Raw genomic sequence first — 57,305 nt, 5'->3', positions numbered from 1 at the left:
TACGGACGGATCGTCAACACCTCGTCCGAGGCCTTCGTCGCGGGTTCGGCGGGGCAGCCCAACTACGCGGCGGCGAAGGGCGGAATCGTCGGGCTCACCACCAGTTCCGCCTCGGCGCTGGCGCGTTACGGCGTCACCGCCAACGTCATCTGCCCGCGCGCCCGGACGCGGATGACGGAGGACGTCTTCACCGGCTCGATGTCCGCTCCGGACAACGGGATCGACCCCCTGGCCCCGGAACACGTCTCCCCGCTGGTTGCCTATCTGGCGTCCCCGGCGGCTGGCAACGTCAACGGGCAGTGCTTCGTGGTCCATGGCGGCATGGTCGCGGTCCTCGGCGCGCCGCCGGTGCTGGCCAAGTTCGACACGGCCAAGGAGGCCTTCACCCCCGGTGAGCTCGACGAGCTGATGTCGCCGTTCTACGCGGAGCGGCGGCCCGGTGACGGCTTCGCCAACATGGCCGTGCTGGGCCTGAAGCACGAGGTCTGAGCACTGCACTGCCACATGCAGGGCGCGGAGCCTCGCCGGAAACCCGGTGGAACCCCGCGCCCTGAGCTGTGTGGCCCGGTTACTCCGCGCGGCGGTGGCGGCCGTGTGTCGCGGGGTTGCCCTGGCTGCTGTTCTCCTTGACCTCGCTCTCGGACAGGTGGCCCCGGTGACGCCCGTGGGCGTCCTCCTCGGCGCCGTTCTCATTGATGTCGGTGAGGGCATCAGACATGAGAGTTGTCTTCTCCGTTTGCTCATCGTCGTCGTACACGTTCACTACTGCTGTACTGCACTTGCACTACTGCTCTACTGCTCTACTGCTCTACTGCTCTACTGCGACGAGTGCGTTACCGCACTTGTGTTTCAACCCTAGTAAAACCTTCGGCTCGATTCACGTCGGGCGCGCACTACGCAAGAAACCCGCCAGCAACTCCTGCAGCAGCGGCGCACCCTCCTCGGCCAGGACCTCGTGCCCCGCGCCCGCTGCCTCGACGTACTGGAAGTCGCTCCCCTCGACCCGGCCGATCCGCAGCAACTCCTGCCGCAGCAAACGGGACTGGGTGACCGGCACGACATCGTCCGCGTCGCCGTGCACGATCAGCAACTCGGACGTCAGCCGATGACAGAGCAGCAGGACGTCCCGGGGGCCGCGCCCGTCGGCAGGCTCCTCGGCCGCGCCCATCCGCTCGGCGAGACCTTGCACCGCGGGTCCGGCCTCCGCCTGCAGTCGTGCTCCCGACAGGAACGGTGACACGGCCGCCACCCGAGCCACCCGCTCCGGCGCTGTTCCCGCTGCCAGCAGCGCCAGGAACGCGCCGTAGCTGACGCCGAACAACGCCACCCGGCCCAGGCCCAGTGACGCGCGCTGCCCGCCGATGCTCCGGAGCAGCGTCAGCACGTCGTCCAGATCCGGGCCGCCCCAGGCGTTCTGGACGGCTTCGGCATGCTCGGTGCCGTAACCCGTGCTGCCACGCTGGTTGGGCGCGACCACGGCCATGCCCTCTGCCGCGAAGCGTTGCAGCGTCGGTTCGAACTCCAACCGCCAGGCGTCGGCGGGGCCGCCGTGCAGGGCCATCACCAGGTGTTCGGCGGTGAGCCAGGCGTCGCCGCCGTAGACGACGCCCTCCAGCGGACCGGCCGCGCCCGGCAGGGTGACCGTCTGCGCGGACTCCCATGGGCGGCCGTCGCCGCGCCGTGCGCTGCCGTCCAACCGCCAACCCGTCTCGCGTGGTTGGGGGATGACCTTGACCACGCTGTTGAACCCGGCCCGGCCGCCCTGCAACGGAGCCAGCCCCAGCGGCACGGGCTGGACTATCGGTCTGGTCTCGCCGCTGAGCAGCAGATCGACGTCGACGGAGGCCATCGCCGCGGGATGGTCCGGGGCGGAGTACGGCATCCGCAGGCCCGCCACCGACCAGTGCGCCACGCCGCCCAGCCTCCCCGGAGGGACGCGGAGCGGATCGAGCCGCGCAGAGCCCGGCTCCCACAGGGCGAGCGTCGAGGTGGCGCCCCAGTCGGCCTGGACGGCGACCCGGTTGCGCCCGGGCTCGATGGCGATCGGCCGCAGGAACTGGCGTCCGCCGCGCAGGCATTCGGGAAAGCGGGGCGGCTCGTCGGACCCGAGCCGCCCCCAGCCGAGCCGATCCTCACCGGGCGCGTCGCTGCGGACCAGGACCAGGCCGGTAGCCGGATCACAGGCGGCCAGGCGGTCGTTGCTGCGGGCGGAGAGTTCCAGCAGCGGCGAGACCGATCCGGTGACCAGGTCCAGCGCGACCGCCTTGACCCGGGGGGAGCCGTCGGCGAGCCGTTGCAACTGGTCCAGCCCCAGCAGGCGTCCGCCCTCGTCCAGCCAGATCCCGCCGCCGCTCCGGCCGGGCAGCTCGGCGACGAGCTGCGGTGCGGAGACGCCGTCGGCGCTCACCAGCCAGACCGAGGTGGTGCTCACGCCGTCGGTGCCGAGCGCCACCGCGACCGGAGCGCCGGGGGCAGGCGAGGGGAGTGGCAGCAACCGCAGGCCCGCCTGTTGGAGACGACCGGCAGACAGATCCGCCTGACCGTCCGTGCCCCGGACCACCAGTTCCTGCCAGAGTCCCTCGTGACGGCAGATCAGCACCCGGCCGTCGGCCAGCGGAAGCAGCTGCGACTGCAGGTGCTCCGACCGGTGGCCGCCCGTGCCGGGCCGGAGCGGCTCCGGAACGCAGAGCCCGCCCGGCTCCTGGCTGAGCCGCCAGCTCTCCACGAACCAGCGCCCGTCCGCCTCGGCGGCCAGGCAGGCCGCGTGCGAGCCGTCGGCGGAGAAGGCGAAGCTCACCCGCCGCAGCGCGGCCGAGGTGTGCCCGCCGGGCTGCCCGGAGGCTTCACCCGCCGCGGAGCTGCGGTGCGGAGAACCCTGGGAACCCTGCGAGCGCTGAGAACGAGGAGGGACGGTGAGAGGGATCGCGGTCATGGCTGCACCACCGCTGCTCGGTCGACGGCCGAGGGGCGGTCGACGGACAAGTAGGAGACGTGTGCGCGTACAAGTGCGAGGAGGAGATGTGCGTGTGCGTGTACTGCGCGTCCGAGTACGAGGGCGCGAGGCAGCGCGGCGTGACGCGCCCCCCGGCGCCGACGGGATCGGCCCGACCAGCTGAGCCGCCTCTGCCCTGCTCGCAGCTCGTGATCCGGCACGTCCCGCTGTGGAACGCGGCCGGGCGGTGACCTCGTCCGCACCACCGAAGCTACTTTCGTCTGTGCGCCGCTCGCACGGGATCGCGGATTCATCACTCGTACGGGTGGAGCTGCCAATCGGGCCGTAACCTTCCGCGTTGTCCGAAGCGGCGGCTCTGCCGCGATACCCTCGGACACGTGCCGAAACTCGCTGACGTCCGCTCCGTCCTCGACGAGCTGTACCCGCCCGCCTGGGCGGAGTCGTGGGACGCCGTCGGACTGGTCTGCGGTGACCCCGAGGACGAGGTCAGCCGGGTCCTGTTCGCGGTCGATCCGGTTCAGGCCGTGGTCGACGAGGCGGTCGCCTTCGGCGCGCAGCTGGTGGTCACGCACCACCCGCTCTATCTGCGCGGCACCACGAGCGTGGCCGCCGACACCTTCAAGGGCCGGGTCGTCCACACGCTGATCCGCAACGGCATCGGCCTGCTGGTCGCCCACACCAACGCCGACCACGCCGACCCCGGTGTCTCCGACGCCCTGGCCGAGGCGGTCGGTCTGCGCATCACCGGTCCGCTGATCCCCGATCCGACCGACCCGCAGGGCCGCCGCGGCACGGGCCGGATCGGCGAGCTGCCCGAGCCCGAGCCACTCGCCGCCTTCGCCGCGCGGGTCGCCGCCGGTCTCCCGGCCACCGCCCAGGGCGTCCGCGCCGCCGGTGACCCGGACCGTCCGATCCGACGCGTCGCTGTCTGCGGCGGCTCCGGAGACAGCTTCTTCGCCGCCGTCCGCGAGGCCGGCGTCGACGCCTACGTCACCGCCGACCTACGGCACCACCCCGCCTCCGAGGCCCGCGAGCACGCGGACATCGCGCTGGTCGACGCCGCCCACTGGGCCACCGAGTGGCCGTGGCTGCGCAGCGCCGAGAGCCGACTGCTCGCCACCGCCGAGAAGCACGGCTGGGAGCTGGAGACGCGGGTGTCCACCCAGGTCACCGACCCCTGGACCGCACACGCCCCGATGGCCTTCCCGGCCACGTCGGCCGTCATGGCCGACGCCGCCACTTCGGCCACCACCGCCGTCACGGCCCCCTGACAGCCACCCCTTCCACCCGCTGAGGAGCACCCCCTGAACGCCGCGCCCGCCGACCAGATCCGCCTGCTGGACCTGCAGGCACTCGACTCCCGCCTGGACCAGCTCGCCCACCGTCGGCGCACGCTGCCCGAGCACGCGGAGATCGAGCAGCGCAACGCCGACCTGTCCCAGCTGCGGTCGCTGACCGTCGCCGCGGAGACCCAGCTCAGCGACACCCAGCGCGAGCTGACCAAGGCCGAGCAGGACGTCGACCAGGTCCGCCAGCGCGCCGCACGCAACCAGAAGCTCCTCGACTCGGGCAGTGTCAGCTCCGCCAGGGACCTGGCCAACCTCCAGCACGAGGTCGGTTCGCTGGCCAAGCGCCAGGGCGACCTGGAGGACGTGGTCCTGGAGATCATGGAGCGGCTCGAGTCCGCCCAGACCCGGGTCAGCGAGATGACCGCCCGCCGTGACGACGCCGAGAGCAGCGCCAAGGAGGCCGAGGCCCGCCGGGGTGTCTCCTACGGCTCGATCGATGCCGAGATCGAGAAGACAACCCGCGACCGCGAGGCCGTCGGCGCCGCGCTCCCGGCCGACCTGATGAAGGTCTACACCCGCCTGCGCCAGCAGAACGGCGGGATCGGCGCGGCCCGCCTCTACCAGCGCCGGTGCGAGGGCTGCCGGGTCGAGCTCAGCATCACCGACCTGAGCGTCGTCCGCGCCGCCGCGGCCGACGAGGTGCTCCGTTGCGAGAACTGCGGCCGCATCCTGGTCCGCACGGCGGACTCCGGTCTCTGACCGCTGCATCCGGCCCCGACGCGGGTATGACACGGTGGACGCCGGAATCTCCGGGATCGCGGCGAGTGCGGCGAGTGCGGGGAGCTTGAGAAGCGGAGGCAGGCCGTGACCGTAGCTGCGGGAGCCGGTCGACGGTTCATCGTCGAGGCGGACGGCGGGTCTCGGGGCAACCCCGGGCCCGCCGGCTACGGCGCGGTGGTGCGCGACGGCGACACCGGCGAACTGCTGACCGAGGCCGCCGAGTACATCGGGCGGGCCACCAACAACGTGGCGGAGTACCGCGGCCTGATCGCGGGCCTGCGTGCCGCGCACGCCATCGACCCGGAGGGGTCGGTCGCGGTGCGGATGGACTCCAAGCTGGTCGTCGAGCAGATGTCGGGCCGCTGGCAGGTCAAGCACCCGGACATGAAGCCGCTGGCCGCGGAGGCACGTTCGGTGTTTCCAGGCGACCGGGTCGGCTACACCTGGATCCCGCGCAATCAGAACAAGCATGCGGACCGGCTGGCCAACGAGGCCATGGACGCGGGCCAGGCCGGCGGTGCCTGGGAGCCGAAGTCCACCCCGGCAGTCACGACCGCGCCCGCTCCGGCAAGCTCCGGATGGGCCGCGCCGCCTGATCTCGGCACGCCGACGACCTTCGTGCTGCTGCGCCATGGCGAGACCCCGCTGACCCCGGAGAAGCGCTTCTCCGGCAGCGGTGGTGCCGACCTCTCCCTCTCCGACCGGGGCCGCTGGCAGGCAGGGCGGGCCGCCTCCGCGCTTGCCGTGCGCGGAACGATCGAGGCGATCGTCTCCTCTCCGCTGGCCCGCTGCCGTGAGACCGCGGGCGTCGTCGCGGACGCCCTCGGCCTTGAGGTCCACGTGGAGGACGGCCTGCGCGAGACGGACTTCGGCATCTTCGAAGGCCTTACCTTCGCCGAGGTGAAGGAGCGTCACCAGGCGGCGCTGGATGCCTGGTTGGCCTCGCCCAAGGCGGCCCCGCCGGATGGCGAGAGCTTTGTCGCCGTCACCCGTCGCGTCTCGGCGGCCCGCGACCGGCTGCTCACCCGCTATGCGGGCCGGACGGTCTTGGTCGTCTCTCACGTCAGCCCGATCAAGACCTTGGTGCGCCTCGCACTGGGTGCACCCGCCGAGGCGCTCTACCGGATGGAGTTGAGCGCGGCAGCACTCTCCGCGGTCCAGTACTACGCGGACGGCAACGCCTCGCTGCGCCTCTTCAACGACACGTCACATCTGCGTTGACCAGCGCCGTTCCACGCGCGTAGCGATCTCCCTCACGGAGTCTCCCTGCGTGCGTCGCAATTTAGCCATGGACATTTCACTTTGAACTTCTTCTGAAGAAGTCTACGCGCGTGGTGTGCTGGTTCGTGGTCGGCCGACCGTTCCGCGAGCCCCGTCAGCAGCACTGGCTCTCCGTCAACTCCCCTAGGAGAAGCACCACATGCGCAAGGGAATCCGCCAGGCCTTCGTCGCCTGCGCCGCCGGAGCCGCACTCTTCGCCGGCGCCATGCCTGCCCACGCCGCAAGCTACTCGGCCTTCGCGTTCAACCTCGGATCCTCCGAGCCGGACATCTACAACTTCATCAACTCCGCCACGTCGACGCTCGACATGACGATGTACGAGCTCAGTGACACCACCGCCGTCAACGACCTGATCGCCCGTGAGCAGGCCGGTGTGACGGTCCGCGTGATCCTCGATCGCACCCGTACCTCGGTCAACGACTCCGCGTACAACACACTGAAGAACGCGGGCGTGGGTGTCGTCTGGTCCTCCTCGTCCTACGTCTACACCCACCAGAAGACCATCACGGTGGACGGCTCCGAGTCGCTGATCCTCACCGGCAACCTGACTTCCAAGTACTACTCGACCAGCCGTGACTACGGCGTCTTCGACAACGACCCCAACGACGTCTCCGCGATCGAGAACGTCTTCAACGCGGACTACACGCAGACCGCGGTCACCCCCAGCGACGGCGACAACCTGCTCTGGTCGCCCACCGACTCGCGCAGCCGACTGCTGACCGTGATCAACGGCGCGACGACGACCCTCGACGTCGAGGAGGAGGAGTTCAGCGACCAGACCGTGGTCGACGCGATAGCGGCGCGCGCCTCGGCCGGCGTCAAGGTGCGCGTGGTTGTGGAGGACCCGGCCAGCTACTCCAGCGAGGTCTCCGAGATCCAGAACGCCGGTGGCATCGTGGTGGGTTACTCCTCCAGCACCGGCTTCTACATCCACGCCAAGGCGATCGTCGCCGACTACGGCCTGTCCACCCAGGCGGTCGAGGCCGGCTCGATGAACATCAGCAGCAACTCGCTCGACAACAACCGCGAGTTGGGCGTGATCCTCACCGACGGCGGTGTGGCCTCGACCATCGAGAACGCCTTCAGCAGCGACTACCAGGGCGGCACCGCAGCCTGAGCACCTCTCTGATCGCCCGCCCGATCACCCGTCTGACCACGCGTCTGTTCGCCCGATCAGAGCTCGGATGATCAGAGCTCGGAGACGACGACGTCCAGCGCCCACGGCTTCCCGGCCGTGGGCGCCGGCGTAGGCGCCTCGACCGTGTACTTGAGGTCGAGCAGGGCCTCGACCAACTCGGCCGGAGAGCCGGGGTCGGCCCCCGCCTCCAGCAGTTGCCGCAGCAGGCGGCCCTTGGTGGCCTTGTTGAAGTGGCTGACCACCGACCGCTTGGTCACGCCGCTCACGACCCGCTCGTGCAGCACCCGGACCGTCGCGGTGCGTGAGGCGACCTCGCCCGTCGGCTTCCACAGCGCGGCATAGGCCGAGGAGCGCAGGTCCAACACCAGCCCGTCGCCCGCAGCCTCGGGCATGGCCGCCGCCATCGGCTTGCGCCAGTACGCGCCGAGCCCGCCCAGCGGCGGCAGCTTGACGCCGCCGGAGCAGCGGTAGGGAGGGATCCGGTCGGTGATCCGGACCGCACCCCAGAGGCCGGAGAAGACCAGCAGGCTGCGCTCGGCCAGCGACCGCGCCTGCGCCGGGAGCTCGGCCAGGCCGAGCGCGTCGTAGAGCACTCCCGTGTAGAGCTCGCCGGCCGGCAGTGCGGCGGCCGTCCGGAGCTGTGCGTTGCGGGTGAGCTCACCCCGAAGACCGTCACTGAGCCCGAGGACCTCCAATGCGGTCGGCTCGTCTCCGGTGCTGAGGGCGACGAGCGCGTCGAGCACGCTCCGACGGGTCGTGGTGAGCGAGGGAAGCGCAAGAGCCTCCAGATCGAGCGGCGCGCCCTCTCCGGACGCGGCCTTCCCCTCCGACGGCGGCAACAGCACCAGCACTGAGCGACTCCTCCTGACAGGTCTTCCCGCAGGCAACCTTACGGTCTGCTTGCCCGTGTCTGCGCCGAGCCGCCGGTCCGCCCGGGTGTCCGTCTGGCGGGACACCGGCGAGGTGCCTGATGGGCAGCCGGTAGCGTGGGCCTCACCATGAACGCAAAGCCTGCCGCCGACGCAGCCACCGCCGAGACCCTGAGCCCCGACACCCCGACCCTGCTGGTCAAGGTCTTCGGGAAGGACCGCCCGGGCATCACCACGGGCCTGTTCGCCACCCTGGCCGAGCACGACGTCGACGTCGTCGACTTCGAGCAGGTCGTCACCCGTGGACGCATCGTGCTCTGCGCCCTGGTCACCGCCCCGCCCCGGGACGGTGAGCTTCGCGCCCAGGTGCACCAGTGGGCGGAGAGCTGCAGGCTCGAGGCCGAGGTGATCTCCGGCAAGGGTGACAACCGGCCCCGTGGCGAGGGCCGCTCGCACGTCACCGTGCTCGGCCACCCGCTGCCTGCCTCGGCCGTGGCCGCCCTCAGTGCTCGGATCACCGAGGCGGGCGGCAACATCGACCGTGTCTTCCGCCTGGCGAAGTACCCGGTCACCGCCGTCGAGCTGGCCGTCTCCGGTGTCCCCACCGAGACTTTGCGCGCCGCCCTGGCCCCAGAGGCCGCCGCCCAGCGCGTGGACGTCGCCGTCGTCGCCTCGGGCCTGCAGCGCCGGGCCAAGCGACTGGTGGTCATGGACGTGGACTCGACCCTGATCCAGGACGAGGTCATCGAGCTCTTCGCCGCCCATGCCGGCTGCGAGCCGCAGGTCGCTGAGATCACCGCCGCTGCGATGCGCGGTGAGCTGGACTTCTCCGAGTCGCTCCGTGCCAGGGTCGCCCTGCTGGCGGGCCTGGACGCGGACGTGGTGGCCAAGGTCCGCAGCGAGGTCCGGCTGACCCCCGGTGCCCGGACCCTGATCCGCACCCTCAAGCGGTTGGGCTACCAGGTCGGCATCGTCTCCGGCGGATTCACCCAGGTCACGGACGACCTGGTCGACCGGCTCGGGCTGGACTTCGCAGCCGCCAACACCCTCGAGGTGGTGGACGGGCGTTTCACCGGCCGGGTGGTCGGCGACATCGTCGACCGGGCCGGCAAGGCCGCCATACTGCGTCGCTTCGCAGCGGAGGCGGATGTCCCGCTGGAGCAGACCGTCGCCATCGGCGACGGCGCCAACGACCTGGACATGCTGAACACCGCGGGGCTCGGTGTCGCCTTCAATGCCAAGCCGGTCGTCCGTGAGGCCGCGCACACGGCCGTGAACGTGCCCTTCCTGGACACCGTCCTGTACCTGCTCGGGATCTCCCGGGAGGAAGTCGAGGAGGACGACGGCGCGGCGTAAGCCGCCGTCCGGAGCAGGGCCGGTCACCATCGAGGAATGCACCTGCATTACGGAACCGGCCGTTCCGCTCTGCTCTTCATGCTGGTCGCGTTCGTCGCGACCTTCGCGGTCACCCGGTTGGTCGTGCGCATGATCCGTTCCGGGCGCGGTCCCTTGGGCAATGTGGCCGTCGGGTCGGTGCATGTGCACCATCTGGTGCCCGGGATCTTCCTGATGCTGATCGCCGGACCAGTCGAGTTCGTGGCCGTCCCGCACGGCCTCTTCCGCGATGTCGTCGCCGGGGTCTTCGGTGTCGGCGCCGCGCTGACGCTGGACGAGTTCGCCCTCTGGCTCCATCTTTCCGACGTCTACTGGGCAGCGGAGGGACGTAAGTCGGTCGACACCGTCGTGGGTGTCGCCGCTCTGGGTGGGATCGGGCTGCTCGTCTCCAACCCGTTCTCCCGCCAACCAGGGGAGGGGACCTGGTTCTTCGTCACGTTCCTCTTGCTCAACTGTGCGTTGTCGGTGGTCTCCGCTCTCAAGGGGCGGCTCTTTCTCGGCCTTGCTGGTGTGCTGCTCCCGTTCCTCGCTCTGTGGGGCGCTTGCCGGCTGGCATACCCCGGCTCGCCCTGGTTCCGCCGCTTCTACGGCGAGGGGAGTTCCAAGCACACCCGCGCTGAACGCCGCGCCGCCCGCCGTACGCTGACCGGGCGGTTCAAGTCCCTGCTGAGCGGGATGCCGGAGCAGTGATGTGCACTTCTGTCCGGCGTGCCCTCAAGCGTGTGTCTTCGGTGCCATCCCGTGTGCGGCACCCTGATACCCCTCATGCGATGCGACCCGATCGTCGGGGTCGCTGACGCGTCGTTGAGAGAGACGTTAGACCTGGAACCGCAGGACGCCATCCTCTTTGCGCCGCTGTTCACCTGATGGAGTGGTACATGCGCTCGATCGAGTGGGAACATGCGAACGGAACGCCACGGGCCCGACTTCTCGCTACCGTGGAGATCACGGGAGAAGGGGGAGCGTCATGGTTGCCGAGTTGGTTGAGCTGGCCACAGTGGGTTCGACGGCCTTCGTGACAGCGGCCGGTGGGGACTTGTGGGAGCAGTTCAAGGGCGGCATCGCCAAGGTCCTCGGCCGAGGCAAGGACCAGCGGGTCGCCTCCGCGGAGCTGGAACTCGCGCGCACCCAGATCCTGGTGGCGGCGGAGCCCGCCGAGGGGCCAGGGGCGGCAGGCGGGCCGGCCACTGACGCAGGCACCGCATCCGCACTGGCCGAGCAGACCCGTCTGGCGTGGCAGGCACGCCTGTTGGAGGTCTTCGCCCAGGATGCGACGGCCGCCGACGAGGTGCGGGCGCTGGTGTCTGACCTCCGGGCGGCGGCCCAGGAGCGGGCGACCGGCGGGACGACCATCACCAACTCGCTGGACGGCGGTAGCCACGGCACGGTGATCCAGGTGGGCACGATCGGCAAGGTAGGAAGCCTCACTTTGGGTGGCGCCAGCGACAGCAACCGCCCCAGCGGCGCGGGCGCGTAGGGCGCGGACATGGGGGAGAACATCTCCAACTCCGTGTCGGGCGGCAGCCACGGCACGGTGGTCCAGATGGGCGCGGTCTACGGCACCGTGACGATCAACAATGGGCAGCCAGGCCAGCGGGCCGAACTGCCGTCGGGCGCATGGGAAGTCCCGGCGAGCGCCCCGCTGCTGGTCGACCGGTCACAGGAGCGTGCAGGCCTCGGCGAGTGGTTCCGAGGTGCCGCATCAGGTGCCGCACGAACGGCGGTCGTGAGCGGCCTGCACGGGGTGGGTAAGCGCGAACTCGTCCGCCACATCGCCCACTCCCTCACGGACCGTCACCCGGAGTGGCAGCTCTATGTCGACTACGCCACCGCGGCTGAGGTCGGTCCTGCACCCGGCGGAGGCCCAGGCAGCGTGGTCGGTCTGGGTGGCTTGGGCGGTGACCCGAGTCGCGCGCTGACCCGATGCCTGAGCTCACTCGGCCTTGCCGAGGAGCACCAACCGGACTCGGCCAAGGAGAAGCTGGCCGAGTTCCGCCGCCGCTGCGCGGGGAAGCAGGTCCTGGTCGTGGTCGAGAACGCCGCGACCGCCGCGCAGATCCGGATGCTGACGCCGGGCGTTCCGGGATCGGCCGTGCTTGCCACCAGCAGGCGCTATCTCGGCGAACTCAAACTGGACGGTGCCCGCCTGCTCCGCCTCGGACCGCTGGACCTGGCGGCAGGCGCAGAGCTGCTCACGGCCCTGATGGACGATCCCGTACAGGCCGCCGAGCACCAAGCGGCCATAGCCGAGGTGGTGGCGCTCTGCGGCGGCCTGCCACTGGCCGTCCAACTGATGGCCGCACGCCTGGCGTTGCACCCGGGGATGACCCCCGCCAGGCTCACTGAGGAACTCCGCGACGAGTCCCGGCGGCTCGACGTGCTCACTGTCACGGGCTCGGACGGCGACGATCCCCTGCAGGAGGGTGAACGCAGCGTGCGAGGGCCCCTGGACCTCACCTATCGGGACCTGACCCCTGAGCAGGCGGCCGTCTACCGTGCCGTGGGTCTACTCCCGGTCGCCTCTTTCGACGCCGCCGTGATGGCAGCCGCGCTCGCCGCCGATGCCGAGCCCATCCGAGGCGCCCTCGACCACCTGGTGAGGACCTGCCTGCTCGAAGCTGTCGGTGACGGCCGTTTCCAGGTCCATCCGCTGGTCCGGCTACACGCACGCGAACGCGCCCAGCACCAGCACGAAATGCGGCACGAGCATGCGTCGCCGGGGCCGAACCGGCAGGCGGCCGATGTGCTGGCGCGCGTCACCGAGCACTACCTGGTCCTCGCGGCACAGGCGGACCGCGCCGTCCGACTGGACCGACTCCGTGTCGCGGATCTTGAGGGCCTGCTCGAAGGTCGCCCCAACCCCTTCGCGGCGCAGAGTGGGAACGCCGGGCCGGTGGCGCTGGCCTGGTTGGGACGTGAGCGCGAGGCGCTGCTCGCGGTCCTGCGCGAGGCCTCCAGGGAGCGGGCCTTGGCCGAACTGGTCTGGCCGTTGGCCGAGGCACTTGTGGTGCTCTTCCTCCATGACCGTCGGCTGGAGGAGTGGCAGGAGAGCCTACGGCTCGGCGTGGATGCCGCAGTTGCTGCGGGCTCGGACGCGGGAGAGGCCAGGCTGCGCAGCTTGCGGTCCCGGCCCCTGCTCGACCTGGGCCGGGACGACGACGCGATCCGGGAGCTCGACCTTGCCGCCGAACACGCGGCCAGGGCCGATCGTCCGCTCCTCGCCGCCTCCGTCCACGAGATGCTCGGCCGCTACTGGCTGGAGCACGATCCGACCCGGGCCGTGGCCGTGTTCACCCGCACGGTAGAGCTCAACCTCGCCGTCCCGGACGACCGGGGAACCGCGCTGGCTCGGCTCTTCCTCGGCGTCGCGCTCAACGCCAACGGCGAGCCGGCCCCGGCCCTGGCCGCGCTGGACCAGGCCCGGGTCGACCTGGAAGAACTTCCCACGCCGGATGGCAGGATGGCCGCCCGCGCTCGTGCAGCAGCGGGGGAGTCACATCGTCTTCTCGGTGACCTGCCACGGGCAGCGGAGGAACTGCGGCAGGCCGCGCAGGCACTGCGCGAGCACCAGGCCACCGCCTACGAGGCCGACACGCGCTGCCTGCTCGCGGAGGTCCTGCTCACGCTCGACCCGACCGACCTCGCGACGGCACGGAACGAACTGGAGCAGGCTCGCCAGATCTACGACCTCGGCGGCAACCCCAAGGCCGCCACGGTCACCGCCCGGCTCAGTCGACTGGACGGCGCCTGAGATCCGTCGTCCAGCGACGTCAGCGTGACCCGGTACCGTACCGGGCCGATGCGCAGCGCGAGTTGGCCTCCGGCCAGCGTAGTAGCCGCTTGAGCGACCACCGGCGCGACCCCCGAGCGCAGGCGGGCATAGACGGCCGCCGCGACGGGCAACGGGTCGTGGGTCGGAGGCTCCAACTCCGCCTGCACCAGCCCACCACCCGCGACCGCCGCCACAAAGCGCCCGGGTCCCGTCTCCACCACGGCGATCCGGGCAGTGGGACAGGCGTCGAAGGCCTCGCCGAGCACGGCCTCGACGTTCCCCGGCCCGGACGCGTCTTCGACCGCTGATGCCTCGATGCCCTCAGGACCCGTCACGAGTACGACTGAGGCACTGAGCCGGATCGCGCTGTCGGGCTCCTCGCTGTCGCAGGCGAGGAAGTACAGCTCGTCGTGCTCCTCGTCCCGGACTGGAGCGAGTCGTGTGGGGAGGCGCTCCGCCACGAGAGTCGCGTCGTCCGGCACGCTCCGCAGGGAGACCCACGCGGCCTGCGCGGCCCGAGGACGGACCGCGCGCGGCAGCGTAGGCACCGGGAACCCCTGGATCCGTACCGGCTCCGAGGGCTCGTCCAGGCCCAGCATCCGGTACACCAGCGCACGCAACCGTGCGGAGTCAGAGGAGCGCCCGCTGCCGTGAAGGTCGTCACCGTCACCGACATCGATACCGTCGACAGAGCCGTTGCCCGCGTCCCCGATGAATGTCCGTCGTGCCAGATCGTCCCAACGCCCAGGCTTATGACCCGTGATCAGCTCCTCGACCTGCTCGCGCAGCGGACGGTGCGATGCCAAGCGGGGCGCCGACGAGCCGAACTCCGCGCCGGTCGTGCCGGGGACGGCGTCCTCGCCGAACGTCGCCACCGCAGTGGGGCGGTCCAGCGTGGCGGCGTAGAAGGTGACCGAACCGTGGTCCCCGAGCACCGCATCGGCCGCCACCACCGCTGCCTGCCAACCGCGGTCCGGGGGTATCAGCAGCAGCCCCGCTCCGATGGCTGGTGCCAGGACGCGGTGGATCGCCTCGGGGCCGTGGAAGGCCCAGATGTTGGGGTGGGCGACAAGCGCCACCCGGTACCCGTCCATCGGCAGTGCGCCCAGAAGCTGCGTCGGCAGGTGCGGTCGACGGCCGAGGAGGGAGGAACTGGCCCACGTCGAACTGACCACGACCAGGCGCTGGCCCGGCTGCACGCCCAACGCTCGTCGGTACGCGGCACGTTGCGGCAGGCTGGCCAGCAGTTGTTCCCGGCACACGTCGCCGACCAGGACCGCTCCCGCACCGGCCCGTGGGTCCGCTGCGGCCAACTGGGCCTGCTGGTCGGGGTGGGCGACGGTCATGGTGGCGCGGCCGAGGAGGCGTTCCGGTACGAGTCCGGAGAGTCGGCTGCCCGTGCTGCGCGCGTCCGGCACGTGCTTGTGGAAGCCCACCCCGTGCGGGATCACCAGGACCGGGCAGTCGCCGGGCACGTCCACGTTCTCGCTCGCGGACAGGACCAGATCCGGTGCCGCCTCGGCGACGTGCTCCCAGGGCACGGTCCGGCAACCGTGCCGTCGGAGCAGCTCCGGCACGCCGCTTCCGAACGCCGAGGTCGGGTCGTGCGCGAAAAGCACTTCGACGCGCTCGTCACCGTCCACCAGCGCCGGGAGTGCCTCCAGGGCCCGGATCGCCGAGGTCAGGGTGCGCGTTGCGACCAGCAATCGCCGATGAGCCGCGAAGGTACGCCACCGCTCCTCATCCGCGAGCCGCCCGCCCCGCCCGGCCCAAGCCCGTCCGGCTCGCGGCTCGCGGCTCGCGGCTCGCGGCTCGCGGCTCGCGGCTCGCGGCTCGCGGCTCGCCGTGATGATCAGTACCACTCGTCAACCGGGAACTCCAGCCTTCCGATACGTCGCCGCCCAAGGTAACCCCCGCCCTGCGGAGCGGATCAGCCGGTGCAGCCGATTGTCGGGTCGCCGGTGTCCAGACGGGCGGTGACCCGGTCGAGCAGGGACTGCAGCGCCGTGACCTCGTCGAGCGACAGTCCGGTCGCCGCGAAGATCCGGCGCGGGACGTGCAGAGCCTGTTCGCGCAGCGCGGTGCCGGAGTCGGTGAGGCGGACCGTGACCGAGCGCTCGTCCTCCGCGCTGCGCTCGCGGCGGACGTGCCCGGCCGCCTCCAGGCGCTTGAGCAGCGGAGAGAGGGTGCCGGAGTCCAGACGCAGGTAGCTGCCGATCTGCTTGACCGGCAGGGGCCCGTGCTCCCAAAGCACCAGCATCACCAGGTACTGCGGATAGGTGAGGCCGAGCTCCTGCAGAACCACCCGGTACACGCCCCCGAACGCACGCGAAGCGGCATTCAGCGAGAAGCAGACCTGGCGGTCCAGGCGGAGCAGTTCCTCGTCGGGGACGTCGGGCAGTGCGGTGGTGGCCATGGACCCAGGATAGCTGCGAGCGTTTTAGTTGCGCACAACTTAATTGCATGCTCTACTTCTGGATGTCAGGTTCCACCAGTGAACCGACCGACGACAGTGAACCGACCGACGAAGGGATCTGAGTTCCATGGAGGCTCTCTACACCGCTGCGGCGACCGCCAACGGACGCGAGGGACGTGCGGTCAGCTCGGACGGGCAGCTCGACCTCGCCCTGGCCATGCCCCCGGCGCTCGGCGGAAGCGGACAGGGCACCAACCCGGAGCAGCTGTTCGCCGCCGGTTACGCCGCCTGCTTCGCCAGTGCGCTCGGCGTCGTCAGCCGCCAGGCGAAGGTCGACACCAGCGAGGTCTCGGTGACCGCCGAGGTCACCATCGGCAAGGACGAGGCCGGCTTCGCCCTCGCTGTCACCCTGCGCGTGGAACTGCCGGACTCCCTCGACAACGAGACCGGCCGTCAGCTGGTCAAGCAGGCCCACGAGGTCTGCCCGTACTCCCGCGCGACCCGCGGCAACATTCCGGTCGAGCTGGTCGTCGAGTAGGCGCGGCTCCTGGACTGTCGACGGCCCCACAGCGGAAGTAACCGCTGTGGGGCTGCCGTGCTGCGCTCATTTTGGATGCCAGCGGGTTCGCGCCGCTGGCCCTGGCCAGCGACATCGAGCCGGACCATAGCCGTCAGCTGCGTGTACACGAAGAGTCAGGGGGCGTATCTCTTGGTGCGCAAAGGCGCCGCATCTGGACATCTGTCCTCGATTCGAGAGGACTCATGCAATGTGACGATCGGCGGGCATCCGGTTGCCGCCCCACCACGGCAGCGGTGACGCCCAGGCCTGTCGCCCTGAGGAGAGCGCTGGATGCCGCGCAGTGGGGCGCCTCCAGCCCACGGACCAGGCGACATCGTCAGGCGGGCAACTCGCGCCCCTCGGCCCGCAGTGCGCTCGACGCACCCGCTTGCGCAGGGTATCCACCCCGAGACGTCCCGAGAGCATGCGCGGTCCATCTGGGCCCTCGTCGTCTGCGGCTTACGAGGTCCCTGCGGTGAAGGTCCTGCGATAGGCATCCGGGTTGATGCCGAGCGCGTCGTGGAAGTGACGGCGCAGAGCCACTGCGGTGCCGAAGCCGCCGAGCGTGGCGATGCGCTCGATCGTGAAATCGGTCGTTTCGAGGAGTTGTTGGGCCTGCCGGACGCGTTGGATGTTCAACCATTCCAGCGGCCTCGCACCGGTTCGCCTGACAAAGTGCCGGTGCAAGGTGCGGACACTCACTCGCGCGTGCTGTGCCAGTTGCTCGACCGTGAGCGCTTCAGCAAGGTGCTCCAGCGCCCATTGCAACGTGGCGCCGAAATCACCGTTGTCCTTCGGTGCCGGAACGGGGTCGATGTACTGCCGCTGATTGCCTTCTCTCTGCGGCGGCGCGACCAAGCGTCTCGCCACCTGGTTGGCGACGTGTGCGCCGTAGTCCTTCCGCACCAGGTGCAGGCACAGGTCGATGCCTGCGGATTTCCCGGCCGATGTCAGGACGTCGCCGTGGTCGATGTACAGCGGTGCTGGATCGACGACGATCTGCGGATGCCGTTCGGCCAGCGCCAGCGCGTGCACCCAGTGCGTCGCGGCACGGCGCCCGTCGAGCAGTCCCGCTGCGGCGATCACGAATGCACCGGTGCAGATCGAGGCAATCCGTGCGCCTCGTCGCGCCGCCTCCCGTACAGCGACCACTAGATCGGGCGCGGGAGTGAGTGCCGCGTCATGGCATGCCGGGATGATGACGGTGTCTGCCGCAATCAAGTCGTCGTAGGTGTACGGAGTCGCGGCTGTGAACCATTCATCGACGCGGGCGCCGGGCGGGCTGCATACCTTGAACGTGTACCAGTCGGTTCCGGTCAGATCGCTGCGGTCGGTTCCGAAGATCGTGCATGGTGCCGCCAGCTCGAAGACTGGAACGCTGTCGCTGAGTGCCAGTGCCACCACATGAGGCATGTCCGAAATTTTATCAGCGGTGACAGATCGGTCACTGTTGCCGGATCTGGATCTTGGCGATCGTGGACGCATGACTGAACGGAGCGCTGCCTCCGCCCCTTGCACGACAGTTCGGCCCAGGCGGCCCGAGATCGCTGCCGCGACGACACCGATTCAGACGAGCAGGTTCCGCTGATGGCCGCGCGTGAGCGGACGGGCGGGCTTGCCGACGCGGCAGTGATCTTCATGTCCGTGGCGGCGGCGCTGGGAACCTCTACCATCTACGTGCTGCAGCCCTCGGTTGCGCAGGTCGCAGACTCGCTGGGGTCGCGGATCGCAGAAGTCGGCCTCGCACTAGCCTTCGGCCCGATCGGCTACATGATCGGCCTGGCCGTACTGGTTCCGCTCGTGGACCGCTACTCACCCAACCGGGTGATGGCCGTCCAGTTTGCTGTGCTCGGAGCCGCACTCGGGATCAGCGCCCTCGTCCGCGGCATCGCACCACTCGGCGCGCTGACCGCTGTGACGGGTGCCTTCTCTGTGGTCGGTGCAGGCATGAGCTCCATCGCCGGACGGCTGGCACGGCCTCACCGGCGCGCTACCACGCTGGGAATCGTCACGTCCGGAATCTCAGCCGGGATCCTGTCCGGGCGCATCGTCGGTGGACTCCTCGCCGACCATTTCGGGTGGCGCGGCATGCTCTGGACGTTCGCCGCCGGGTGCGCCGTATGCGCGCTCTGCTGCCTGCTCGTGCTGCCAAACATGCGCAACGCAGCAACCGGAGGCCTGTTCACCAACCTTCGTTCCGTACCCGGGCTCTTCGTCCGGCACCGAGACCTGAGTCTCGCCGCACTGCGAGGCGCGTTGTGGTTCTTCGGGTTCTGCACCGTCTGGGCAGGCCTGGGGGCTGCGCTCTCCCAACCTCCCTTCACGTACTCGCCGGAGCGGATCGGCGTATACGGGCTTGCTGGACTGTCAGGAATCGCTGCCACCCAGATCGCCGGCCGATCCGCTGACCGCCTCGGTGCCCGAAAGGTCATCCTCGTTGGCCTGCTTCTGGCATCTACCGCAGCGCTGACGAGCGCATTCACCCTTCACAGCATGATCGCCACGCTGGCCTGCCTGGCCCTCTTCGACGCCGGCCTGTTCGCAGCACAGGTCGCCAACCAAAGCACGGTCTTGGCGATCGACCCCACTGCGCCCGCCCGATACAACAGCGGATACATGGTGGTCTACTTCATCGGCGGAAGCCTCGGCACAGCACTCGGCCCCACCGCAGTCACAAGGTTCGGCTGGCCGACAACCACGCTTGCGACCACGGCTGCCCTCCTGGCTGCCACAACCCTGACCCTCGCGAATCAACCTGACCAGACGTCAGCTGCCAACCCCGTCGTCGAACACCAGCGGGTGCGATAACCAACATCGGTGAGAGCAGCCCATCGATCCCCAGAGACTCCCCAGGGTCTGCTCGGGGCTACTGGGGGGAGGGCTCCGCCCCTGGTCAGAGGGGGAGCGGCGGACGAGGCGGCCTGTACGCCGGGTTCTGTCTCCGCGGTCCGTTGCCGGGCCGCGGGAGGCGGTCATCCATCTACGGCGGCCGTTGCCGGCCGCCTCAAGCGGTCTACCCGCTGACTCGGGCGGGCAGCCCTCAGGCGTCAGCGCAGGGCATCGAACCCGATGCCCATCTTGACCTTGCTCCAGGTGGGGTTTACCTAGCCGTCCAGGTCACCCTGGACGCTGGTGGTCTCTTACACCACCGTTTCACCCTTACCGGGCGCCGAAGCGCCTGGCGGTCTGCTTTCTGTGGCACTGTCCCGCGGGTCACCCCGGGTGGCCGTTAGCCACCACCCTGCCCTGTGGAGCCCGGACGTTCCTCGGCAGATCCCGTGAGGGATCCGACGCGACCGCCCGGCCGGCTCGTCCGCCGTGGTGACCATGGTAGCGGGCCGCCGGGCCTGTCCGGTCCCGACCTCAGCCGGAGACCAGCGGTGTGACGGCCGCGGCCGGGCCGTCGGGCGTCAGGGCCTGCAGTGCAGGTTGGGCGGCGGATCCGGCCAACCGCAGGGTCAGATGCAGGCCGGGCCAGCCGACCAACGTCATGGCGTGCGGTGCATGGAGGAGCTGGGGCGTGTTGCCCCCGCCGGAGAGTTCCGCGACGGTCCGGCTCTGGCCGACGGGGGTGACCTGCTCCAGCGCCCGGTCGGCGCTGTGCAGCAGGCGCGCGGTGGCGGCGAAGACGCTCGGCAGCATGGTGCTGATGTTGCCCGGCTGTCCCAGAACCGCGCCGACCAGTGTGACCTCGTGCCCGGCGACGCGGGTGCGCGCCGAGAAGAGCAGGCAGCCGCCGGCCCAGTAGGTCGAGCCGGTCTTGATGCCGTCGACACCGTCCTGGCCGAGCAGGGCGTTGTAGTTGCGGATCGCGCCGCCGGGGATGACGGCGGAGGTTTCGTCGACGAGGTCGGCGAAGGACGGGTCGGTGATCGCGGCCTCGCCGAGCTTGACCAGGTCCGTCGCCGTGGAGACCGAAGTGCCGAGATAGCCGGAGGGCTGGGTGAACCAGGTGTGGGTCATGCCCAGGGTCGTTGCCATGGCGTTCATCCGGGTCACGAAGCGGCTTTCGCTGCCCGCGTCCCAGGCGGCCAGGATCTCGGCCATGTTGTCCGCGGAGGCGAGCAGCAGCGCCTGCAGCGCCTGCCGCTCGGTGAACCGTTCTCCCGTCCGGACCGGTACCAGGGACTGGTTCAGCGCCTCCTCGCCGGGAAGCGCCGCGGCCTCGGCGGCGGTGATCGTGAGGACCGGTCCGGACTGGCCGGGGGCCAGCGGGTGGTCCTTGAGGATCAGATAGGCCGTCATCGTCTTGGTGACGGACGCGATCGACTGCGCGGTGCCCACCGGACCGCTGCTCCCCAGCAGTCCGACGCCCGGGACCGCGATGGCCGCCTGGCCGGAGGAGGGCCACGCCAGGGCGAGGTGTCCGGGCACGGTGAACGAGGCGGGGACGGTCAGGCTCAGACGCGGCGCGGACGGTGCGGCGCCGGCCGGATGTCCGAGAGCCCCGGCGACGGAGTCTGCGGCCGACGAGGTCGAGGAACCGGATCCGAGGGTCACCGCCAGCACGACGGCCACGGCGACGACCCCGACCCCGCCGGCGGTCGCGATCCGGACGTTGCGCCGATCGGCGAGCAAGTCCCGGCAGCGCTCGACGAGTTCGCCGAGGTTGCCGACGTTGACGTCGGCCAGGCGATCGGCCACCGCCAGTCGTACGTCGCGGGCGTTCCGGCCGATCCGGGCGGACGCCTCCCGCAGCCTCGGGAAGCGCGAAGGCGCGCTGACCATCCCGGTGACGTCGGGGATCGGGGTGAGGCCGCCGAACGCGACGGGAGCAGCTGCCCCGGCAGAGACAGCGGCAGGGGTAGCCGTAGCGGCAGGGGTTGCCGCGACTACAGGGGTAGGCGCAGCCGGAGTCGGAGCGGTAGCGGAAGTCGCGCCAGCGGTACCGGCCTCCGGCGCGGGCGCGGGCGCGGTCTCGATCTCGATCTCGGCGGCAGTGTCGAGAGCAGCGGCATCCGCATCGGTACCTGTGTCTGCTTCGGCACCGGCTTCGGGACCTGATTCGGTGTCGAGATCGACATCGGTGCCGGTGTCGGTGTCGGCGGCTGCAGCGGAATCGCCGTCGGAGTCCGGATCGGCGGCCTCGGCATCGGTGACCTCGGCATCGACGCCCGGATCGTCCTGCTCAGCCGGCACACCGGGCTCCGGCTCGTCCGGGCCATCAGGCTCGTCCGAAGCATCCAAAGCATCCGAAGCATCCGGCTCGTCCGGGTCACCCGAGTCCGGCTCGTCTGCCTCGTCTGCCTCGTCCAGCTCCGGCTCAGTCTCAGCCACTGCCTCGGCATCAGCCTCTGCGGCCTCCGCGGCCTTCGCGGTCGGCTCGCCCGGGGCCGTCTCCGGGGCCTCCGCCGCCGGGGCGGGATCGTGCGCTGCCGGAGGGGAGTCCGGGCGCGGGTGTTGCTGCTGCTCGTCGGTCGACGTGGGCACGACAGACCTCAGTCCTCAAGGAGCTAAAGGAAGGAAAGGGAAGGCATCGGAACGCATACGGAGAGTCTTCGTGTGGCCCCGGGGCTGGACTGTACAAGGGCACAGGCCCTCTGTGCTGCGGTTTCACCTGGTCAGCACCGAACACGCGCCCAACCGCCGCCCGACCACCGCGCGACCGCCCCGCAAACACCCCCCAACCGCCGCGACCGTCCCCACGGCTCACGCCGTGACGAAACGGAGCGCCGGGTGGGAGAGTTCGACGGAGGTGAGGCGGACCCGGATCTCCGCGCCCAGCGGGAGCGGGCCGTGGCCGTTGTCGTCGGTCAGCGGGGCGCGCACCGCGGGGTCGCAGAGCTGGACCGTGCCGCGCACCGGATGGCGCTCGTCGACGTCGATGACGATCCCGTCGAAGAGCTCGCCCTCACGGCCCGTCAGCAGTGCGGCCTCGACCAGGTCCACGCAGGCCCGCTCGACCTCGTGGGCGCGGCGGTCGCCGGACGCCATCAACGCGGGCAGGGTCGGCAGCGCCTCCCGCACCCACGACGGGGGCTCCTGACCGGCCGTCAGCGCCACGCACACCTCCCCCGCGAAGCGGTCGACCAGCCGCCGCAGGGGAGCGGTGCAGTGCGCGTACGGCGCGGCGACCGCCGCGTGGGCCGGGTTCTCGGGCACGACGCCGCCACCGGGGACGTCGAAGGCGGTGTAGCCCGCGCCGCGCAGCAGGCCGGTGCACTCGTTGAGGAACGCCGCATGCGCCGGGAGCTGCGGGTCGAGCGAGCGGATCAACTGCGGGTAGGGGAGGCTCATCGGCCAGTCCACGTGCAGCGCCTGGGCGATCCGGTGCAGCTTCTCGAACGCGCTGGGCGGTGCGCCCGGAAGGGTGCGCAGGACGCCCGTGCCGCCGTCGAGCATCAGCCCGGCCGCGGCCATACCGGTCAACAGCGAGATCTGCGCGTTCCAGCCGTCGGCGGGAAGCGGTGCGCGGTAGGCGAGGGTGTAGCCGTCGCCGGGGATCTCCTCGACCTCTTGCTCGGGGATCGGCAGGCTGACCCCGCCACGGGCGCGTTCCCGCTCCTCGCGCAGCGGGCCGATGACGCCGAGAAGGGTCAGCGACTCCTCGGCGGTGCCGGTGTCGAGGGCCTTCTGGACACCCGCGTAGTTCAGCTTGGCCCGGCTGCGGACCAGCGCCCGGCGCAGCCGGGTCTCGCGCAGTTCGCCGTCCGCGTTCAGGTCCAGCTGCCAGAGCAGCGCCGGAGCGTCCTGGCCGGGGAGCAGGCTGGCCGCGCCCTCGGAGAGCTGCGGCGGATGCAGGGGGACCCGGACGTCGGGGAAGTAGAGCGTCTCGACCCGCCTCCGGGCCTCGGTGTCTATCGCGCCGCCGGGCCGGACGAAGGCGCTGACGTCGGCGATCGCGTAGTGCACGCGGTAGCCGCCACCGGGGCGGCGCTCCAGGTGCATCGCCTGGTCCAGATCGCGCGACTCGGGCGGGTCGAGGGTGAAGAGCGGCAGGTCCGTCGCGTCGAACCCGGGCAGGACGGGCGCGGCGGAGGCGGCGGCCACCTCGGCGAGCACGGCGTCCGACCAGCCGTTCGGAAGCTCCAGCCGGGCCCGCAGCGCGGCGAGTTCCGTGTTGATCCGGGCGGTCCCGGCGGTCCGTACGCTCAGCAGTCGACGCGGCACGCGCCCAGCGTAGTTGCGTGCCGCGCCGAACATCGAAGCAGGGCCGACGCCAGGGGGCCCTACCGGTACGGGTTCTCCGACGGTGGCTGCTGCTGCGGACCGGCCGGGCCGGGGCCCTGCTGAGGGAGGCCGCCGTAGGGGTTGCCGCCGGGTGCCGGGCGCGGCGGGTGGCCGGGTGCCGGGGGAGGCCCGGCGGGGCCGGGGTTCGGGCTGGCGTACGGATTGCCGCCGCTCTGTGGTGGCGCCTGCGCCGGGGGTGCGCTCTGCGGCAGCCCGCCGTAGCCGCCGCCGTGCCCGCTGCCATACCCGCCGCCGTAACCGCCTCGCGGCCCGGGGGAAGGCGGCGCAGGCATCGGCGGCGCGGAGGGTGCGGGCGGCGCAGCCGGGTACCCCGGCCCTGCCGGATACCCCGCCACCGCACCGCCGCCTTCCGCACCGCCGCCTTCCGCCGCGACGCGCTTCGCGCTCGCGAAGCGGCGGACCAGTGCCGCGCCCGCCGCGCCGAAGACCGCGCCCTCGACCAGGCCCAGCACCACTGCCAGCAGCACGTTGCCCGTCACGCTCAACCCGGCGCCCGCCGCGTCGAAGCCGAAGACCGAAAGGTTCGCGTTGACCGAGACGTCGGCCAGCATCAGCAGCACCGGCGTGACCACCGCCAGCCCCACGCCCAGGCGCAGAGCCGCACCGCCCACCTCGGAGCCGACCGACTCGGAGCCGACCGACTCGGTGCCGACCGACCCCGGAACGCCCGTCAGCGGGCGCGGAGTCCGTACCGCCGCGTAGACGCCGACGGCGAACAGCGTCAGCACCACGCCGACCGGCAGCAGCCAGACCCTGCCGTCCAGTGAGGCCAGCGACGAGACGGTGATGGTCTTCCCCTCGCCGCCCGCCAGCAACTGGTTGACGGGAGACGGCAGGAAGTGGGCCAGCGGGCCGCGCGCTTGGCCGTTGAGCGGGATGCCCATGCCCAGCGCGATGGCGAGAAAGATGCCGTTGGGCGCCGCCAGCAACGCGCCGCCGATCGTCTTCGCCCCGCCGTTGCCGGTGAGGCCGACGATGACGCCCGCGACGGTGCCCACGGCGACCGTGCCGAGGTAGATCGTGGTGATCGCGGAGGCGACCGGCCGTACGGTCCGGGTCAGGCCGCTCCACGCCGTCGGCAGTGGGACGCGCCGGGCCGCGACACAGGCGAAGGCGAGCACCAGCACCACCCACAGCAGTCCGAAGCCGAGCGTCGGCAGCAGATCGACCTTGAAGCCCACCGTCTGCTGGCTGTTGCCGACGAGACCGCCGAATAGACCGCCCAGGCCGCCGTCACCGCCACCGCTGCCCCCGCTGCCGCCGCCCGCATGGACCCCCGAGTGGGCGGAGTTGCCGAGCAGCCCGCCGAGCGCCCCGCCGATCCCGCCGTCGGAGCCACCACTGCCGCCGCTGCTGCCACCGGTCGTGCCACCCGTGGTGCCACCGGAGGAACCGCCGCCCCCGCCACCGAGGTTCAGTGCGACGGAGCCGTCGCCCGCCCAGGCGACCACGGTGAGCAGCACCAGGAACGCCACCACCGCCCCGGCCGCTCGCGCGAGCAGGTCGGCCGGAGTGGGTGCGGCGATTCGCCGCAGCTGGGCGGTGAACAGCCAGCCGAGCACCAGCGCGCCGACGACGGTCAGGCCCAGCGGCAGGATGTCGATCGCGCCCTGGGCCGCCGCCGCGTCAAGTCCGAAGACGGAGACGTCACCTGTGGGGTTGACCTTTCCACCGACCGCCATGGACACCAGGACGGCGGTGACGGACCCCAGGTTGGCGTTCTGGTCGAGCCCGAGCAGGTGCACTCCGAGCGCGCCGATCGCGCCCATCGCGACGATCGCCCAACTCGCCGCCATGGCACTGAAGACGACGCCGCGGACCAGTCCCGGACCGGGGCCCCGCCCCGTCGTCCGGCCGGAATCCGCGCGCCCCGACGACCCGCCTGGGCCTCCGCGCGCTGGCTGTGCGTTTCCGTACCCCGTCATCGCCACACCATCCCGACGCTCGCGCGAACGACCGCAACGTCCGCCCCCAGGCGTCAGGTTGCCACAGTGTCACGGTCCGGCGTCATGGCACGGGTCCCGGTTCTCTGTTCGGTGACCGAGCTGGAATGATTCCCCCAGCAGTTCAGCATCCCTACACTGCCTCTGAAAACGTAAGGGGCTCATTCGGGGGACAACAACGTGGGACAGGCAACCGTGCCGCAACTTGTACTAGAGATCAACGGGCAGCGAGCGACGCTGGAACCCGGGCGCAGTTACAGCGTCGGGCGCAACCCTCAGTCGGACTTCTGCATCAACGACGCCCGGGTGTCGTGGCAACACGCCACCATCTCCTTTGCGGGCAACGCCTGGTTGTTCCAGGATCTCGGCTCGACCAACGGCACTTTCGCCGCCGGGCAGCGGACGACGCAGGTCTACCTCGGCGACGGATCGGTGATCCTGCTCGGCAACGCCGAGAACGGCCCGCGGGTGAGCTTCACCGGAGTGCCCGCCGCGCAGCCGGTGCAGCAGCAGCCCGTTCAGCAGCAGGCACAGCCCGGCCAGCAGCCCTTCCCGGGTCAGCAGCACGGCCAGCAGGCACAGCAGTCGCAGCAGGCCGCCGCGTGGCACGACCAGAGCACCTCGCGCTACGGCGGCGCACAGCCTCAGCAGCCTGCGCAGCAGCAGCAACAACACCAGCACCAGCCGTACCCGGGCCAGCAGCAGCCCTACCAGGCCCAGGTCCCGCAGCAGCAGATGCCCCAACAGCAGATGCAGCAGCAACAGGCCCCGGCAGCGGACGCGGGGGCGGCTGCCGGATACAACGCCGCCGCCGGCTACAACGCGGGGCCGGGCTACAACGCCGCCCCCGCCTACAACGCCGCAGCCGGCTACGCCCAGCCGGGGCAGCAGCAGGCCCCGCAGCAGTCACAGCCGTCACAGCAGGCCCCGCAGCCGGGCCAGCCGGTGCCCTCGCCGGTCTACGGCGCGCGCAACCCGACCATGGTCCGCAACCTGACGGCCGGTCTGAAGACCATCCGGATCGGTCGTGGCCTTGACAACGACCTGGTCGTCTCCGACCTGCAGGTCTCCCGGCACCACTCCGAACTGCGCCAGCTGACCGACGGCCGCTACGAGATCGTCGACCTCGAGAGCCACAATGGCACCTACGTCAACGGTCAGCCGATCTCGCGTCAGGTGCTGACCGCCCAGGACATCGTCGGTGTCGGTCACTCGACCTTCCGTCTGGTCGGCGACCGGCTCGAGGAGTTCGTCGACACCGGTGAGGTCTCCTTCTCCGCCCGTCACCTGACCGTCGAGGTCGAGCACAAGGGCCAGAAGAAGATCCTGCTCAACGACGTCAGCTTCGCGGTCCCGGAGAAGTCGCTCATCGGGGTGATCGGCCCCTCCGGTTCCGGCAAGTCGACGCTGCTCCGCGCGCTGACCGGCTACCGTCCGGCCGACCGCGGTGACGTCCTCTACGACGGCCGTAACCTCTACAAGCAGTTCGCCGAGCTGCGCCAGCGCATCGGTCTGGTGCCGCAGGACGACATCCTGCACTCGCAGTTGAGCGTCCGCACCGCGCTCGAGTACGCCGCCGAGCTCCGCTTCCCCGGCGACACCGAGAAGTCCGAGCGTCAGCGCCGGGTCGACGAGGTGCTGGTCGAGCTGCACCTGGAGAAGCGCGCCGACAACCGGATCACCGCGCTCTCCGGCGGCCAGCGCAAGCGCGTCTCGGTCGCCTTGGAGCTGCTGACCAAGCCGTCGCTGATCTTCCTGGACGAGCCGACCTCCGGTCTCGACCCGGGCATGGACCGCGACGTCATGAAGATGCTGCGCGACCTGGCCGACGAGGGACGCACCGTCCTGGTCGTCACCCACTCGGTGGCCGAACTCGCGCTCTGCGACCGGCTGTTGGTGATGGCCCCGGGCGGCTCGGTGGCGTACTTCGGTCCGCCGAAGGAGGCCCTGCACTTCTTCCAGTGCGAGGCCTGGGCCGACGTCTTCCAGGCCTTCGAGAACCACGCCGAGCACGACTGGGGCGGCCGGTTCCGCGGCTCGGTGCACTTCCAGATGTACGCGGCCGACGTCGACGCCGTGCAGGCCCAGTCCGCGCAGATACAGCACCACCAGACCCAGCCGCCCAAGCAGCAGAGCTGGGGCTCGCAGCTGTCCACGCTGGTACGCCGCTACCTGGCGGTGATCGCCTCGGACCGCGGCTTCATGCTGCTGTCGCTGCTGCTGCCCGCGGTCCTCGGTGTGGTCAGCATGGTCATCCCGTCGCCGGACGGCCTCACCCCGGGCCAGGGAGGCCTCAACACGAATGCCCCCACGATCATCCTGATCATGGCTGTCGGCGCCTGCTTCTCCGGAGCTGCCAACTCGGTTCGAGAGCTGATCAAGGAGCGGGTGATCTACGAGCGGGAACGCGCCGTCGGCCTCTCCCGCAGCGCCTACCTGATGTCCAAGGTCGTGGTCCTCGGTGTGGTGAGCGTGGTGCAGGGCGTGCTCATCTGCGGTATCGGGTTCTCGACCCGGAAGCTCCCGTCCGGGTTGATCGTCTCGGCTTTCCCGGCCCTCGAGATGACGATCCCGATCATCCTGCTGAGCTTCGCCTCGATGATGTTCGGTCTGGTCATCTCGTCGCTGGTCAAGACCAGCGAGAAGACCATGCCGCTGTTGGTGATGTTCGCCATCGTCCAGGTCGTCTTCACCGGCTGCCTCGGCTTCGCCATCGCCGGCAGTCCCGGACTGGAGCAGATCGCCTGGTTGATGCCGTCCCGGTGGGCCGCCGGAGCCCTGGGCACCACCATCGACCTGGGCCGTCTTATCGGCTCCCCGGACTCGATGTGGCAGCACACCGCTTCCCAGTGGCTGATCGACTGCAGCGCGCTCGTCGTCCTCAGCGCGGTCCTGGGGGTCATCGTGATCCGGCTGCTGCGCAGGCATGAGCCGGAGGTCATGCGTACCCGCTGACCGCAGGACGGAACACCGCGAGGCCGTATCCCCAGATAGGCGGGGATGCGGCCTCGCTACGTGTTCTCGGGTCTGAGGGCCGGGCAGGCACTGTCACCGGGTGAGGATCAGGTGCAGGTCGCCGAACTCGTGCCAGAGGTAGCCCTCGCGCAGTGCCTCCGCGTAGCTGCGGTCCAGCAGCGCCCGGCCCGCGATGGCCTCCAGCATCAGCAGGTGCGAGGCGCGCGGTTCGTGGAAGCCGGTGACCAGGCCGTCCACCACCCGCACCCCGCGCTCCGGGGTGATCACCACCTCGGTCCACCCCGAGCGCGGCCGGACCACGCCGGACGCGTCCGCCGCCGACTCCAGCGCCCGCACCGCCGTCGTGCCCACGGCGACGACGCGCGAGCCCGCCGCCCGTGCCGCGTTGACCACCCGCGTGGTCGGCTCGGGCACCTCGAACCACTCGGCGTAGGGCGGTTCGTGGGACTCCACCGAGGCGACGCCGGTGTGCAGGGTCAGCGGCACCACCTGCACGCCCCGGCTGACCAGCCGGGTGACCAGCTCCGCCGTGAACGGCCTTGCCGCGCTGGGCATCTCCGCCGATCCCGCGCGCGGTGACGGCTCGGCGAAGACGGTCTGATAGGCCGTCAGATCCCGGTCGGCATCGGTGTAGGAGTAGCGGATCGGCCGCCCGTAGCGGGCCAGGTACGCCAGCGGGTCGGTCGCCCCGAAGCAGGCCCGCCACAGGCGCGCTTGGGCACCTGCCGTCCGGCCTGCAGAGCCGACCGGCGCGAGCAGCGCCAGCCGCGCGCCCCCGGCGAGTCGGACGGTCACCTCCTCCGGGGCGCCTCCGGTCAGAGCCGTCGTCCGCTGCCGGGTGGACCCCCTGCCGTCGGGGGTGCGCAGCTCCACGACCCACTCGCCGTCCGAGCGCCGGGTCGAGAAGTGCACCACCACCGGCTCGCCGGTGTCGGTCACCCGGCCGTCGACGGCGGCGGGAAGCGTCGCGGAGGTGTTCACCACCAGCACGTCGCCCGGCTCCAGCAGTTGCGGCAGCTCGCGGAACGCGTGGTGAGTGACCGTCAGTCCGGAACGCCGGGCGACCATCAGCCGAACGTCGTCGCGTCCGCTGCCGCCGCGCTCCTCCGGCGGGGCCACGGCCTCCAGCTCCGGCGGCAGCTCCCAGTCGCCGAGACCGTCGACGAATCCCGCGTCCGTCACGTCATCCGCCACGTCGTCCTCCCGAGCGACCTCCCGAGCGTCCGCCCGCACTGCCCGTGCCTCCGGCGCCACCTGGACACCGCGCAGCCGGCTCACCGCGTCACCCCCGCCCCGGCCTCTGTCGCCTCGGCCGCCAGCCCGGCCGCCGTGTACCGGCCGCTCGGCAGCCGGTCCGTGACCAGCGCCAGCAGGGCCGGGACGGCCTGCTCCTCGGGCAGCGGTGCCTGCGCCGCCGACTGCGCGTCGGCCGCCGCGTACATCGCCGTGTTCATCTCGCCCGGGTCGACCCACCAGACCCGCAGGCTCGGCTCCTCCCGCTGCAGCACCGCCGACCACTGCTCCAGCGCCGCCTTGGTCGCCCCGTACGCACCCCAGGTCGGGTACGCCTCGACGGCGGCGTCGGAGGTGATGTTGAGCAGCGCGCCCTCGTGCGCCAGCAGCTGCGACAGCGCCTCCTGCGTCAGCCCGAGCGGCGCGAGCACGTTGACCTCGAGCGCGCGGCGCAGCACCTCCAGGTCCTGCTCCGCCAGCGTCACCAGCGGTTCGGACCCCTGCGCCCCCGACCCCAGTACCCCGGCGTTGTTGACCACCAGGCTCGCGCCGCCCAGGTCCCAGGCCGCGCTGACGAGTGCCCTGCGGTGAGCGGGATCGGTCACGTCGCCCGCGACCGCGTGGATCCGGGCGTGCGCGGCGGCGAGCTCGGCGAGCGCTTCGGCGTGTCGACCGTCCGCGACCACGTCCCAGCCGCGCTCGGCCAGGGCCAGCGCCAGCGCCCGTCCCAGTCCTCGCGACGCCCCCGTCACAATGGCGACTGCCATGGCGATTCCTCCTGTTGCTGAGTCCCGCTTGCTGAGTCCCGCTGCGGTGCGGTTCCGATACCGCCGAAGCTAGGCCGCCGCAGGTCCCGTCCACCTCGGGCGACCGGTCTCGCGACCCGGGTCCCTTCGACCTAGGTCATGGGACGTGCGACCGACCTCCCGACGTCCGATGCCGCGGGGATCACCCGGCGGTACGGTGACGGCATGTCGACAGACGCGTGCCCGCCCTACGAGGACGGACCCAGCGACCGGTGCCTCGGCGGTATCGAGGCGATCAGCTCCGCCGTGCTGGCCATGAGCCGCCACCTCGAAGTGCGCGAGGTGCTGCAGCGGATCGTCACCTCCGCCCGCACCCTGGTCGGCGCCCAGTACGCGGCGCTCGGCGTGCCCGACGACCACGGCGGCTTCGCCCAGTTCGTCGTCGACGGCGTCTCCGACGACCAGTGGCGCGCGATCGGCCCGCTGCCGCGCCAGCACGGCATCCTCGCCGCGATGCTGCACGAGCCGGACCCGACCCGCCTCGCCGACGTCCGCCAGGACCCGCGCTTCGGCGGCTGGCCCGGCGCGCACCCGGATATGCAGGCCTTCCTCGGCGTCCCGATCCAGGACGGCGAGGAGATCCTCGGTGCGCTCTTCCTGGCCAACCCGGAGGGACGGGAGAGCTTCTCCGGCCACGACGAGGAACTGCTCCGGATCCTCGCCGCCCATGCGGCGCTGGCCCTGCTCAACGCCCGCCTCTACGAGCGCAGTCGCGAGCTCACCCTGGTCGGCGAGCGCGCCCGGATCGCCCACGAGCTGCACGACGCCGTCTCCCAGAAGCTCTTCTCGCTCCGGCTCACCGCGCAGGCCGCCGCCACCCTGGTGGAACGCGACCCGGCCCGCGCCCGCGCCGAACTCGCCGAGGTCTCCCGCCTCGCCGCCGAGGCGGCCGACGAACTCCGCAGCGTGGTCGTCGAACTGCGGCCGGCCGCGCTGGACGAGGACGGTCTGCTACCGACCCTCGCCTCCCAGGTCGACGTCCTGAACCGGGCGCACACCGCGCACGTCCGCTTCTTCCACGACCGCGTGGGTGCGCTGCCCGCCGGGCAGGAGGAGGCACTGCTGCGGGTCGCCCAGGAGGCGCTGCACAACGCCCTGCGCCACTCCGGCGCGACCACGGTCGAGGTCGAACTCCGCTCCGTGCGCAGCCCGTCCGGCTCGGGACGCGGCGCCCGGCTGCGGGTGACCGACGACGGCAAGGGCTTCGACCCCGAGCAGACCCGCCGCGCCGGACGCCACCTCGGCCTGGTCTCCATGCGGGACCGCGCCGCGGGCGTCGGCGGCGCGTTGCACATCGACTCGTCCCCCGGAGCGGGGACCGTGGTGGAACTGGAGGTCCCCGGTGGCTGAACCGACCATCAAGGTGCTGCTGGTCGACGACCACCAGGTCGTCCGCCGCGGCCTGCGCACGTTCCTTGAGGTCCAGCCGGACATCGAGGTCGTCGGCGAGGCCGCGGACGGTGCGGAGGGCGTCGCCTGCGCCGAGGAGCTGCGGCCGGACGTGGTCCTCATGGACGTCAAGATGCCTGGCACCGACGGTATCGACGCGTTGCGGATGCTGAAGGAACGCGGCAACCCGGCCAAGGTTCTGGTGGTCACCAGCTTCACCGAGCACCGCACGGTCGTCCCGGCGCTCCGCGCCGGAGCGGCGGGTTACGTCTACAAGGACGTCGACCCGGAGGCTTTGGCCGGCGCGATCCGCAGCGTCCACGCGGGCCATGTCCTGCTCCAGCCGGAGCTGGCGGAGGCGCTGCTCGCCGAGGAGTCGGCGGGCCGGGCGCCCCAGGGCCGCGGCGGCACGCTGACCGACCGCGAACAGGAGGTCCTCGGTCTGATCGCCAACGGCCGCAGCAACCGCGAGATCGCTCGGGCGCTGACCCTCTCGGAGAAGACGGTCAAGACGCACGTCTCCAACATCCTGATGAAGCTCGACCTCCAGGACCGCACCCAGGCCGCGTTGTGGGCGGTCCGCAACGGAGTCGCGGGATAAACGGGGGCGCGGGATAGGGGCGCGAGGCTCTGCCAGCGAGCGGCTCCGCCGCGTGGGCGCGAGCAGAGGGGTGCTTCGCTACCGCAGGTAGTTGCAACCGCATAAGGGGCGCGGGGAACTGCGCGACAAGCCACCCTGGGTGGTGAGTCCCCGAACGGTCAGGGCCATCCGCACCGGGCGGTTTCTCGCGCAGTCCCCGCACCCCTGAGCACGTGCCTGCTTTCTCGCCTGCAGGATCCCCGTGCCCCCAGAACGTGCAACTTCCCTAACGTCGATCAGTAGCCGGTTCGTCCACCAGCGAGTTGTACGCCGCCACCCGTGCCCTCCGGGCCGCCCGTTCCAACGGCCGTAGCGCCCCCGCCCTCGCGGCCATCTCGCCCGCGCTCACCGCAGCCCCCTCGCTCAGCGCCGCCACCGCGACCAACGCGGCGACGCGCCTCGCGCTCTGCAGCACCCCCACCGCCCGCCCCGAGTAGCCAGGCGCGAGCAACTCCTCCGCCTGCGACGCGCGCGAGCGCATCCGCGCCAACGCGGCCTCGACGGACGGACTCCCCGCGCCCGCGACGTCGAGGCGGACCAGGGACTCGGTCGCCTCGCGCATGCCTTCCAGCAGCTCGCGTTCCGCGTCCCGCAGTGCCGGGACGTCCGCGGGGAAGCCCAGGTTCGCCGGCAGCGCGTGCCAGGTGACGGCGAGCACGCCGTCGTCCTCGTGGTCCGCGCCGTGCCACAGCGCCTCCGGGACCAGGCCCCAGGGTGCGCCGACGGCGACGACCGCCTCGCCGGTCTCCAGCGCCCGGGCGTTGAACTCGGCCGGTCCCGTCAGGCCCAGCGGGTGGCCGGAGGCGGGAAGGGCCAGCCGCAGGCCTGTCGCGCCCAACGCCCGCAACCGGCCCAGCGCCAGCGTCAGGCCGACACCGTCCGCGCCCGGCAGATCGCGGACGAGGTGCGTCTCGTCACCCCCGCGGACCGCCTCGGCCGCGTCGTCGGGGGAGGTGAGGCCCGCGAACCAGGCGTTGCCCCAGGCGACAAGTCGGGCGGACCGGGGTTCTTCGTACGCTTCGTGCGCTTCCGTCTGCGGCATGGGCCCAGCCTACGGAGCATCCGGTCACCTCGGTGGCGTAGGTTTGGACGGGCTCTGCTGGTCCCGGGCCGTGAGCGAGTGAACAACTCTTCTTTTCATTGGGGAAGGCGTACGCAATGAGCGACGTGCTGGAGCTGGTGGACGTTTCCGTGATCCGGGACGGACGTCCGCTGGTGGAACAGGTGTCCTGGGCGGTCGCGGAGGGCGAGCGCTGGGTCGTCCTCGGTCCGAACGGGGCCGGCAAGACGACGCTGCTGCAGGTCGCCGCCAGCTACCTCTTCCCCAGCTCCGGCACCGCCGCGATCCTCGGTGACAAGCTCGGCTCCGTCGACGTCTTCGACCTGCGCCCCCGGATCGGCCTGGCCGGCGCCGCGATGGCCGACAAGCTGCCCAGGCGGCAGACGGTGCTGGAGACCGTCCTCACCGCCGCGTACGGCATGACCGCGCACTGGCGCGAGACCTACGAGCAGACCGACGAGTCCCGTGCCCGGCTGCTGCTCGACCTGCTCGGCATGGCCGACTACACCGACCGCAAGTTCGGCACGCTCTCCGAGGGCGAGCGCAAGCGCACCCTCATCGCCCGCGCGCTGATGACCGACCCGGAGCTGCTGCTCCTCGACGAGCCCGCCGCCGGTCTGGACCTCGGCGGTCGTGAGGACCTGGTCCGCCGTCTCGGTGCGCTGGCCCAGGATCCGATCGCCCCGGCGATGATCATGGTGACCCACCACGTCGAGGAGATCCCGCCGGGCTTCACCCACGTGCTGATGATCCGTCAGGGCAAGGTGCTGGCCGCCGGTCCGATCCACGAGACGCTGAGCGCCCGAAACCTCTCGCTCTGCTTCGGCCTGCCGCTGACCCTGGAGCACGAGGACGGCCGCTGGGCCGCCCGCGGCCTTCCCCTCGGCTGACGCACCGTTTTTTCCGAGGCTGTCCGTCGTGCCCTTGTTGTGATGATCTTTGCCTCCGATTCCTGACGGCGGACCAGTCGCGCAACTACCATGGTCCCCGTGGAGAGTTGGGCATGGTGGCTGCTGGTCGCGGTGTTGCTGTGCGCCCCCGTGGTGCACACCGCCGCGCTCGAGTTCGTCATGTTCGGGATCGGGGCGGGCGCGGCGTCGCTGACGGCCGGGCTCGGCGGCGGGATCGTGCTGCAGTTCGTCGTCTTCCTCGCCACCACCCTCGGTCTTCTCGTCTTCGTCCGACCGATCGCCAAACGCCAACGGCGGAGCGCTGTTTCGGTCCGGCACGGGATCGAGGCACTGAAGGGGGCGGAGGCCGTCGTGCTGGAACGCGTCGACGAGCACGACGGACGGATCAAGCTCAAGGGCGAGATCTGGTCCGCTCGAACGCTCGCGACGGGGCAGGTCTTCGAGCCGGGGGAGAAGGTCAGCGTCGCGGAGATCGACGGTGCGACCGCCGTCGTGCTCTGACATGCTCTGCGCGCCCCTGTTCCGGCCGCGTTGCGGGCCGTTTGTCTGGGTACCTAGCCACACAACGTCAAAACCACACAGCGTCAAGTTGTTCGAGGGTCTGTCGAGGGAGTCCCTGTGGAAACCGTGATCATCGTCCTGGTCATCGTGGCGGTGTTCGTGTTCGTCGTCCTGCTGCGGACGATCCAGGTGATCCCGCAGGCCCAGGCGGCCATCGTGGAGCGCTTCGGCCGGTACACGCGCACGCTCAACGCCGGGCTCAACATCGTGGTGCCGTTCATAGACACCGTGCGCAACCGCCTGGACCTGCGCGAGCAGGTCCAGCCGTTCCCGCCGCAGCCGGTGATCACCCAGGACAACCTGGTGGTGAACATCGACACGGTGATCTACTTCCAGGTCACCGACCCGCGCGCGGCCACCTACGAGGTGCAGAGCTACCTGCAGGCCATCGAGCAGCTGACCATCACCACGCTGCGCAACATCATCGGCTCGATGGACCTGGAGTCGACCCTCACCTCCCGCGAGACCATCAACGCCGGTCTGCGCGGAGTGCTGGACGAGGCCACCGGCAAGTGGGGCATCCGGGTCAACCGCGTCGAGCTCAAGGCGATCGAGCCGCCGACCTCCATCCAGGACTCGATGGAGAAGCAGATGCGCGCCGACCGTGACAAGCGCGCGGCGATCCTCCAGGCCGAGGGTGAGCGGCAGTCGGCGATCCTCAAGGCCGAGGGCAAGAAGCAGGCCGACGTGCTCCAGGCCGAGGGCGAGGCGCAGGCCGCCGTGCTGCGCGCCGACGGTGAGGCGGCCGCGATCCGCACCGTCTTCGACGCCATCCACTCCGGCGACGCCGACCAGAAGCTGCTCGCGTACAAGTACCTGGAGACCCTCCCGCAGATCGCCCAGGGCGACGCCAACAAGCTCTGGATCATCCCCAGCGAGGTCGGCGAGGCGCTCAAGGGTGTCGGCGGCGCCTTCGCCGGAATGAGCCCGAAGAGTGGCATCCCCGGCATGGGTGGCCCGGCCGACGGCGCGGCGGTCGCTGCCGCCAACGGCGGCCCGAACCTGGACAAGCGCACCGAGCGCCCCGAGCTCGACCCCGAGTGAGCCCACAGCTCCGCTGAGTCCGTCAGGAGACCCCGGCGCGCCGTCACGCGCGCCGGGGTCTCGTGCGTTCCCGGCGAGTAGCGTGCTGCGCATGAGTACGCGTGACCTCCTCACCGACGAGCAACTCACCGACGGGCTCCGGTCCCTGCCCGAGTGGCACCGCGACGGCGACTCGATCCGGCGGACCGTGCAGGCCAAGGACTTCCCGGCGGCGATCCGCATCGTCGTCGCCGTCGCCGGGCAGGCCGAGGCGATGGATCATCACCCGGACATCGACATCCGTTGGCGGAACCTGCACTTCACGCTCTCCACCCACTCCTCGGGCGGGGTCACCGCCCTGGACCTGAGGCTCGCCGCTCTCATCGATGCCGCCGCCCACGCGGAGGCATGAGATGCTGGCTCGCGCATCAGGCAGGCGGGAGCGGTACGACACCCATGGAACGAGACGACACCACCGGGATGCCGGGCGATAGCCCGCAGGAGCACCAGCAGTACTGGCAGCAGCAGCCGTACGACCCCTACGGTGCGCAGCAGTACGACTACTCCGCCTATGCCGAGCAGCAGGTCCCGCCGCCGACCGAGGGCTACTACGCCCAACCCACCGGCTACGAGGGCACGTACGACGGGACGTACGCAGGCACCTACGAGGGCGCGGGCGCGTACGACGGCAGTTACTACGACCCCTCCGGCTACCAGCAGCCCTACCCCTACGCCGCACCGGACCAGGCGCAGACGTACGACCCGCAGACGTACGACGCGCAGCAGTACGCCTACTACGGCCAGGACGCGCAGGCCGCCGAGCAGCCCTACTGGACGGCGGACGGCACGGGTGGCGGCGCCGGCAACGGCATCGGCGCGGACATCCCCTTCCCGGCCCAGGCGACGGCTCCCGAGCAGGAATCGGCCCTCCACTCCGGCCTCCCGGCGGACGCCGATCCCGAATCCGGCGTGACCGACCCGGATGCGACCGGCCCCGACCCGGTCGGCGCCACCGCCGTCAGCCGACGCGAACGGCGCGGCCGGGGAGCCGCCTCCGCGCCGCGAGGTGACGGGGTGTCAGCTCTGCGTGACCGGGCCCTCGCCGCCTTCGGAGGCGGGCCGAACGGCGACCGCAGGACCCTGCTGACGCGCGTCGGCATCGCCGCCGTCGCGCTGGTCGTGCTGGGCGGCGCGGGCATCTGGGTCGCCGGGAGCGGTTCCGGCGGATCCTCGTCGAACAGCAGCGCCGCCGACGCCGCCGCCCAGCCGCAGGCGAACATCGGCGTCAACCACACCAAGTCCTGGGCCGCCCCGGCCGACGCCGGAGCGACCGCCAACGGCGGCAGCGCCAACGACGGTCTGGTCGGCGCCTGGCTGCTCGGCGACGCGGTCGTGCGCGGCGACGGACTCGGCGTCACCGCCTACTCCACCACCGACGGCCACAAGCTCTGGAGTGTGACGCCGCCCAGCAGCGGCGCCGTCCCCTGCGCGATGTCGAGCTCGGTCAACAGCGCGGGCATCGGCGCGGTGGTCTTCCAGTCCCAGCCGGGCAGCGGCCAGGCCTGCTCCGAGGTGGTCGCGGTGGACACCTCCAGCGGCCAGGCCAAGTGGAAGGCGACACTCGCGGGCGGCAACGGCAACAGCTTCGGCGCGTCCGTGATGGTGACGGACACCAAGGTCGTGGCCGTCGGCAACTCCGCCACCGGCTACGACGTGGCCACCGGCAAGCAGTCCTGGAACTACGGCGGACCGGGGAAGTACTGCGCGCTGTCCGGCAACGGCAGCGGCACCGCGCTGCTGGTCCAGAGCACCTGCGCGGACACCTCGATCAAGCAGCAGATCCTGTCGCTGGACCCGAACAGCGGCAACCTGATCTGGTACCGGGGCCTGCCTGCCAACGCCCAGTCGTACACCGTCCTGTCGGCCAGCCCGGCGGTGGTCAGCGTCCACATGACCGACTCCACCCAGGACGAGCTGAAGGCGTGGGACGACAAGGGCAACCCCGAGGCGACCATCCCCGTCTCCCAGTCCGGCGGCACCATCGACTCGACCCACGGCAGCTTCGACCCGGACCCGGCGCTCTTCTTCTCCGGGAACACCGTGGTCGCGGCGATCAACCCGTCGGCGCAGTCCTCCTCAGCCGCCTCCGGGCCCGCCGTGATCGCCGCGTTCGACCTGGTCAGCGGCAAGCAGCTGTGGCGCACCACCGCCCAGGAGAAGGGCGCGGGCGTGCCGGTCGGCATCGACGGCAACGACGCGGTCGTCGCCACCGACGAACGGCTCGGCCAGCCCGCCCGCCTCAGCCACTTCGACCTGACCTCGGGCACGGAGACGGTCGGCGGAACCTTCCCGCAGGGCACCGGCTCGCTCCTCGGCTCGGGCCGGGTGCTCTACCGGGACAGCACGGTGGTGTCGCTGCCGGAGTACACCGGCAGCTACAACACAGCCGTCACCGCCTGGACCGCCGCCAGCTGAGCGGACGGCCAGGCCAGGCCAGGCAGTGCCTCGCCGTTACGCCGCCTCGCCGTCCCGCCGTTAGGCCGCCTCGTCCCAGCCCCGGACCACGGGGCGTCCGTCGACGGTCAGCCCGAGCGCGGCGATCAGCGCAGCGTCGGGTGTCGGCTCGAAAGGGCGGTGCAGCAGCTTCATGCCGGCCTGCTCCGGAGTCCGGTCCGCCTTGCGGTGGTTGTCCGCCGCGCAGGCCGCCACCGTGTTCAGCCAGGTGTCCTGCCCGCCGCGCGACCGCGGCAGCACGTGGTCGACCGTCGTGGCCCGCCGGCCGCAGTACGCGCACCGGAAGTTGTCCCGGGCCAGCACACCGCGCCGCGACCACGCCGCCCGTTGTCGGAACGGCACCCGTACGTACCGCTTGAGTCTGACGACCCGTGGCAGCGGTACTTCCACCGTGCTACCGCGCACCCGTCGCACCGGGTGGGCGTGCTCGACCACGGCCTTGTCCTGGAGTACCAGCACCACCGCGCGCTGCAGTGTCACCGCCGCCAGCGGCTCGTACGTCGCGTTCAGCACCAGAGTCTTGCGCATGGCCCAGCCACCTCCCGGTTCCCGGTCCGCCCCAGGTGGACGGTGGGTCCACTCTGCGGGCGGCCCGGATGCCGGGACAACGCAATTTCGGTGACCTGGGAGTTACGGTCAGGTCGACGAGACGCTTACGGCCATCGCGTACCAGGTCGTCACGGGTGCTCGTACTCCGCGATCAGCTGACCGCGCCCGATCGCGTGGAAGCGCAGGTTGAACCCGACCACGGCGGGCGACGCGTCGGCGTCCGGGTCGAGTTTCTCCTGGTCCACGGCGTAGACGGTGAACACGTACCGGTGCGGCCCGTCCCCGGGCGGCGGCGCGGCCCCGCCGAAGTCCCGCGTCCCGTAGTCGTTGCGCACCTGCACGGCCCCGGCCGGCAGGCCCTTGAAGTCCCCGCTCCCGGCTCCGGTCGGCAACTCGGTGACGTCGGCGGGGATGTCGAAGACGGTCCAGTGCCAGAAACCGCTCCCGGTCGGCGCGTCCGGGTCGTAGCAGGTGACCGCGAAGCTCTTGGTCCCGGCCGGGGCCCCGGACCAGCGCAGCTGCGGCGAGGTGTTCCCGTGCGCGTAGACCTGCGCGTCGGGCAGGACCGCGCCGTCGGAGATGTCGTCACTGGTGACGGTGATCGACGCGACCGGCGGATGGAAGTCGTGGGGGAGCGGACGCCGCTTGGGCTCCGACATGTCGTCAGCCTCCTGTGGTTCGGCGGAACTGGTTCGCTGGAAGGGAATCGCTGGAACTGATTCGCTGGAAGTCCGGCGATCAGCCTAGTCTCGCGGTGTGTCGAAACCAGTTGCCGTGCCGCAGGAACCGGGTGGTGCCTTCGGCTCAGTCGTTCCGCGTGGCCTTCTGGCGCGCGTCGCCCACGAGGTCGCGCCCGAACTGCTCGGCCGGGTCCTGGTCTGCGAGGAGGAGGACCAGGTGCTGGCCCTGCGGATCACCGAGGTCGAGGCCTACGAGGGCGTCGACGATCCTGCGTCCCACGGCTGGAAGGGACCCACGCCCAGGACCGAGGTGATGTTCGGCGAGGCCGGCCACCTCTACGTGTACTGGATCTACGGGATGCACCACGCCGTCAACGTCGTCTGCGGCCGGACGGGGGAGTCCCAGGCGGTGCTCATCCGGGCGGGCGAGATCATTCAGGGACACGCGCACGCGGCCGGGCGTCGACCCTCGGCCAAGCGTCCCGCGGACCTGGCCAGAGGACCGGGAAGGCTGACGCGGGCCCTCGGGATCGACCGCACCGTCAACGGCGTCGACCTGTGTGACCCGGAGTCACCTGTGCGCCTGCACGAGCCGGCCGAGCTTGGCGGGTCGGCCGAGCCGGCGGCGGACCTGACCGTGCTGAGCGGCCCGCGCACCGGCGTCTCGCGGGCACACGAGACGCCGTGGCGCTTCTGGATCGCGGGCGAGGCCAGCGTCAGCCCGTACCGGAGGCACACACCCCGGGTGCGCCGGGCATAGCACGGCCCTCGCCCGCCCGCCCGCCCGCCCGCCGGCCCGTCCGTCCCCGCCCGCCTGTCGGCCGGTCAGGCGGCGACGCGCTGCAGCAGCTCGATGAAGTTGCCGTCCAGGTCCGCGATGTAGGCGACGCGCAGGCTCGGGTCCGGGGACTGGTGCGGCTCCCAGACCGCGCGGGCGCCCGCCGTCACCGCCTCGTCGTACGCGGAGTCGAGCTCCTCGACCTCCAGGCACAGGTGGTGGTAGCCGTGCACCTCGCTCGCCTTGAACGGGCTGGCCTCACGGTTGCCCGGGGTGGAACCCTCGCGTTCGAGCAGCTCGACGCTCAGCCCGTCGGGCCCGACCGCGAAGACTCCGCGCAGTCCCTTGCCCGGTTCCTCGAAGCCGTATCCCCGTTCGAAGCCGAGCACCTTCTGGTACCACTCGAGCGAGCGGTCGATGTCGGCGACACTGACGCCGACATGGTGGAACCTCATGCAGGACCCTCCCCGTTTCTCGATCTGTCCCGATCTCTCGCGGACTTGCTCAATGAGTACATGAGTGCACGTCAGGCCGAGTGGCGCAGGTCTCCCGCGAGCTCCTCGGACTCGTGGTGCTCCGCGTCGGCCGCCAGCATCACCGCCGCATGGGCGGTCGACGCCAGCGTCATGTGGTGGTGCCAGCCCCGGTAGGTGCGGCCCTCGTAGTCGTAGAGGCCGACGTCGGTGCCGGTGTCCGCGGTGTCCGAAGCGACCTGGAGCGCCAGTTTGCTCAGCCGCAGCAGCTGGTCGGGCGACTGCCCCACCATGGACGACAGCCAGAACCCGGACGGCCGACCCCGGGACCCCCGCCACTCGCAGAGCAGCACCAGGCCGGGCCCGTCGGCCGCCCCGGCCAGCCGCACCGGTGTGGCGGAGGCCAGCGAGGAGGTGACCGAGCGGGTCTGCGGCGACTTCCAGGCCACGTGGTGGCGCCCGGCGTGCAGTCCGGCGGCGAGGTGCAGGACCGTGGCGGAGCGGGAACCGGAGCCCCCGCCCGAACCGGCCTCGGCGGCGGCCAGGGCCTGGCCCGTCAGCACGTGGGTGGAGCAGCGGACCTTGAGCAGGAACGGCACGTCGGCGGCGGTGAGTTCGCCGACGACGTCGAGCGGGTTCGCCTCCCGGGCGTCGATGACGACCGGGCGGCGCTCCAGTCCCCACGAGGCGGTGTCGAGCACCGCACGGGCGACGCAGCTGCCCAGCGAGGAGGAGCCGACGTGCGCGGGGATGCCCGCCTCACGCCGCCGGGCGTCCTGCAGCCAGTGGTCGGGCAGGTGCAGCCGCCAGTTGACCGGATAGCTCGCCTCCTCGCGGGCGAGCCAGACGCCGTAGGAGCGCTGGCCCGTGGTCTGCGCACCCAGGTGCGGCACGAACATGCTGTCCACGCCGACCGAGTGCGGCCCGGACTTCGGGATCACCAACGGCGCGACGACCCAGGCGCGGGGCCGGACCTCCTCGTCCAACTGCCGCGCCACCGAGCGGCGCACCTGCCCCCAGTCCCAGGGCGAGTCGCTGATGAAATGGTGCAGTGCGTGGCTCGTCGCGCCGTCCTCCGCACTGGAGGCGATCCTGCGGATGGTCTTGCGACCGTTCGTGGTCAGTAGACCCCGCAGGTACTGCATGGCGTAGATCCGCTGGCCGCGTCTGCGCAGCGGTGCCAGCAGTGCCTCGTACAGCTCCGCATCGGCCTCGCCCTGGAGTGGGCGGCCGAACCTTGGTCGACGGACACCGGCGGTCATCGCGGGTCCTCCCCTCGTAGTCGTCCAAAGAGCTCGTTCGGTGAACCGCTGAGCTCACCGTAGGATCGTAGGCCAACCTTTCCTCGGGCAAGATCGGGACTGCAATGACCTGACCGGTTTCTGATGTTCTGTTAACACTGGCGTTTCATTGCCATGTTGGAAGGTGCGGCCGGTCAGACGGTGCGGAAAACCTCGGTGAACTCCAGCCGCGGCGCGCGCGGTCGGAAGGCGTCCGGTGCGGGGTGGCCGATGTTGACCACCACCAGCGGCCGGTACGGCTCGTCCGGGAAGAACTCCTTGGCCACACCCTCGGCGTCGAAGCCGGACATCGGTCCGGCCGCGAGACCGGCCGCGCGCACGCCAAGGACGAAGTAGCCGATCTGCAGCGCCGCGTTGAGCACCGCGCCCTCGTGCCGGGTCTTCGGGTCCGCGAAGAAGTCACGCGCGTTGGGCAGGTGCGGGACCAGACGCGGCAGCGTCTCGTGGAAGTCGAGGTCGGCGGCCAGGATCGCGGTCAGCGGCGCCTGGCCGGTCTTGGCCCGGTTGTTCGGGTTCATCAGCTCGACCAGCCGCTCGCGCGCCGCGCCGGGGCGGACCAGGACGCCGCGCAGGGGCTGGCTGTTCAGCGAGGTCGGCGCGTACTTGATCAGGTCGAAGACGGCCGCGATCGCTTCCTCGCCGACGGGCTCGTCGGTGAAGGCATGGGCGGTGTGGGCCTCACGGAAGAGCAGGTCCTGGGCGGCGGAGGCCAGGGAGAGCAGGTCCGGGGAGACGGGTGCGGAGGTCACAGGGATCACCTTGGGAGAGTCGGAGTCGGAGTTGTCGGGGTGAGCAGCGGACGGGTCACGGCACGTGGGTAGCTGCCGAGGAACCGGGTCTTCGTGAAGCGTCGGCGCAGGGCGTCGACCGTGGTGCGTACGGCGGGCTGGTCGATGTGGCCCTCGCACTCCAGCAGGAAGGAGTAGCGGCCCAGACCGTCCCCGGCCGGTCGCGGCAGCACCGCGGTCAGCGGGGTCCGGGTCCGGGTGAACTCCCGTAGTACGTCCTGGAGTTCGCCGACCGGTCCGGCCAATGGGACGAACAGGGTACTGCGGTCCTCGCCGGTCGGCGCGGGCAGGGGGTCGTCCCGGCCGTCCCGGCCCTCCAGGCTGACCCGAACGACCCGGACGAACCGCGTCACGGCGTCGGGTCGGTCACCGATGCCCTCGGCCAGCAGGTCGAGCCCGTAGCCGGCCGCGGTGGCGGGCGCGGCGATCGCCGCGTCGCCCGGCACGCCCGCCTCGGCCACGGTGCGTGCGGCCTCGGCGGTGGAACCGGTCGGGACGAACTCCGCGTGCGGGAGGCGCTCCTCCAGCCAGTCGCGGCACTGCGCGTGGGCGTGCGGATGCGTCAGCACCCGTCGGACGGGGGCGGACGCGTGGCCCGACGGCGCGGCGAGCACGAACTCCACCCGCAGCAGCGTCTCGCCGGTGATGCTCAGGCCCGGATGCCGGGCCAGGGCGTCGACGGTGGCGGTGACCGGGCCCTCGACCGAGTTCTCCCAGGGCACCACGGCCGCATCCGCCGCTCCGGTACGGGCCGCCGCCAGCGCCTGCTGAACACTCGCGTACGGCACCGCCCGGTCGCGCGGTGTCCCCAGACCGGCCAACGCGGCCTCGGTGAAGGAACCGGACGGTCCCAGATAGGCGGTGTGCGTCACCGCAGTCCTCCCACCGCTCCCCAGGAGCCGGCGACGGCGATCGCCTGCTGGGGGTTGAGCCGCGGGTCGCACAGCGTGGTGTAGCGCTCGCCCACGCGGTCGAGGTCGGAGCCGCTCCAGCCGCATTCGGTGACCGCGTCGGGCGTGGCCTCCAGGTGCAGCCCGGCCGCGGTGCTGCCGCCCTCGGCCACGGCCTGCTGGAAGGCCACCACCTCGGCGATCAGCGTCTCCACCGTGCGGGTCTTGTGCCCGCTCGGCGACGTGACGGTGTTGCCGTGCATCGGGTCGCACAACCAGGCCACCGGGTGTCCGGCCGCGCGGACGGCGGCGACCAGCGGTGGCAGGGCCACGCCGGCCCGCGCCGCGCCCATCCGCGCGATCAGGGTGAGCCGTCCGGGCTCGCGGCCCGGGTCGAGCCGGTCGCACAGCGCCACCAACTCCTGCGGCGTCATGGTCGGCCCGACCTTGCAGCCGACGGGGTTGGCCACCTCGGCGAGCATCTGGACGTGGGGGCCGTCCAGTTGGCGGGTCCGCTCACCGATCCAGGGCAGGTGGGTGGAGGCCAGCATGGTCTGGCCGGTCGGGGTGCGGCGCAGCAGCGGGAGTTCGTAGTCCAGCACCAGCGCCTCGTGGCTGGTCCACACGGGGGCCCCGGTCGGCGGCGTCCAGCCGCCGGTGCGTTGCCGCAGGAAGGAGGTGGCGCGATAGGCGGCCTGGTAGCAGGAGAGCATCCGCTCCGGGTCCGCCCGGCGGTCCTGGGCCGTCGGGGCGGGCGAGTTGACCAGGTGGCCGCGGTACACCGGCAACTCCCGGCCGTCGACGGTCTCGGTCGGGGAGCTGCGGGGCTTGGCGAACTGTCCGGCGATCCGGCCGATGCGGATCACCGGCTTGCCGGTGTTCACCTTCATCACCCCGGCCAGGGCGTCGAGCAGGCCGACCTTGCGGGCTACCTGTCCGGACTCGCACTCGGCCGGATCCTCGGCGCAGTCCCCGGCCTGGATGACCTGGTAGTTGCCCTCCGCGGCCTGGGCCAGCAGCATGCGCAGCACCTGCACCTCCTCCCAGGCCACCAGGCCCGGCAGGTGCGCGAGTTCGGCGCGGACGGCGGCTGCGCGGAGCGGGTCGTGCCAGTCGGGCTGCTGCCGGGCGGTCGCCGACTCCCAAGCCCCGCGGCCGTCGTGGGGACGCAGCGGCACCGCCGCGTCGATCGGAACGGGGGCGAGTATCTCGTGGCTGCTGGTGGACATGGTCAGTCTCCTTGCGGGAGGGAGCCGGTTCGGTCCGCCGGTACGGCGGCCAGATCCGGCCTGAGGACGGCGGTGCCACCGAGGTACACATGGCGGAGTGACGCCCGGGAGCGGGACGTGTACACATGGGCCAGGACCCGGATGGTGCGGGTGAGCGCCCCGGGCACGGGGATCTCCGTCGCGCACATCAGTGGCACCTCGGTCAGCCCCAACTCCCGCGCCGCGCGTGCGGGGTAGGCGGACGTCAGGTCGGGGGTGACGGTGAACAGAATGCTGATGAGGTCGTCGCCGACGAGCCCGTTGCCTTCCATGAGCGCGGTGAGCAGCTCGCCGGTGGCCGCCTCGATCAGCGCGGGCTCGTCCGCGTCCGCCCGGGTGGCGCCGCGGACCGCCCGGACCACAGGGGTACAGCTGTCGTGCATGGTCATCGGACTCCTCGCTGCGATGGGCCGGTCCGGGCGCCCTGGCTGACGGCCCGGCGGGCGAGCACCTCCTGGTGCGCGGCCGTCTCGTGAAGAGCCGCGTCGTACAGGGCCGCCGCCGGATGCTCGCGCACCCGGAGCGGCCCCGGGCCGAGCGCCGCCAGGGTGGCCACCGCCCCGACCGGCCGCAGCCGGTGCAGTGCCGCTCCCCGCGTGAGCGAGGGCAGCGGGGGCAGGGCGATCACCCGCAGCCCGCCCCGGTCGGCGCGGACCTCCACCAGCCCGGGACAGATCCGCAGCCCGTGCCCGGTCGCCTTGAGCACGGCCTCCTTGGCCGTCCACACCTGGGCCAGGTGGCGCGGCCGGTCCCGCCGGGGACAGCGGGCGAGCGCCACCGACTCACGGGCGGTGAGCGCCATCCGGGCCAGATCGTCCAGCTCCTCCGGTTCGACGGCGTCCTCGACGTCGATTCCGATCCGGCGGCCCTGACACACCGCCACGGCGGTCAGCCGTGAGCTGTGGGCGATCGAGCAGTCCACGCCGGGCACCCCCGGCAGCCGTGGGCGCCCGTGAGGGAAGGCGCAGTCCGGACAGACCCGGTCGACCGGCACCCGGTCTGGCGGGAGGCCGAGCAGTGCCCCGAGTGCCAGCCGCAGGATCACCGCGGCGGCGGTGAAGCGGTCCCGGTCCGCCGGGAGCCCGGTCGCGGCGCGGCGCTCGTGTTCGGCGGGACTGAGGATGTCCACCAGGTCCGCGGGCACCTGCGACGGCCGGGCCCACCACACCTGGCAGGTGTCGCGCTGCGGACCGGCGTGGGCGGCACGGTTCTCGGTCATCTTCTCCCCGATGCTGCGACTCGGCGGCAGGCGGCTCAGAGGTACTGCGAGTGGTACTTCGTCAGGATCTTCAACGCGTCCTCGGCGTCGGTGAGCCGCTGTGGGTCCGGCGGAGCGGGTTCGCCCGCCACCGCGGGCACGCCGAGCTCCTGGAAGAAGCCCTCCGTGCCACCGGGGGTGAACCAACCGAGCATCTTCACCGGGTCGGGGCCGAGGTTGCGGAAGCCGTGGACGCTGCCGCGCGGGACGAAGACGAAGCCCCCGCGCTCCACGACGTGCTTCTCCTCGCCGTCGGTGAACTCGATCGCGCCGTCCAGGACGTAGAACGCCTCGTCGGCATGGTGGTGGATGTGCGGCGGCGGCCCGGCGTCGGCGGGGACGACGGCCTCCAGCAGGCTGAAGGCGCCTCCGGTGTCCTTTGCGTCCGCCTTGAACGTGTAGCGGTCGCCGAACACCCAGCGGCTCGCGCCGCCGCCCGCCGGGACGTAGAGCACGCGTGGGTCCTCGGTGCTCATCGGGTCTCCTCCCGCGCCTCCGCGGTGGGCAGGTCGATGAGCCGGCGCATCTCGACGGTGTCGAAGTAGTCCTCGAACAGCACGGCCTTGCCGTTCTCCAGCGTCCAGGAGTGGACGAACTTCAGGGTCGCGGTGCGGCCGTCGAGCGCCTTCACCTCCCGGGTGCCGAGGACGATCACGCGTCGGCCGAAGACCAGGAACTCCTGCGGCTCCAGCCGCATCCCGCCGAGACGGGTCGGCACGTGCGCGAGGAACTCGCGCATCCCGGCGTGCCCGTGCTTGGGGCCGCCCAGTCCCACGTCGCGCATACCGTCGGGGTGGACCCAGACCACCTCGGGGTCGAAGAATGCGAGGATCCCCTCGACGTCCCGCCGGTGGAACGCCTCGTACGCGGCGCGGATGCGCTTTTCCACCTCGGCCGGGTCTGCAAGGTCCGTTGCGCCGGTCTGCTGGTCGCTCATGCCGGGACCTCCGTCAGCCGGACGTCGGGGAAGTGTGCCTCGAGAGTGCGTCGGATGCCGTCGTGCCACTCGACCGTGCAGTCGCCGATCAGGGCTCGGCGCCTGGTGCTGTCGAAGGCGTAGGTCTCGCGGGTGACCTCGCTCTTGGCGAACTTGGCCTCCACGCCGGTGAGTTCCTCCATGTACCGGGCACAGTCGGTCATCCCGACGGGCTCGTCGCCGCCCCAGTTGACCACTGTGGCAGGCGTCGAGGCGATGCCCCACAGCAGCGGCACCTGGTGGACCAGGTCGTCGGTGTGGATCAGCGAGGCCCAGTTCTGTCCCTCGACCGGGATCTGGATCGGCTCGCCCGCCAACATCTGCTTGAAGTACATCACCGGCACGCCGCCGTAGGAGGCGGGCCCATAGGAGATGTTGAGCCGGGCGATGGTGGTCGGCAGCCCCAGCGTCCGGGCGTAGGCGCGGGCCGTGCCCTCCGCGGCGATCTTGCAGACCGGGTAGGTGGGCAGCCACTCGGCCACCCCGTCCAGCGGGTCGGTCTCCTTGTACTGGTGGTCCAGCGTCTGGCGCTTGTAGAAGGCGCCGGTGGACACGTGCAGGAAGGCCTCGGCCTTCTGGCAGTGGGTCATCAGCCGGCCCACCGCGACCGAGTTGACCTCGATCGCGGTGTCGAAGTCGCCGTCGTAGCCGCGGTGCACGGCCGAGTGCATGACGTGCGTGAAGTCGTCCGGCAGCGATTCGAGGGTGTCCTCGCCCATGTCCCAGTGGTAGGTGGTGATGCCCTGCGCGCGCAGTTCGTCCTCCACGCCCGGCGTGCCGAAGCGGCCCAGGCACCAGACCTCGTTGTCGGCGGCGAGCGCTTCCGCGACCGGACGGGCCGCCTGGCCGGTGCCCCCGGTGATCAGGATCTTCTTTCCGTGCATCAACTGTTCCTCATCTGTACGGACCTGCTGCTTACTCCGGCGCCCTGCCGGTGCTGCTACTTGGCGTCGAGCGCCCGGTCGAGCTCGGCGCGCAGGATGCTCTGGAAGTTGGCCACGTGCTTCGGGCCCATCAGCGTGTAGTGCTCGCCGGGGACGTCGAGGAAGCGGTTCGGCTCGACGGTGAAGTCGTCCCAGCGCCGCACTTCCTTGTTCAGCCAGTCCTGCTTGGTGCCGCGCAGCGGGATCGCGTAGAAGATGCTCATCGACCGCACCTGACCGCTCGGCTGGTACGTCCGGCCGAGGCCGGTCAGGCCGTCGGCGAGGTCGGCCCAGGCGGTGAACCGCGGCAGGTCCAGGTCGAGTTCGGCCAGCCGCTCCGGCGGCGCGATCCGGATCAGGTGCGCGAGCTGCTCCTCCTTGCTCAGCGGACGCAGCTGCTCGGGCAGCTCCTTCGCCTGCTGCTTCGAGATCAGGTCCAGGAACATCGCCAGGTTGACGGCCGTCTCGATGAAGTCCAGCTCGTCCATCCGGTACTTGATGTGCGGGGGCAGGTTGAAGCTGCCGAGGAAGTCGACCCGCTCCCCCTCCGCCTCCAGCAGCTTGGCGACCTCGAAGGCCACCGCCGCGCCGAAGGAGTAGCCGGCCAGCGCGTACGGGCCGTGCGGCTGCTTGGCGCGGATCGCGTCGGCGTAGCTGCGGGCCATCTCGGCGAAGCTCTCGAACGGCTTCTCCCCGGGGTTGAAACCGCGTGCCCGCAGCGCGTAGAAGGGGCGCTCGTGGACGAAGTACTTGGCCAGGTTGACGAAGACGAGGACCTCGCCGACGCCGGGGTGGACGCAGAAGAGCGGCGTCTTCTCGCCACTGGTCTGCAGCGGCACGATCGGGTCGTAGACGCCCTCGTCCGCCGCCGAACCGGCCTCCAGCCGCCCGGACAGGGCCCGGACACTCGGCGCGGTGAGGATCGCCAGCACCGGCAGGTCCTCGACCCCGAGCCGGACGCCGAGCAGCCGCTTCAGCCGCAGGATGTCCAGTGAGGTGCCTCCCAGGTCGAAGAAGCTGGCCGTGGCGCTGATCGCGTCCGGCGCGACCTCGAACAACTCGGCATAGATCCCGGCCAGTGCGGTCTCGAGCTCGCCCTCCGGGGCCACGTGGCCACCGAGCTGACGGGTCACCAGGTCCGCCACGGCCTCCTGCTGCGCGGCGTAGGCGCCGGACTCCAGCCGGGACCGCATCAGCGGGCGCTGGATCTTGCCGAGGCTGGTCTTGGGGAACGCCTCCTTCGGCAGCGGCAGCAGCAGCGAGGGCCGGAACCCCCAGGCCATCACCACGCTGTTGCGCACCGCGATCAGCAGCCGGTGCAGCTCGGCCTCGTCGTCCGCGGGCAGCGTGGTGGCGAACGCGATCACCAACTGCTCGGTGTCGCTGCCCTCGGGACGGGTCGGGAAGGCCGCCACGTACGACTTGTCGATGCCGTCGAGCTCCTCCAGCAGCGACTCCATCTCGTGGCTGAAGTAGTTGACCCCGTTGACGATGATGCTGTCCTTGCTGCGGCCGACCAGGCTCAGCCGACCGTCGGTCAGCCGCCCCAGGTCTCCGGTGCGGAACCAGCCGTCGGCGGTGAAGGCGTCCTCGGTGGCCCGGTTGTTGTTCAGGTAGCCCTCGGTGACCATCGGCCCGTAGAGCTGGACCTCGCCGACCTCGCCGTCAGCCAGCGAGCGGTGGCCACCGTCCTCGACCACGCGGATGCTCAGCCCGGTCACGGGGCGGCCCACGGCCGCGAACTCGGCGCCCGCATCGCCCGCGGGGAAGGTCCGGTTGTAGATGCTGCCCGCGCAGGTCTCCGTCATCCCGAATGCGGGCCACAGCACGCCGCGGTCCAGCCCGTAGGGGGCGAGCGCGTCCAGGAAGGCCGCGCCGGTGCTGACCAGGTTCGCCTCGCCGCCGGAGATGATCCGGCGCAGGCTGGACAGGTCGAGCCGCAGGTCCTCCGGAAGCTGGGAGAGCGCCCGGTTGATCAGCCCCAGCAGGAAGTTCGGCGTGAACGTCATCGTCACCCGGTGCGCGTCGATCAGCCTGAGGAAGCGCAGCGGGTCGCCGAGGATCGTGTCCGGAGTGGTGTGCAGCTGCGTCGCGCCGACCGAGAGCGGCAGCAGATGGGCCTCCAGCAGCGCCGCGACGTGGTCGTAGGAGATCCAGTTGAGCGTCACGTCCTCGCCGGTGAGGCCTTGGACCTCGGCCTTGGCACGCATCGACGCGAGCAGGTTGGCGTGGCTGAGCATGACGGCCTTGGAGTTCCCGGTGGACCCGGAGGTCAGCACCAGCAGGGCCACATCGGCGGGCTTCGCCTGGTGGATCTCCAGGTCCGCGGGTATGGACGTGGCTTCGAGGTCGGCCAGGTCGGCCACCTCCAGACCGGGCACGTCCGGCAGTTCGGCGCGCAGCCGACCGGAGGTCACCAACAGCGGCTCGTCCAGCAGCGCTCCGGCGTGGGTGAGTTGGGCGGCCCAGCGCTGCGGGTCGTTACGGATGGGCACCATCGGGCAGGCGGGCATGCCGCCCAGCAGACAGGCCCAGAAGGCGGGCAGGAACTCGTCCGGCCGCTCCAGCAGGAGCGCGACGGTCCGGCCGGGCCCGGCCCCGCGGGCGTGCAACCCGGCCAGGATGCGACGGGCGTCGTCGAGCAGCTCCGGGTAGGTCTGCAGCCGACCCTCCGTCACCTGCCCGGTCAGGCTGTACCGCACCCCCCGGTCCGGGACCTGACGGGCCGCCAGCACGAGCAGGTCGGCAACATTGCGGGCCTCCTGCGCCGGGGGTGCGACGCCGGTCTCCGCAGGGAGGGATTCCAGAATGGTCATCGTCCTGCCTCTCACAAGTGCCTGGGAAGGGCCGCCGACAGCTGTGAGGCGGCGGCCCTTGCCAGAATGAACATGCACTCGAAGAGAGGCAAAGATCGCGAGACGCACTTCGCCAGTTCTCCGGGAGAGTGCCAGATTCTCGGACCACCCCCGGTCTGACGTGGGACGTCAGGCGGAGGCTGCCTGGGTGTCGTGGCTCTGCTGGGCCGCGATCACGTCGGCGGTGCGCTCCCTGATCCGGTCGAGAAGCTGGAGCAACGGCTCGGTCAGGTCCTCACCGACCAGGGTGAGCTGGTACGAGACCTTGGGCGGGGACGAGGGCTGCACGGTACGGCTCACCAGTCCGTCGCGGACGAGGGTCCGCAGGGTCTGGGTGAGCATCTTGTCGCTGATCCCGCCGATTCGGGCGTTCAGCTCGAAGAACCGCAGCGGGCCGCCCTCCAGAGCGGCCAGGACCAGCACGCCCCAGCGGCCCGCCACATGGCTGAGCACCGTCCGGACGGGGCAGTCGCTGTCGAAGACATCGCCGATCTGATCGGCGGAAACCGCGCTCACCTGCATGCTTTCCGTCATAGCGGGAGCTTACCCAAAAGTGCGTACTTTCTAAAAGTTAGCTCGCATCCTATGGTGAGCTTGTTGCTGATCACGGCTGGTCGCGGCGGATTTCGACGATGGGTGGCAATGCGCATGCACGTGGAGCTGTGGGTTGACCTGGTGTGTCCCTGGTGTCCCATCGGCAGGCGGCGGTTGGAGCGGGCAGTGGTCGGCCTCGGCCACCGCTTCGAGGACACTGTCTCGCTGCGCAGCCTGCCGCTCCCTCCTCCCGTCCCGTACCGGGCCGGACGGCTGCTGCCCGCGCATGTCGCCGCCGCTGGCATGACGCACCGTCAGGTCCAGCAACGCATCGCCTATGTCACCGAACTGGCCGCCGCCGAGGGGCTCGAGTACCACCTCGACAAGGCCCGCCCGGTCGACACCTTCGACGCCCACCGGCTGACCCACTGGGCCGACCGCCGCGGACTCCGACCCACACTGACCGAACGACTCGCGCGGGCCTTCACCGGCGAGGGCATCGACCTCTCCGCCCACACCACCCTGGCCGCACTCGCGGCCGAGGTCGGTCTGGACGCCGACGAGGCGGCCACCGTCCTGGCCGGAGACGCTTTCGCCGACCACGTGCACGCCGAGGAGCGCCGCGCCCGGCTGTTGGGCGCCGCTGGCGTCCCCTTCCTCGCCGTCCAAGGGCGTCCCTGCTCGGGAGGCGTACCGGAGACCGACGAACTGGCGCGGCTGCTGGGCCCGATCCTGCGCACCCTCCCGGGCCCGGGCCCGGCCGACAGCTGACCACCCGTCCCTTCGCTGTTCACCACCCGATTCACCGACAGGAGCACCACCATGACCTCGACCGCCGATCTCTCGACCGCCAACCTCGAGCTGGTCCGCGGCGTCTACGCCGCCTTCGACCGCCGGGACCTGCCCTCCGTGCTGGACGCGTTCGCCCCGGACATCGACTGGGTCCACCCCGAGGGCATGGTCGCCTACGGCGTCGGCGGCACCAAGGTCGGGCACGAGGGCGTCAAGTCCTTTCTCGCCAAGGTGCCGAGCGTGCTTGCAGGGCAGCAGGTCGTGCCCGAGGAGTTCGTCGTCGACGGCGACCGCATCGTCGTCCTCGGCAGCCGCCATGTGACCGCTCACAACGGCAGGACCGGCACCCTCCGCTTCGTCCACTCCTGGACCCTGTGCGACGGACGCGTCACCCGGCTCGAGGACGTCTTCGACACGGCGGAGATGCACCGACTGATCGCCGACTGATCGCCGACCGACGCGCGCCGCTCCGCCAACTCACCCACAGACAGGTGACTCTGCGATGACCCCATCCGATCCCGGTCCCGACCCGCGCCGCTGGCTGATGCTGCCGGTGGTGCTGCTGGCCTCCTTCATGGCCCAGTTCGACACCTTCGTGGTGAACGTTGCCGCGCCCTCGCTGCGCAGCCAACTCCACGCCGGCGACGTCGCCCTGGAGCTCATCGTCGGCGGCTACGCCTTCACCTACGGCAGCGGCATGGTGACCGGGGGTCGTCTCGGCGACATCTTCAGCCACCGCCGTATGTTCCTGATCGGCCTGGGCACCTTCTCGGTCGCCTCGCTGCTCTGCGGACTCGCCGTCACCCCCGGCGAACTCGTCGTCGCCCGCATGGCCCAGGGACTCACCGGCGCGCTGATGGTGCCGCAGATCCTCGCGCTGATCACCGCACCGTTCGCCCCTTCGGAACGACCCCGCACCATGGCCTGGTTCGGCGTCACCGCCGGGCTCGCCTCGGTCGCCGGGCAGGTCCTCGGCGGGATGCTGCTCGACGCGAACCTGTTCGGGCTCGGCTGGCGCGTCATCTTCCTGATCAACGTCCCGGTCGGCGCGGTCACCATCGCCTGCGCACTGCGCCTCGTCCCCCGGCACACCAACGAGCGGCGGACCTCTCTCGACCTGGTCGGCGCGCTCGGCGTGTCCACCAGCCTGGCGCTGATCCTGGTCCCGCTGATGCTCGGCCGCGACGCGGGCTGGCCGGTCTGGACGTGGGTCCTGATGATCGCCGCCCTTCCCGCCGTGGCCGCCACGCTTGCCTGGGAGCGGCGGCTCACCGCCCGCGGCGGTGCCCCGCTGCTCGACCTCAAGCTGTTCAGCAGCCGGTCGTTCACCGGCGGACTGATCGTCAACATCGCCTTCATGGCGTTCTTCGGCAGCTTTATCTTCACCCTCACCCTGCTGCTCCAGTCCGGCCTCGGCCTCTCCGCGCTCGCCGCCGGGCTCACCTTCACCCCGCTCGGCGTGCTCCTGGGCGTCACCTCGGTCGCCGGTCGACCGCTGGTCGCCAAGTACGGCCTGCGCGTCCTGGCGCTCGGCGCCGCGATCAGTGCGGTCGGTGTCGCCACGCTGCTCGCCGAACTGCACCAGCTCGGCCCGGACATCACCGTCGGCTGGATGCTCGCCCCGCTCGGCCTGGTCGGACTCGGCAACGGCCTGGTCATGCCGGCCCTGATGGGCTCGGTGCTGGCGGGCGTGCCGCAGGCCCAGGCCGGAGCCGCCGCCGGCGTCCTTACCACCAGCCAGCAGTTCGCCAACGCCACCGGCGTCGCCCTTCTCGGCACGGTGCTCTTCGGCGCCGTCGGGGCCCACCCGACCCGGGCCGACTTCACCTCGGGCCTCCAGATCACGGCGGGCATCGACATCGCGTTGCTGCTGGCCACGATCGGCCTCACCCTGCTGCTGCCGAAGGCCCCCGCCCCGGCCGCCCCCGCCCCCCGGCCTGCCGAGGCAGCCCCGGCCGCCGGAACCGTCCGCTCCTGACACTCGCCCCTGACCAGGAAAGGAGGAACGCGGTGGCCCGCGTCTCTCCGCAGTACCGCGACAGCCGCCGTCGCCAGATCCTCGACGGCGCCCGCCGCTGCTTCCTCGCCAAGGGCTTCCGGGCGGCGTCGATGCAGGACGTCTCCGGTGACGTCGGCCTGTCGACAGGAGCGGTCTACAGCTACTTCTCCGGCAAGGAGGCGCTGATCGCCGACGTCGCCGCGGACGCCGCCGGACGGCTCGGCCGGATCATCGTGGCCGCCGCCGTGGCGGAGCCGTTCCCGACCGTGAACGAGCTGCTCGACCGGATCCTCGCCAACCCGGCGCTCGCCGAGGACTGCGACGGCTCCGCCCGCCTGCTCATCCAGGTGTGGAGCGAATGCCTGCACAACCCCGCACTCACCGACCGGCTCCGCTCCGCCTGGGCTGAGCTGGTCGAGGAACTCCTCGAATACGGACAGCGCCTGAAGAACCACGCGACACCGCTCGGTGGGGCCAGCGCCGAGCACCTGGTCCGGGCAGTGATCGGCATCGTCCAGGGCCTGCTGGTCCAGCGCGCCCTGCTCGGTCCCACCAGCGGCGACGCCATCCGCGAGGGGCTGTCCGACCTCGTCGTCCGCATGTGAGCCGTCGTCACTCCGCTGCTGCCCTGTTCGCCCCTCGAATCGGATTAGCCAAGACGGGACTCTTTCAGCGACCCTGTACAGGGCACTGACACGGCGCTGACCGACTCCCGACCAGGCCGACCGTACGAACGAAGAGACGAGGGATCGTGACCGACATCGTCGACGAGCTGCAGTGGCGTGGGCTCATCGCCCTGTCCACCGACGAGGACGCCTTGCGCAAGGCCTTCGCGGACGGCCCGGTCACGTTCTATTGCGGCTTCGACCCGACCGCGGTCAGCCTCCACCTGGGCAACCTGGTGCAGATCCTGACCATGAAGCGGATCCAGCAGGCAGGCAACAAGCCGCTGGGCCTCGTCGGTGGGGCCACCGGCCTGATCGGTGACCCGAAGCCCACCGCCGAGCGGGTACTCAACGACCCGGAGACCGTCGCCGAGTGGGTCGGGCGGCTGCGCGCCCAGATCGAGCGCTTCCTCGACTTCGAGGGGCCCAACGCCGCGCAGATGGTGAACAACCTCGACTGGACCTCGGGGATGTCCGCGATCAACCTGCTGCGTGACATCGGCAAGTACTTCCGGGTCAACAACATGATCGCGAAGGAGGCCGTCGCCCGACGGCTCAACTCCGACGCGGGCATCAGCTACACCGAGTTCAGCTACCAGGTCCTCCAGGGACTGGACTTCCTGGAGCTGTACCGCCGCCACGGCTGCATGCTGCAGACCGGCGGCAGCGACCAGTGGGGCAACCTGACCGCCGGCACCGACCTGATCCGCAAGGCCGAGGGCGTCAGCGCGCACGCCCTGGCCACTCCGCTGATCACCAAGGCGGACGGCACCAAGTTCGGCAAGACCGAGTCGGGCACCGTCTGGCTCGACCCGGACCTGACCTCTCCGTACGCGTTCTACCAGTTCTGGCTCAACGCGGACGACCGTGACATCTCCAAGTTCCTGCGCATCTTCAGCTTCACGTCGCGCGAGGAGATCGAGGAGCTGGAGCGGCAGACGGAGGAGGCGCCGTTCAAGCGCGCCGCCCAGCGAGCCCTCGCGGAGGAGCTGACTGTTCTCGTCCACGGCCAGGACCAGCTCGACCGCGCGGTCGCCGCGTCCAAGGCGCTCTTCGGCCAGGGCGACCTGACCGAACTCGACGACCGCACCCTGGCCGCCGCGGTCGCCGAGCTGCCGAGCGCCCAGGTGTCCGAACTCGGCGAACTGGTGGACCTGTTCGTCGCCACCGGCCTCTCCGCCAGCCGTTCGGCCGCCCGCCGAACGGTCAACGAGGGTGGCGCCTACCTCAACAACAACAAGATCGACGACGAGGCCGCCCCGGCCACGCCGGCCGACCTGCTCCACGGCCGCTGGCTGGTGCTGCGCCGGGGCAAGCGCAACCTCGCCGCGGTCGAGCTGGTGCGCTGACGCTACGCCGTCGGGCCCCCGGCGCAAGCCGTTGACCAGCATGTTCACCCGAAGGGTGGAGATTCGACAGAGTCTCCACCCTTCGTGTTTGACGATCGCGGCATCAGGGTCTAACGTTGGTCGAGTCGCCTGAATCGGACAGATGCGTCGTACGGAGCGTCGCTCCGCCGCACCAGTCCAAAGTGACCAACCCGCAGCTGATTCACTCACTTGATCGGTCTCGTAGGCACCGGTGTCTGTCCGGTCCGGAACGAGTTCTTTTTGGTGTGCGAATTTGCGAACGGAAGTGGATTTCCCGGTCTCCGGAAAATGCGCTAACGTAGCGGACGTCGCAAACGAGCGACTCCCGACTTTCCAGCCGGGAAGCGGAAAAACCGGTCGGCGGATCTGCTAAGCTGGAAAAAGAAGGAAGCGCCCGGAGGGCCCGGTGAAACGGGGCTGAAGGAAGCGTCCGTTCCTTGAGAACTCAACAGCGTGCCAAAAGTCAACGCCAGTTACTTTTGAGAACAAATTTTCAGCGAGGACGCT

Annotated in this window: 51 protein-coding genes and 1 other RNA gene (1 of these 52 running past the window's edge); 25 read left to right on the top strand and 27 right to left on the bottom strand. The window is 71.0% G+C overall.

Translation table 11 applies throughout. The features are described 5' to 3' along the window. Positions 1-489, top strand: the 3' portion of a protein-coding gene (locus tag ABH940_RS22065) for a 3-oxoacyl-ACP reductase (RefSeq protein WP_370106013.1). Its footprint begins 456 nt before the window's first position; 489 of the gene's 945 nt are visible here — the last part of the coding sequence; its start codon lies off the left edge, out of view; it ends in the stop codon at positions 487-489. Between the two features lie 79 nt (positions 490-568). Here ABH940_RS22065 and ABH940_RS22060 read toward each other — a convergent pair whose 3' ends face one another. Then, positions 569-718: a hypothetical protein gene (locus ABH940_RS22060; RefSeq protein WP_370069463.1), complete on the bottom strand. Its 150-nt coding sequence runs from the start codon at positions 716-718 to the stop codon at positions 569-571. A gap of 159 nt (positions 719-877) precedes the next feature. Then, positions 878-2,932 carry an alpha/beta hydrolase family protein gene (locus ABH940_RS22055; protein WP_370106012.1) on the bottom strand — a complete coding sequence of 685 codons (2,055 nt, stop codon included), beginning with the start codon at positions 2,930-2,932 and terminating at the stop codon, positions 878-880. 398 nt (positions 2,933-3,330) lie between these two features. Here ABH940_RS22055 and ABH940_RS22050 point away from each other — a divergent pair, with 398 nt between their 5' ends. From ABH940_RS22050 to ABH940_RS22035, 4 genes are all read left to right on the top strand, one after another. Next, a complete protein-coding gene (locus tag ABH940_RS22050; protein WP_370069467.1) occupies positions 3,331-4,224 on the top strand; it encodes a Nif3-like dinuclear metal center hexameric protein in 894 nt (297 codons plus the stop codon). A 33-nt stretch (positions 4,225-4,257) separates the two neighbouring features. Next, positions 4,258-5,001, top strand: a complete 744-nt coding sequence (locus ABH940_RS22045; RefSeq protein ID WP_370069634.1) for a zinc ribbon domain-containing protein — start codon at positions 4,258-4,260, stop codon at positions 4,999-5,001. Between the two features lie 105 nt (positions 5,002-5,106). Beyond that, positions 5,107-6,243, top strand: a complete 1,137-nt coding sequence (locus ABH940_RS22040) for a bifunctional RNase H/acid phosphatase (protein ID WP_370069469.1) — start codon at positions 5,107-5,109, stop codon at positions 6,241-6,243. Positions 6,244-6,442: 199 nt separating this feature from the next. After that, positions 6,443-7,420: a phospholipase D-like domain-containing protein gene (locus tag ABH940_RS22035; protein WP_370069471.1), complete on the top strand. Its 978-nt coding sequence runs from the start codon at positions 6,443-6,445 to the stop codon at positions 7,418-7,420. A 71-nt stretch (positions 7,421-7,491) separates the two neighbouring features. On the opposite strand, the gene yaaA is transcribed toward ABH940_RS22035, so the two are convergent. Then, positions 7,492-8,292: a peroxide stress protein YaaA gene (gene yaaA, locus ABH940_RS22030; protein WP_370069473.1), complete on the bottom strand. Its 801-nt coding sequence runs from the start codon at positions 8,290-8,292 to the stop codon at positions 7,492-7,494. A 147-nt stretch (positions 8,293-8,439) separates the two neighbouring features. Between yaaA and serB the strand changes: the two genes are divergently transcribed. The 4 genes from serB to ABH940_RS22010 all read left to right on the top strand — a co-directional run bounded on the left by serB (position 8,440) and on the right by ABH940_RS22010 (position 13,456). Beyond that, positions 8,440-9,666, top strand: a complete 1,227-nt coding sequence (gene serB / locus ABH940_RS22025; protein WP_370069475.1) for a phosphoserine phosphatase SerB — start codon at positions 8,440-8,442, stop codon at positions 9,664-9,666. Positions 9,667-9,702: 36 nt separating this feature from the next. After that, positions 9,703-10,395 (top strand): hypothetical protein, encoded by a 693-nt coding sequence (locus ABH940_RS22020; RefSeq protein WP_370106011.1) that lies wholly within the window; start codon positions 9,703-9,705, stop codon positions 10,393-10,395. A 277-nt stretch (positions 10,396-10,672) separates the two neighbouring features. Next, the gene (locus tag ABH940_RS22015; RefSeq protein WP_370069479.1) at positions 10,673-11,182 is read left to right on the top strand and encodes a hypothetical protein; all 510 of its coding nucleotides are present in this window, start codon (positions 10,673-10,675) and stop codon (positions 11,180-11,182) included. A gap of 9 nt (positions 11,183-11,191) precedes the next feature. Next, entirely contained in the window at positions 11,192-13,456 is a 2,265-nt protein-coding gene (locus ABH940_RS22010; RefSeq protein WP_370069481.1) for a hypothetical protein, read from the top strand. Here ABH940_RS22010 and ABH940_RS22005 read toward each other — a convergent pair. Next, a complete protein-coding gene (locus ABH940_RS22005; RefSeq protein WP_370069483.1) occupies positions 13,387-15,183 on the bottom strand; it encodes a hypothetical protein in 1,797 nt (598 codons plus the stop codon). The two genes, ABH940_RS22010 and ABH940_RS22005, sit on opposite strands and share 70 nt — an antisense overlap. 224 nt (positions 15,184-15,407) lie before the next feature. Further along, positions 15,408-15,893 (bottom strand): MarR family winged helix-turn-helix transcriptional regulator, encoded by a 486-nt coding sequence (locus ABH940_RS22000; protein WP_370069485.1) that lies wholly within the window; start codon positions 15,891-15,893, stop codon positions 15,408-15,410. A gap of 127 nt (positions 15,894-16,020) precedes the next feature. Between ABH940_RS22000 and ABH940_RS21995 the strand changes: the two genes are divergently transcribed. Continuing rightward, the gene (locus ABH940_RS21995) at positions 16,021-16,431 is read left to right on the top strand and encodes an organic hydroperoxide resistance protein (RefSeq protein ID WP_370069487.1); all 411 of its coding nucleotides are present in this window, start codon (positions 16,021-16,023) and stop codon (positions 16,429-16,431) included. 480 nt (positions 16,432-16,911) lie between these two features. On the opposite strand, the gene ABH940_RS21990 is transcribed toward ABH940_RS21995, so the two are convergent. Further along, on the bottom strand, positions 16,912-17,865 hold the full coding sequence (locus tag ABH940_RS21990; RefSeq protein ID WP_370069489.1) for a GlxA family transcriptional regulator: 954 nt from the start codon (positions 17,863-17,865) through the stop codon (positions 16,912-16,914). A gap of 99 nt (positions 17,866-17,964) precedes the next feature. Between ABH940_RS21990 and ABH940_RS21985 the strand changes: the two genes are divergently transcribed. Continuing rightward, positions 17,965-19,260: an MFS transporter gene (locus ABH940_RS21985; RefSeq protein WP_370069491.1), complete on the top strand. Its 1,296-nt coding sequence runs from the start codon at positions 17,965-17,967 to the stop codon at positions 19,258-19,260. A gap of 100 nt (positions 19,261-19,360) precedes the next feature. On the opposite strand, the gene rnpB is transcribed toward ABH940_RS21985, so the two are convergent. The 4 genes from rnpB to ABH940_RS21965 form a co-directional block, all read right to left on the bottom strand. Next, an RNA gene (rnpB, locus tag ABH940_RS21980) (RNase P RNA component class A) lies at positions 19,361-19,764 on the bottom strand. Between the two features lie 51 nt (positions 19,765-19,815). Beyond that, on the bottom strand, positions 19,816-21,882 hold the full coding sequence (locus ABH940_RS21975) for a hypothetical protein (RefSeq protein ID WP_370106010.1): 2,067 nt from the start codon (positions 21,880-21,882) through the stop codon (positions 19,816-19,818). 219 nt (positions 21,883-22,101) lie between these two features. After that, entirely contained in the window at positions 22,102-23,562 is a 1,461-nt protein-coding gene (locus tag ABH940_RS21970) for an RNB domain-containing ribonuclease (RefSeq protein ID WP_370106009.1), read from the bottom strand. Positions 23,563-23,621: 59 nt separating this feature from the next. Next, positions 23,622-25,568: a streptophobe family protein gene (locus ABH940_RS21965; protein ID WP_370106007.1), complete on the bottom strand. Its 1,947-nt coding sequence runs from the start codon at positions 25,566-25,568 to the stop codon at positions 23,622-23,624. Positions 25,569-25,766: 198 nt separating this feature from the next. On the opposite strand from ABH940_RS21965, the gene ABH940_RS21960 reads away from it, so the two are divergent. Beyond that, positions 25,767-28,541: an FHA domain-containing protein gene (locus tag ABH940_RS21960; protein ID WP_370106006.1), complete on the top strand. Its 2,775-nt coding sequence runs from the start codon at positions 25,767-25,769 to the stop codon at positions 28,539-28,541. A gap of 93 nt (positions 28,542-28,634) precedes the next feature. On the opposite strand, the gene ABH940_RS21955 is transcribed toward ABH940_RS21960, so the two are convergent. Both ABH940_RS21955 and ABH940_RS21950 read right to left on the bottom strand, forming a co-directional pair. Continuing rightward, positions 28,635-29,756, bottom strand: a complete 1,122-nt coding sequence (locus tag ABH940_RS21955) for an S-adenosylmethionine:tRNA ribosyltransferase-isomerase (RefSeq protein ID WP_370069568.1) — start codon at positions 29,754-29,756, stop codon at positions 28,635-28,637. Positions 29,757-29,836: 80 nt separating this feature from the next. Continuing rightward, positions 29,837-30,562, bottom strand: coding sequence for an SDR family NAD(P)-dependent oxidoreductase (locus ABH940_RS21950; RefSeq protein ID WP_370069570.1), 726 nt, complete (start codon positions 30,560-30,562; stop codon positions 29,837-29,839). Positions 30,563-30,766: 204 nt separating this feature from the next. On the opposite strand from ABH940_RS21950, the gene ABH940_RS21945 reads away from it, so the two are divergent. Continuing rightward, positions 30,767-31,951: a GAF domain-containing sensor histidine kinase gene (locus tag ABH940_RS21945; RefSeq protein WP_370069572.1), complete on the top strand. Its 1,185-nt coding sequence runs from the start codon at positions 30,767-30,769 to the stop codon at positions 31,949-31,951. Then, positions 31,944-32,591, top strand: a complete 648-nt coding sequence (locus ABH940_RS21940) for a response regulator (RefSeq protein WP_370069574.1) — start codon at positions 31,944-31,946, stop codon at positions 32,589-32,591. Before ABH940_RS21945 ends, ABH940_RS21940 begins: the two co-directional genes overlap by 8 nt. Before the next feature lie 265 nt (positions 32,592-32,856). On the opposite strand, the gene ABH940_RS21935 is transcribed toward ABH940_RS21940, so the two are convergent. After that, positions 32,857-33,672 carry a hypothetical protein gene (locus ABH940_RS21935; RefSeq protein WP_370069576.1) on the bottom strand — a complete coding sequence of 272 codons (816 nt, stop codon included), beginning with the start codon at positions 33,670-33,672 and terminating at the stop codon, positions 32,857-32,859. A 116-nt stretch (positions 33,673-33,788) separates the two neighbouring features. On the opposite strand from ABH940_RS21935, the gene ABH940_RS21930 reads away from it, so the two are divergent. The 5 genes from ABH940_RS21930 to ABH940_RS21910 all read left to right on the top strand — a co-directional run bounded on the left by ABH940_RS21930 (position 33,789) and on the right by ABH940_RS21910 (position 38,660). Further along, positions 33,789-34,580 (top strand): ABC transporter ATP-binding protein, encoded by a 792-nt coding sequence (locus ABH940_RS21930; RefSeq protein ID WP_370069578.1) that lies wholly within the window; start codon positions 33,789-33,791, stop codon positions 34,578-34,580. A gap of 90 nt (positions 34,581-34,670) precedes the next feature. After that, positions 34,671-35,102 carry an NfeD family protein gene (locus tag ABH940_RS21925; RefSeq protein WP_370069580.1) on the top strand — a complete coding sequence of 144 codons (432 nt, stop codon included), beginning with the start codon at positions 34,671-34,673 and terminating at the stop codon, positions 35,100-35,102. A 117-nt stretch (positions 35,103-35,219) separates the two neighbouring features. Beyond that, a complete protein-coding gene (locus tag ABH940_RS21920; RefSeq protein WP_370069582.1) occupies positions 35,220-36,206 on the top strand; it encodes an SPFH domain-containing protein in 987 nt (328 codons plus the stop codon). A gap of 91 nt (positions 36,207-36,297) precedes the next feature. Beyond that, positions 36,298-36,597: a 4a-hydroxytetrahydrobiopterin dehydratase gene (locus ABH940_RS21915; protein ID WP_370069584.1), complete on the top strand. Its 300-nt coding sequence runs from the start codon at positions 36,298-36,300 to the stop codon at positions 36,595-36,597. A gap of 44 nt (positions 36,598-36,641) precedes the next feature. Then, the gene (locus ABH940_RS21910) at positions 36,642-38,660 is read left to right on the top strand and encodes a PQQ-binding-like beta-propeller repeat protein (RefSeq protein WP_370069586.1); all 2,019 of its coding nucleotides are present in this window, start codon (positions 36,642-36,644) and stop codon (positions 38,658-38,660) included. Positions 38,661-38,720: 60 nt separating this feature from the next. On the opposite strand, the gene ABH940_RS21905 is transcribed toward ABH940_RS21910, so the two are convergent. Then, a complete protein-coding gene (locus ABH940_RS21905; RefSeq protein WP_370069588.1) occupies positions 38,721-39,227 on the bottom strand; it encodes an HNH endonuclease in 507 nt (168 codons plus the stop codon). Positions 39,228-39,376: 149 nt separating this feature from the next. Continuing rightward, positions 39,377-39,907, bottom strand: coding sequence for a YbhB/YbcL family Raf kinase inhibitor-like protein (locus ABH940_RS21900; RefSeq protein ID WP_370069590.1), 531 nt, complete (start codon positions 39,905-39,907; stop codon positions 39,377-39,379). Between the two features lie 97 nt (positions 39,908-40,004). Here ABH940_RS21900 and ABH940_RS21895 point away from each other — a divergent pair, with 97 nt between their 5' ends. After that, complete coding sequence (locus ABH940_RS21895) at positions 40,005-40,688, top strand: DNA-3-methyladenine glycosylase (RefSeq protein WP_370069592.1); 684 nt, start codon at positions 40,005-40,007, stop codon at positions 40,686-40,688. 65 nt (positions 40,689-40,753) lie between these two features. Here ABH940_RS21895 and ABH940_RS21890 read toward each other — a convergent pair whose 3' ends face one another. The 12 genes from ABH940_RS21890 to ABH940_RS21835 form a co-directional block, all read right to left on the bottom strand. Further along, entirely contained in the window at positions 40,754-41,161 is a 408-nt protein-coding gene (locus tag ABH940_RS21890; RefSeq protein WP_370069594.1) for a VOC family protein, read from the bottom strand. 71 nt (positions 41,162-41,232) lie between these two features. Further along, positions 41,233-42,441, bottom strand: a complete 1,209-nt coding sequence (locus ABH940_RS21885; protein WP_370069596.1) for an IS701 family transposase — start codon at positions 42,439-42,441, stop codon at positions 41,233-41,235. 173 nt (positions 42,442-42,614) lie between these two features. After that, positions 42,615-43,229, bottom strand: coding sequence for a malonic semialdehyde reductase (locus ABH940_RS21880; RefSeq protein ID WP_370069598.1), 615 nt, complete (start codon positions 43,227-43,229; stop codon positions 42,615-42,617). Positions 43,230-43,234: 5 nt separating this feature from the next. After that, the gene (gene pheA, locus ABH940_RS21875; protein WP_370069600.1) at positions 43,235-44,140 is read right to left on the bottom strand and encodes a prephenate dehydratase; all 906 of its coding nucleotides are present in this window, start codon (positions 44,138-44,140) and stop codon (positions 43,235-43,237) included. Then, positions 44,137-45,387, bottom strand: a complete 1,251-nt coding sequence (locus tag ABH940_RS21870; protein ID WP_370106005.1) for a 3-deoxy-7-phosphoheptulonate synthase — start codon at positions 45,385-45,387, stop codon at positions 44,137-44,139. Before ABH940_RS21870 ends, pheA begins: the two co-directional genes overlap by 4 nt. A gap of 2 nt (positions 45,388-45,389) precedes the next feature. Further along, positions 45,390-45,815: a chorismate mutase gene (aroH, locus tag ABH940_RS21865; protein ID WP_370069604.1), complete on the bottom strand. Its 426-nt coding sequence runs from the start codon at positions 45,813-45,815 to the stop codon at positions 45,390-45,392. Next, the gene (locus ABH940_RS21860) at positions 45,812-46,645 is read right to left on the bottom strand and encodes a 4'-phosphopantetheinyl transferase superfamily protein (protein WP_370069606.1); all 834 of its coding nucleotides are present in this window, start codon (positions 46,643-46,645) and stop codon (positions 45,812-45,814) included. Before ABH940_RS21860 ends, aroH begins: the two co-directional genes overlap by 4 nt. Before the next feature lie 35 nt (positions 46,646-46,680). Beyond that, positions 46,681-47,160, bottom strand: a complete 480-nt coding sequence (locus ABH940_RS21855; protein WP_370069608.1) for a quercetin 2,3-dioxygenase — start codon at positions 47,158-47,160, stop codon at positions 46,681-46,683. Beyond that, on the bottom strand, positions 47,157-47,621 hold the full coding sequence (locus tag ABH940_RS21850; RefSeq protein WP_370106004.1) for a nuclear transport factor 2 family protein: 465 nt from the start codon (positions 47,619-47,621) through the stop codon (positions 47,157-47,159). The genes ABH940_RS21855 and ABH940_RS21850 overlap by 4 nt, the downstream gene beginning before the upstream one ends. Continuing rightward, positions 47,618-48,544 carry an NAD-dependent epimerase/dehydratase family protein gene (locus ABH940_RS21845; RefSeq protein WP_370106003.1) on the bottom strand — a complete coding sequence of 309 codons (927 nt, stop codon included), beginning with the start codon at positions 48,542-48,544 and terminating at the stop codon, positions 47,618-47,620. The genes ABH940_RS21850 and ABH940_RS21845 overlap by 4 nt, the downstream gene beginning before the upstream one ends. A gap of 56 nt (positions 48,545-48,600) precedes the next feature. Then, positions 48,601-51,399 carry an AMP-binding protein gene (locus ABH940_RS21840; RefSeq protein WP_370106002.1) on the bottom strand — a complete coding sequence of 933 codons (2,799 nt, stop codon included), beginning with the start codon at positions 51,397-51,399 and terminating at the stop codon, positions 48,601-48,603. Between the two features lie 168 nt (positions 51,400-51,567). Beyond that, the gene (locus ABH940_RS21835) at positions 51,568-51,972 is read right to left on the bottom strand and encodes a winged helix-turn-helix transcriptional regulator (RefSeq protein ID WP_370069616.1); all 405 of its coding nucleotides are present in this window, start codon (positions 51,970-51,972) and stop codon (positions 51,568-51,570) included. A 108-nt stretch (positions 51,973-52,080) separates the two neighbouring features. On the opposite strand from ABH940_RS21835, the gene ABH940_RS21830 reads away from it, so the two are divergent. From ABH940_RS21830 to tyrS, 5 genes are all read left to right on the top strand, one after another. Beyond that, positions 52,081-52,743: a DsbA family oxidoreductase gene (locus ABH940_RS21830; protein WP_370106001.1), complete on the top strand. Its 663-nt coding sequence runs from the start codon at positions 52,081-52,083 to the stop codon at positions 52,741-52,743. 51 nt (positions 52,744-52,794) lie between these two features. Next, positions 52,795-53,211 (top strand): nuclear transport factor 2 family protein, encoded by a 417-nt coding sequence (locus ABH940_RS21825; protein WP_370069620.1) that lies wholly within the window; start codon positions 52,795-52,797, stop codon positions 53,209-53,211. A gap of 55 nt (positions 53,212-53,266) precedes the next feature. Further along, entirely contained in the window at positions 53,267-54,742 is a 1,476-nt protein-coding gene (locus tag ABH940_RS21820; RefSeq protein WP_370069622.1) for an MFS transporter, read from the top strand. Between the two features lie 32 nt (positions 54,743-54,774). Then, positions 54,775-55,368 (top strand): TetR/AcrR family transcriptional regulator, encoded by a 594-nt coding sequence (locus ABH940_RS21815; protein WP_370069624.1) that lies wholly within the window; start codon positions 54,775-54,777, stop codon positions 55,366-55,368. Between the two features lie 146 nt (positions 55,369-55,514). Continuing rightward, positions 55,515-56,777: a tyrosine--tRNA ligase gene (gene tyrS, locus ABH940_RS21810; protein WP_370106000.1), complete on the top strand. Its 1,263-nt coding sequence runs from the start codon at positions 55,515-55,517 to the stop codon at positions 56,775-56,777. The last annotated feature ends 528 nt before the right edge of the window (positions 56,778-57,305 follow it).

The organism is Streptacidiphilus sp. BW17 (assembly GCF_041262485.1).
Taxonomy (GTDB): domain Bacteria; phylum Actinomycetota; class Actinomycetes; order Streptomycetales; family Streptomycetaceae; genus Streptacidiphilus.
This window is presented reverse-complemented; position numbering and strand designations above follow the sequence as displayed.

Bases quoted from the DNA above. Each gene is read 5' to 3' on its own strand.
- ABH940_RS22060 (WP_370069463.1), bottom strand. From the start codon at position 718: ATGTCTGATGCCCTCACCGACATCAATGAGAACGGCGCCGAGGAGGAC.
- ABH940_RS22055 (WP_370106012.1), bottom strand. From the start codon at position 2,932: ATGACCGCGATCCCTCTCACCGTCCCTCCTCGTTCTCAGCGCTCGCAG.
- ABH940_RS22035 (WP_370069471.1), top strand. From the start codon at position 6,443: ATGCGCAAGGGAATCCGCCAGGCCTTCGTCGCCTGCGCCGCCGGAGCC.
- serB (WP_370069475.1), top strand. From the start codon at position 8,440: ATGAACGCAAAGCCTGCCGCCGACGCAGCCACCGCCGAGACCCTGAGC.
- ABH940_RS22020 (WP_370106011.1), top strand. From the start codon at position 9,703: ATGCACCTGCATTACGGAACCGGCCGTTCCGCTCTGCTCTTCATGCTG.
- ABH940_RS22015 (WP_370069479.1), top strand. From the start codon at position 10,673: ATGGTTGCCGAGTTGGTTGAGCTGGCCACAGTGGGTTCGACGGCCTTC.
- ABH940_RS22010 (WP_370069481.1), top strand. From the start codon at position 11,192: ATGGGGGAGAACATCTCCAACTCCGTGTCGGGCGGCAGCCACGGCACG.
- ABH940_RS22000 (WP_370069485.1), bottom strand. From the start codon at position 15,893: ATGGCCACCACCGCACTGCCCGACGTCCCCGACGAGGAACTGCTCCGC.
- ABH940_RS21995 (WP_370069487.1), top strand. From the start codon at position 16,021: ATGGAGGCTCTCTACACCGCTGCGGCGACCGCCAACGGACGCGAGGGA.
- ABH940_RS21990 (WP_370069489.1), bottom strand. From the start codon at position 17,865: ATGCCTCATGTGGTGGCACTGGCACTCAGCGACAGCGTTCCAGTCTTC.
- ABH940_RS21965 (WP_370106007.1), bottom strand. From the start codon at position 25,568: ATGACGGGGTACGGAAACGCACAGCCAGCGCGCGGAGGCCCAGGCGGG.
- ABH940_RS21950 (WP_370069570.1), bottom strand. From the start codon at position 30,562: ATGGCAGTCGCCATTGTGACGGGGGCGTCGCGAGGACTGGGACGGGCG.
- ABH940_RS21945 (WP_370069572.1), top strand. From the start codon at position 30,767: ATGTCGACAGACGCGTGCCCGCCCTACGAGGACGGACCCAGCGACCGG.
- ABH940_RS21935 (WP_370069576.1), bottom strand. From the start codon at position 33,672: ATGCCGCAGACGGAAGCGCACGAAGCGTACGAAGAACCCCGGTCCGCC.
- ABH940_RS21930 (WP_370069578.1), top strand. From the start codon at position 33,789: ATGAGCGACGTGCTGGAGCTGGTGGACGTTTCCGTGATCCGGGACGGA.
- ABH940_RS21925 (WP_370069580.1), top strand. From the start codon at position 34,671: ATGGTCCCCGTGGAGAGTTGGGCATGGTGGCTGCTGGTCGCGGTGTTG.
- ABH940_RS21915 (WP_370069584.1), top strand. From the start codon at position 36,298: ATGAGTACGCGTGACCTCCTCACCGACGAGCAACTCACCGACGGGCTC.
- ABH940_RS21910 (WP_370069586.1), top strand. From the start codon at position 36,642: ATGGAACGAGACGACACCACCGGGATGCCGGGCGATAGCCCGCAGGAG.
- ABH940_RS21905 (WP_370069588.1), bottom strand. From the start codon at position 39,227: ATGCGCAAGACTCTGGTGCTGAACGCGACGTACGAGCCGCTGGCGGCG.
- ABH940_RS21900 (WP_370069590.1), bottom strand. From the start codon at position 39,907: ATGTCGGAGCCCAAGCGGCGTCCGCTCCCCCACGACTTCCATCCGCCG.
- ABH940_RS21890 (WP_370069594.1), bottom strand. From the start codon at position 41,161: ATGAGGTTCCACCATGTCGGCGTCAGTGTCGCCGACATCGACCGCTCG.
- ABH940_RS21885 (WP_370069596.1), bottom strand. From the start codon at position 42,441: ATGACCGCCGGTGTCCGTCGACCAAGGTTCGGCCGCCCACTCCAGGGC.
- ABH940_RS21870 (WP_370106005.1), bottom strand. From the start codon at position 45,387: ATGTCCACCAGCAGCCACGAGATACTCGCCCCCGTTCCGATCGACGCG.
- aroH (WP_370069604.1), bottom strand. From the start codon at position 45,815: ATGACCATGCACGACAGCTGTACCCCTGTGGTCCGGGCGGTCCGCGGC.
- ABH940_RS21860 (WP_370069606.1), bottom strand. From the start codon at position 46,645: ATGACCGAGAACCGTGCCGCCCACGCCGGTCCGCAGCGCGACACCTGC.
- ABH940_RS21855 (WP_370069608.1), bottom strand. From the start codon at position 47,160: ATGAGCACCGAGGACCCACGCGTGCTCTACGTCCCGGCGGGCGGCGGC.
- ABH940_RS21850 (WP_370106004.1), bottom strand. From the start codon at position 47,621: ATGAGCGACCAGCAGACCGGCGCAACGGACCTTGCAGACCCGGCCGAG.
- ABH940_RS21845 (WP_370106003.1), bottom strand. From the start codon at position 48,544: ATGCACGGAAAGAAGATCCTGATCACCGGGGGCACCGGCCAGGCGGCC.
- ABH940_RS21840 (WP_370106002.1), bottom strand. From the start codon at position 51,399: ATGACCATTCTGGAATCCCTCCCTGCGGAGACCGGCGTCGCACCCCCG.
- ABH940_RS21835 (WP_370069616.1), bottom strand. From the start codon at position 51,972: ATGACGGAAAGCATGCAGGTGAGCGCGGTTTCCGCCGATCAGATCGGC.
- ABH940_RS21830 (WP_370106001.1), top strand. From the start codon at position 52,081: ATGCGCATGCACGTGGAGCTGTGGGTTGACCTGGTGTGTCCCTGGTGT.
- ABH940_RS21825 (WP_370069620.1), top strand. From the start codon at position 52,795: ATGACCTCGACCGCCGATCTCTCGACCGCCAACCTCGAGCTGGTCCGC.
- ABH940_RS21820 (WP_370069622.1), top strand. From the start codon at position 53,267: ATGACCCCATCCGATCCCGGTCCCGACCCGCGCCGCTGGCTGATGCTG.